Below are 57671 nucleotides of genomic sequence, written 5' to 3' on the forward strand. Positions count from 1 at the left end.
CGGGCCCAAGCTCCCCAGCGGGCTGCTACGACCAAGGGGGACGCGGGCTCGCGAACGGGCGGGAGGCTCCGCTAGCGGAGCCTCCCGCAATCGCATCATGCACCACTTTCAAGATACAAGGGGGACCACCGAAGGTGGTGGAGGGGTACTCTCCTTGGGGCACGGCAGCTGGCCAAGGCGGGGTGCCCATCCACCATCCTGCGGATGGTCCCCCTCCCCCGGTGGGGGAGGATCTGAAAACGTCCGTTCCCCACCCGTTTCGGCCCTCCGTCGTTCAGGCGGAGTGGGTCAACCCCGCCGGAACGACAGCCCCGCCTGATCCCCCAACGACAAGCGGCGGGGTTCATGTCCGGTTGTGCCGGTCCATGAACCCCGCCGTCTTGCCTTGCCTGTCCATGGGGGAAGACAGGCACCGACAGGGCGACCCGTCGGGCTCTGCGCCGCTAGGGGCTCAGAACTTGTAGGCGACCTCCGCCCCGACCGTGCGCCGGGCGCCGGGGGAGATGAACGATCCGCCGAACTCGATCGCCGGGATGACTTCGGCCAGGAACTTGCGGTTGAACAGGTTCCGGGCGAAGCCGGTCACCGTGACGTTGCCCATCTCCAGGCTGGCGCGCAGGTCCGCCACGGCGAAGGCGTTGCGGCGCGACAGCGAGTAGTTGGCATTGCCGGTCGACGGCGGGAAGGCCGACAGCGCGGAGATCGGCAGCAGACCCGAGAAGATCGTCGGCCGCACCTGGTTCTGCACCGTGCTGAACCAGGTTGCCCCGGTGATGCGGTAATCGCCGCGCAGCAGGAACTTGCCGACGCCCTCGAAGTTGTGGGTGATCTCGGTGCCGAGGTTGATCGTGTAGTCGGCCGTGTAGGGTGACTTGTTGCCCACGGTGTAGGGGCGCGCGCTGTTCTTCTTGATCTCGCTGTCGGTCAAGTTGGCCGAGCCGAACACGCGCCAGCCGGGGACCAGCCTGGCGTTGACGCTGAGTTCCGCGCCGGTGATGTCGACCCGATCGATGTTCGAGACGACGCGGAGCAGGCCGAAGCTGCCGACGAAGAATTCGAAGAACTGCATGTCGGTCACGCGGGTGTAGTAACCCGCCAGATCGAAGGTCACCCGGTCATCGAACAGGCTGCCCTTGATGCCGACCTCGAACGCGCTCGACTTTTCGCGGCGGTACTGGTCGGTGATGTTGACGCCGGCATTGATGGTGCCGGGGGTCACGCCATTGTTGAAGCTGGCATTGACCACCGCCGACGAGCCCTGGTTGTTGAAACCGCCGGACTTGAAGCCGATGCCCCAGTTGCCGTAGAAATTGAGGCCCTCGGTGGGCTTCCATGACAGGGTGATCTTGGGCTCGAGCAGCGAGAAGGTCTTCTGCGCGGGCTTGAGCGGGCCGAAGGCCTGGCCCGGGTTGATCGGGCCGCCGGTGAACGGATCGGTCGCGATCGGCACCAGCGAGCTGGTCTTGCGGCTTTCCGAGTCATACCGCAGCGCGAAGCCGGCGTTGACCTGGTCGCTGGGCTTCCATTCCACCGAGCCGAACCCGGCGAAGACGTCGGTCTTGAACTTGTCGGCCAGCAGCAGCGAGGTGGGGTTGGCGCTGTTCGGCGCGTTGTAGAGCTGCTTGATCACGCCCTGGCCAAGGTCGGCGCCCAGGCTGACGCCGGTGGTGCGATCGATGTTGAGGTAGTAGCCGCCGATCTGCCAGCTTACCGGGCCGCTGTCGTTCGAGACGAGCCGGATTTCGGCGCTGATGTCCTTCTGCTTGCGCAACTGGTACTGGATGCCGTCGCAGGTCGAGGGGCTGTACGGCCCGAAGGTGGAGCCGTTGGCCGGCGCGAACAGGAATGGCACCGGGATCTGGCCGATGAAGCCCGGCTGGTTGACCGCATAGCCGGTCAGCGCCGCGGTCGAGCTGAAGCACTTGTTGACTGCGGCCTGGCCCGCCGGGTTGCTGGCGCTGATGTAGCGGGCGAAGTCGGCCGAGGTGCCGTCGGCGACCAGGTCCTGGTTGATGTTCGAATAGAGCAGCCAGCCGATCAGCTTGGCCTTGCCGAGATCATGTTCCAGCTTGAGCGAGATGTCGAAGCTGGTCTGGTCGTTGGTCGGCCGGATGTTGCTGTAGAAGTTGAACGGGTGCTTGTTCACGTCCTCGTAGAAGGCCGGGTTGACCGCGCCGAAGTTGGGCAGGGCGAAGGCCGCGTTGAACGGCAGCGAGGCGCCGTGGAATTCCGCATAGCGGGCCTTGAGGTCCAGCTTGGTGTTGGCCCCGACATCGGCCATGATCCGGCCGTCGACCGACCACGAGCGGTGATCGTCCACGACCGCGGCGTTGTTCAGGAACTTGTTGCGGAAGAACCCGTCCGTCCGGTCGTACATGCCCGACAGGACGAAGCCGACGCCTTCGCTCAGCGGCCCGGCGACATTGGCGCGCGCAACCCAGGTGTTGTTGTTGGCATAGGACAGCGCGGCGCCGCCTTCCAGGTGATCGCCCGGCTTGATCGTCTGCACGACGATGGCGCCGGCCGCGGCGTTGCGGCCATAGATGGCGCCCTGCGGACCCTTGAGGATTTCGACCTGGCTGAGCGTTCCCTGGGCCTGGTTGAGCTGCGCGGTGTTGGTCTTGAGGATGCCGTCGACCACCAGCGCGACCGAGCTTTCCGCGTCGCGCGCGCCGTTCATGCCGCGGATGTTGATCTGGGTGTCACCCGCCTCGGCCGTACCGGTGACGATCGTGACGCCGGGGGTCAGCTTGGTGAAGTCCTCGGCCCGGGTCGCGCCGGTGCGGGCCAGGGCAGCGGCGGTCAGCACGGCGACCGATGCCGGCACGTCCTGCAGGCGCTCGCTCTGGCGGCGGGCGGTGACGATGATCTCCCCGCCTTCCTCATTGGCGCCTGCCGCGTCCTGGGCCAGGGCCGGGGCGCCGCCCAGCACGGTGGCCAGCGCAGAGGCGGAGAGGAGCCAGGCGGCCCCCGAACGGCGGGTGTTGCCAAGCGAACTCATGCTCATCACGTCACTCCCTGTTGTCAGCGGCTGCCGCGGATCTCGCCGGCGTTTCCGCACCCCCATGCGCCGCCATACCCTCAAGCGGCATCTTGCAAGTGGGAGGCTATTGTATACAAAGATGCCTCGTCAAGTGATTTGAGGGCCAAATGTCCCGCGCATCCGATCGCGCCTACAACCTGATCCGGGGAATGATCCTGTCGGGCGAGCTTGGCCCGGGCAGTCAGCTCGCCGAAGAGGCCCTGGCGGTGCTGTGCGATGTGTCGCGCACGCCGATCCGGGATGCCCTCCGGCGGCTAGAGGCTGACCTGCTGATCCGTCGCACCGGGACGCAGCGGAGCTTCGTGGCCGATTGGTCGCTGAGCGACATCGAGGACGGTTTCGAGCTGCGCGGCATGCTCGAGGCCCATGCCGCGCGCCGCGCCTGCCAGCGCATGGACGATCGCGCGCTGGCCCGTCTGCGCGGCTGCAATGCCCGAATTCGCGTGGCTATCGAACGATCGGAGCCGGATGTCGGCGGGTTCATGGACGCCAATCGCGAGTTTCATGCGGTGGTGCTGGAGCAGGCCGCTTCGCGGCGCCTCTCCGCCCTGCTGGGGACCTTGGTGGAGCAGCCCGTGGTCCGGCGGACCGCCGAGCATTACGGTTCGGACCAGTTGTGGCAGTCGTGGAGCGAGCACGACGAACTGATCGCTGCCTTCGCCCGGCGGGACAGTGTCTGGGCCGAGGCGGTGATGCAGGGGCACATCCGCCGCGCGTTCCACACCTATGCCGATGCCCATAAGGGCAGGTCGGGGGAGCCGCGCTATCCGGTGCACGATAATTGTATCCAGAACGATGGCCGGAGCGGTACGGGGCCGGCTAACGACGATTCGGGCCGTGGCAATGCCGCGGTGGCACGGGAAAGATGACCATGGCCATTCACGACACCATCCCTGACCGGATCGAGCTCGTCGAGGTGGGCCCGCGCGACGGGCTGCAGAACGAGAAGGTGCTGATCGAGACCGCCGACAAGCTCGCGCTGGTTGGCCGGGCGATCGCCGCGGGGGCGCGGCGCATCGAGGTCACCAGCTTCGTCAACCCGCGGCGGGTGCCCCAGATGGCCGACGCCGACGCGGTCTGTGCCGGTCTGCCCGAGCGCGATGACGTAGCCTACATCGGGCTGGTCCTGAATGCCCGCGGCGCCGAGCGCGCGATTGCCACCGGGCGGATCGATCAGCTCGGCGCGGTCTGCGTCGCGACCGATGCCTTCGCCATCGCCAACCAGGGCCAGACCAGCGATGAATCGGCCGAGGCGGCGATGGAGATCGTCGCCATGGCCAAGGCGGCCGGCCTGTCGGGCCAGGTCACGATCGCGGCGTCGTTCGGCTGCCCGTTTGCGGGGCGCGTGGAAGAGGCGCGGGTGATCGAGCTGGCTGCGCGGCTGGCGGCGGCCGGGCCGGTCGAGATCGCGATCGCCGACACGATCGGCTGCGGCAATCCGGCGCAGGCCGCGCGTCTGGTGGCCGGGGTGCGGCAAGTGGCGCCGGGCCTGCCCGTCCGGGTCCACTTCCACAACACCCGTGGCAGCGGGCTGGCCAATGTCTGGGCGGCGGTGCTGGCCGGTGCCAGCGTGGTCGATGCGTCGATCGGCGGGATCGGCGGCTGCCCCTTCGCCCCCGGGGCGGCGGGCAATGTCGCCAGCGAGGACGTGGTCTACATGCTTGAGCGGGCTGGAGTGGCCACGGGCATCGACCTGCCGGAAATCATCGCCGCCAGCCAGTGGCTGGGCGGCATCATGGGACGGACCCTGCCGGGCATGGCGGCGCGCGCGCCGCTGTTCCCGCAGGCAATCGAGGGAGCTTGAACGGGATGGGTTATCGTCTGGGTGTCGACGTCGGCGGCACGTTTACCGACCTCCTGCTGTTCGACACGGCAAGCGGGGCCTTCTGGCGGCACAAGACGCCCTCGACGCCGCACGATTCGTCGGAGGGCATTCTCAACGGCGTGACCGCGATCTGCGCGAATGCCGGGGTCCAGCCCGCGGACATCGACTTTTTCCTGCACGGCACCACCGTGGCCACCAATGCCGTGCTGGAAGGCAAGGGCGCGCGGGTCGGCCTGGTGACCACCGAGGGCTATCGCCACGTGATGCAGATCGCGCGATCCTTCGTGCCCGGCGGCCTGGCCGGCTGGATCATCTGGCCCAAGCCGACCCCGCTCGCCGCGCTGGAAGACACCGTCACGATCAAGGGACGGATGACCGCCGAGGGCACCGAACTGCGCCCGATCGACGATGCCGACATCCGGACCGCGCTGGGCTGCCTGAAGGGCCAGGGGGTCGAGGCGGTGACCGTGTCGCTGATCAACGCCTATGCCAACGGTGCGCATGAGAAGCGCGTGGGCGAACTGGCGGCCGAGATCCTCCCGGGCGTGCCGGTTTCGCTCAGCCATGAGGTCCTGCCCGAGATGCAGGAGTACGAACGGACGCTGACCACGGTGGCCAACGCTGCCGTGCGGCCGGTGGTGGGCAAGTACGTCTCCAACCTGCGCAGCCGCCTGGCCGAGGCGGGCATGGCGGGCAACCTCTCGCTGCTGCGCTCGGACGGCGGCCTGATGTCGGCCCACAAGGCCGAGGAGCAGCCGGTCAACATCCTGATGTCCGGCCCGGCCGGCGGGGTCACCGGCGCGCTGTGGGTGGCGCGCAATGCCGGGCTGAAGAACATCCTGACGCTCGACGTGGGCGGCACCAGCACCGACGTGGCGCTGATCGAGAACCTCGAGCCGCGCCGCCAGCGTGAGACCGAGGTGGGCCACCTGAAGGTCCGCGCTTCGGCGCTCGACGTGAAGACCGTCGGCGCGGGCGGCGGCTCGATCGCCTACGTGCCCGAACTGACCAAGGCCCTGCGCGTCGGCCCCCAGTCGGCCGGCGCGGTGCCGGGGCCGGTCGCTTACGGCAAGGGCGGCACCCTGCCGACCGTGACCGACGCCAACGTGGTGCTGGGCTACCTGCCCGAGAACCTGCTCGGCGGCACCTTCCAGCTCGACCGCGAGGGCGCGAAGCAGGCGGTGCAGACCATCGCCGACGCGCTGGGCATCGATCTGATGGCCGCCGCGCGCGGGATCATCGATATCGTCAATGAGAACATGTTCGGCGCGCTGCGCATGATCTCGGTCCAGCAGGGCTACGATCCGCGCCACTTCGCGCTGATGGGCTTCGGCGGGGCGGGGCCGCTTCACGTCAATGCCGTGGCTCGGCTGATGGGCTCGTGGCCGGCGGTCTCGCCGGTCTCGCCGGGCGTGCTCTGCGCCCTGGGCGACGCCACCACGCGGATGCGCACCGAGACCGCTCGCTCGTTCTCGCGCCTGGCCAGCAGCGCCACGGCGGAGGAGCTGATCGGCATTCTGGACGAGATGGCGGCCCAGACCCGCGCCGACCTGATGGCCGATGGCGTGCCCGAGGCCGAGATCACCAGCGAGTTCGAAATCGACGTGCGCTATGCCGGTCAGGCCTTCGAGGTGCCGCTCACGATCACCGCGGATGTGCTCCGGGCCGATGGCATTGCCGGAATCCTCGCCCGCTTCGACGAGGAGCACCACCGGCTGTTCACCTTCAACATGGACACCCCGCACGAGATCGTGAACCTGCGCGCCGTCGCCATGGGCCGCCCACTCGACCTGCCGGCGGCGGAGCTGCCCAAGGGCGACGGCAACCCGATCGCCGCCAAGATGCGCGATCACACGCTGTGGATGGACGGGCGAGAGCAGGCGGCGGTGATCTATGACCGCGCCAAACTGCGGCAGGGCGATGTCATCCCGGGGCCGGCGATCGTGTGCGAGATGGATTCGACCACGCTGATCGAAAGCGGCTGCGTCGCCACGGTCGACGCGGTCGGCAACATTCTCATCAACCTGGCCTGAGGGGGAGACACGACCATGCCCGCCACCATTGTCGAGACCAATCCGACCCCTTTCGCCCGCATCGCGATCGATCCGGTGACGCTGGACATCATTGAGAACGCGCTGCGCAATGCCCGCATCGAGATGGATGCGACGCTGGTTCGCACCGCCATGTCGCCCGGCATCCGCGAACAGGGTGACGCCTTTCCGCTGATCGCCGACCACACCGGCAAGATGATCGTCGGCCAGTTCGGCAGCTTCATCGACGGCTTCCTCAAGGGCTACACCGGCACGCTGGAGGACGGGGACATGATCTTCCTGTCCGATCCCTATTCGTGCGAGGGCGCGGTCAGCCACGCCAACGACTGGCTGGTGCTCTATCCGGTGTTCAAGGACGGCCGGCTGCTCGCCTACACGGCGATGTTCGGCCACATGAGCGACATCGGCGGCAGCGTGGTCGGATCGATGCCGATCAAGGCGCGCTCGATCTTCGAGGAAGGGGTGCGCATCCCGCCGGTGAAAATCTGGAAGAAGGGCGAATACAATGAGGAGGTGATCCGCGTGATCATGCACCAGGTGCGCAAGCCCGACTGGTGCCAGGCCGATCTCAACGCGATCATCGCCTCGTGCCGGGTGGCCGCGCGGCGCGTGATCGAAATGGCCGACCGCTTCGGCGACGACGTCTACGTCTCGGCGACGCAGGAACTGCTCGCCCGCAACCACCGCGCGATGCAGGCCCTGATCGGCATGGCGATCGCCGAGGAGCCGGTGAGCTTCGAGGACTATATCTGCGACGATGGCGTGGGGCAGGGCCCCTACCGGATCAAGTGCACGATGTGGCGCGAGGGCGAGAAGGTCGTGCTCGATTTCGCAGGGACCGATCCCCAGAGCAGCGCCTCGATCAACTTCTACCTGAACGAGAACATGTTCAAGATGTTCTTCGGCATCTACATGATCATGGTCTTCGATCCGCAGATCCTGTTCAACGACGGGTTCTACGATCTGATCGACGTGCGCATCCCGGAAGGATCGCTGCTGAAGCCGAAGTTCCCGGCCGCACTGTCGGGCCGGACCCATGCGCTGGGGCGGATCTTCGACATTCTCGGCGGCTTGCTCGGGCAGAAGACGCCGGAGTTCCTCAACGCCGCCGGGTTCTCGTCATCGCCGCACCTGTTCTATTCGGGCAACGACACCCGCCTGGGCAAGAATGGCGAATGGTTCCAGTTGTTCCAGATCGGCTTCGGCGGCATCCCGGGCCGGCCGATGGGCGACGGTCCCGACGGCCATTCGCTGTGGCCGGGGTTCACCAACGTCCCCAACGAGTTCCTCGAGCGCTATTTCCCGATGGTGATCGAACGCTACGAGTGCGAGCCCGACAGCGGCGGCGCCGGCCTGCATCGCGGCGGCAATGGCATCCGCATGACGTACCGTTTCCTGGCGGACGGCACGATCTCGATCCACGACGATCGCTGGTTCGTGCCGCCCTGGGGGGTCAACGGCGGCGAGCCCGGCAAGCGCGCTCGCAAGATCATCGAAAAGCCGGACGGCAGCCAGACGATCGTCGGCAACAAGGTTGAGGAGCTGACGGTCGAGGCCGGCGATCAGCTCCACTTCATCACCTGGGGTGGGGGCGGCTGGGGCGACCCGTTCGACCGCGATCCGGCGCTGGTCGGGAAGGAAATCATCCAGGGCCTCGTCACGCCGGAGGGCGCGCGCGAGTACGGGGTGGTCGCCGATGCCGGGGGCAAGGTGGATGAGGCGGCGACTGCAGCCTTGCGTGCCGATCTGCGCGCCCGGCGGGCACCGCTCGAAACGTTCAATTTCGGTCCGGGCATCGATGCCCTGCGCGCCAATTGCCTGGCCGAAACCGGTTTGCCTGCGCCGGTCCAGCCGGTCTGGCCCTTGGCCGTAGCGGCCGAATAGGGAGTTCGGGACATGAGCGGGGCGCTGCGCGGTTTGCGCGTGATTGAAATGGGCCAGCTTCTGGCGGGACCATTCTGCGGGCAACTGCTCGGCGACATGGGCGCCGATGTCATCAAGGTCGAACCGCCGGGGGCGGGCGACCCGATGCGCGACTGGGGCCAGGGGTCCGAGAAGGTGCAGTGGGAAGTGATCGCCCGCAACAAGCGGTCGGTCTCGGCCAACCTGCGCGTCCCGGAAGGGCAGGCGCTGGTGAGGCGCCTGATCGCCACGGCGGACGTGGTAATCGAGAACTTCAAGCCCGGCACCATGGAGAAGTGGGGCCTGGGTCCCGACCGGCTGCTGGCCGAGCAACCTTCCCTGATCATCGCGCGGATGTCGGGCTATGGCCAGACCGGCCCCTATTCCGACCGGGCGGGCTTCGGCGGCATCGGCGAGGCGATGGGCGGCTGGCGCTATATCGTTGGCGAGCCCGACCGGCCGCCGAGCCGGATGGGCGTGTCGATCGGCGATACGCTGACGGCCACTTACGGCTGCATGGGGATCCTGGCCGCCTTGCATCACCGCACGGCCACCGGCGAAGGCCAGGTGATCGACGCGGCGCTTTACGAAAGCGTTCTCCAGGTGATGGAGGGGTTGGTCCCCGAGTACGACCGCATGGGCCTGATCCGCGAGCGGTCCGGTTCGATCCTGACCGGCATCGCGCCGTCCAACGTCTATACGTGCAAGGACGGCGAATACATGATCGGCGCCAACAAGGATTCGCTGTGGAAGCGGCTCGCGACCGCCATGGGGCTGCCCGAACTGGGTGACGATCCACGCTATGCCACGCACCTGGCGCGCGGCGAGAACCAGCTCGAGCTTGACGAGCTGATCAACGCCTGGACCCGCACGCTGACCGTGGACGAGGTCGACGCGCTGATGATCGCCCACTCGATCCCGGCCGGCCGCGTCTATCGGGCCCCGGAGATGATCGCCGATCCGCATTTCCAGGCGCGCGAGGCCATCATCGAGGTGGAAACCGAACGCTATGGGCCGCTGAAGATGCAGGGTGCGTTCCCCAAGTTCTCGGCCACCCCGGGCGGCGTGCGGCGTCCCGCGCCATCGCAGGTGGGGCAGCACAATGCCGAGATTTATGGCGAGCTGCTGGGCATCGGCGGTGACGAGCTGGCCGCCATGGCCGCTGCCGGCGTGGTGTGACGGGGCCGGCCGGGATGGACGATCTCACGCGGAACTACGCCGGGGCCTTCGATGGTCACCTTCCGTTCGGACGGAGCCCGGCGCTGCTCGTGATCGATCTGGTGCTGGCTTACACCCAGCCCGGATCGCCGCTTTATGCCGGGCCGGGCGTGGCCGATGTGGTGGCCTGCAACGAGCGACTGGTGGCGGCGGCGCGCGCGGCGGGCGTCCCGGTGATCTTCACCAATGTCGAATATGCTCCCGGTGGGGCGGACGGCGGGGTGTTCTTCCGCAAGGTGCCGGCCCTGCGCCTGTTCGAGCGGGGCTCGGCGCTGGGGGCCTTTCCGCCCTCGCTGAGCCCGCAGGCGGACGAGGTGACCATCACCAAGCAGTATGCCTCCGCCTTCTTCGGGACCCCGTTGGCCGCGATGCTGACCGCGCGGGGGATCGATACCCTGCTGATCACCGGCGTTTCGACCAGCGGCTGCGTGCGGGCGAGCGCGCTCGATGCCTGCCAGCACGGTTTCCTGCCGTTCGTGGTGCGCGAAGGCTGCGGCGACCGTCACCCGGCCCCGCACGAGGCCAACCTGTTCGACCTTCAGGCCAAGTACGCCGAGGTGATCGGCGAGGCCGAGGCGCTGGCGCACATCGGCGCGCCGCCTGGCACATCAGGGGCATGACCGATCAGGCGAGCGCGGGCTCTCCCGCGCGGGCGGTTTCGCCGCGCCCCAGTGCCCAGGCCGCTACGGCGGCGCCGCCCATCGTCGCGGCGGCGAAGGCGAAGGTCCAGATCGGCTCGGTCGGGAAGAACATCCGCATCATCGTGCCCATCACGGTCGCCACCAGGAGCTGCGGGACGACGATGAAGACGTTGAACAGCCCCATGAACACGCCCAGCTTGGCCTGCGGCAGCGAACTGGCGAGGATCGCGTAGGGCAGGGCCAGGATCGAGGCCCAGGCGACCCCGATGCCCACTTCGCAGGCCATCAGCCACACCGGATCGCGCACAACCAGGAAGCCGGTGAAGCCGGCCGCGCCGCACAGCAGCCCGGCGCCATGGGCGCGGGCCTTGCCGAGCCGCGCAGCCAGCATCGGCACCACGGTCAGCGCGGCCACGGCCGAGACCCCGCTGTAGACGGCGAACAGCACGTCCACCCAATTGGCCGCCTTCTGGTAAAGGGGACTGTCGGCTCCCTCGGCGCCGAAGGCATATTGCGCGACCACCGGGGTGGTGTTGATCCACATGATGAACATGGCCGACCAGCTGAGGAACTGGACCAGTGCCAGGCGCTTCATCACTGCGGGCATGCCGGTGAAATCGCCGACGATGCTGCCCAGCATGCCGGCCGCCCGACCGGATTTCGCCCGGGCAATGGCCACGGCGGTCAGCACCCCGTAGATCGCCAGCAGGGCGGCGAGGAGATACACCTCCTTTTCCAGCGCCGCCGCCCAGGTCAGTCCGCCCAGGGCGAAACCGGCCAGGACCCAGGCCAGCGAGGTGCCGTACCCGCGTCCTGCCAGGTGATCGACCGGCGCATGGGCCGGCGCGCTGTCGACCGGGGCAAAGGCGGCCATCTCCTCCGGTCCATATTCGCGGGTGGTGAACACCGTCCACAGCACCGAGCAGAGCAGGGCGATCCCGCCGAACCAGAAGCTGATCCGGACGGTTTCGGGAATGGTCCCGGCCGCTGCCACATTCGACACGCCGGCATGCTCCAGCAACCATGGGAACAGCGAACCGATGACCGAGCCGGCCCCGATCAGGCCGGTCTGCACGGCATAGCCCGCCGTGTGCTGACGGGCCGGCAGCATGTCTCCGACGAAGGCGCGGAAGGGTTCCATCGACACGTTGAGGCTGGCGTCGAGCATCCACAGCAGCATGGCCGCCATCAGCAGTCCGCCGCTTTCCGGCATCAGCAGCAGCGACAGCGCGGCCAGCACCGCCCCGGCCAGGAAGTAGGGGCGGCGGCGCCCGAGGCGACCCAGCCAGGTCCGGTCCGACATGTGGCCGATGATCGGCTGGACCAGCAGCCCGGTCAGCGGGGCGGCCACCCACAGCGCCGGCAGATCGTCGAGGCTGGAGCCGAGCGACTGGAAGATCCGGCTCATGTTGGCGTTCTGCAGGGCGAAGCCGATCTGGATGCCGAAGAACCCGAAACTGATGTTGCACAGGCCGCGCAGGCTCTGGGTGGGCTTGTCCATGGGGTTCTCTCCGCTCGGTCGGGCGCCGGGCGCCTCTGTCAGCCGCATCGCTGGCATGTCCGCGCCGCCGCCACAACACGCATACGAATACCTAACCGCCCGGACCCGGGCGCCTTATGCTGCGGTGCGTCATTCGATCGTGCTGCCCCGCACAACGAGCCGGGCCGGGATCATCGCGGGGGGCGGATCGCGCCCCTCGATCCGGGCGACCGCCGTATCGACCAGCAGCGTGCCGGCGGCCTGCATGTCCTGGACCAGGGTGGTGAGCGGAGGGTTGGTATGCCGGGCTGCCAGGATATCGTCGAACCCGACGACGGCGACGTCACCGGGGATCGACAGACCCGCCTCGCCAAGCGCGCGCATCGCCCCGATGGCGATCAAATCGCTCGCGGCGAACAGGGCATCGAAGGGCAGGCCCGCCTCGAGCAGCGACCGCGCGGCGCGATAGCCGGATTCCTCGAAGCTCACCGCATTGCGGGTCAGGCGCGGATCATGGGTGATTCCAGCCTTCTCAAGAGCTTGTAAAAGTCCGCGATAACGATTTGCGAATTCAGGATAATGTTCGTCTGGTTGACCGATGAAGGCAATGTTGCGGCGGCCCTGGGCCAGCAGGTGCTCCCCGGCCAGGCGCCCGCCGCCGGCATTGTCCGATCCCACCGTGCCGCCGATCCCGTCGTCCTGCACGGCCCCCCAGCGCACGAAATGCGTGCCCTGCGACACCAACTGGTCCAGCCGGCTCTCGTAGAGGGTGTAATCGCCATAGCCGAGCAGGATCAGCCCATCGGCGCGGTGGCTGTCCTGGTAGCGCACGTGCCAATCGTCCTCCATCCGCTGGAACGAGATCAGCAGGTCATAGCCCCGGGTGGCGCACTGCGCGGTGATCGAGGCGAGCATGGCCAGATAGAAGGGGTTGATCTTGGCATCGTCCGGCGTCTGCTCGTCGAAGAACAGCAGCGCGATCGTGTTGGACCGCTGCGAGCGGAGCGACGAGGCGTTCTTGTCGACCGAGTAGTGCAATTCGCGCGCGATCGCCTCGATCCGCTGCCGCGTGGCCAGGCTGACCGACTTCGATCCACGCAACGCGCGGCTGACGGTGGGCTGCGAAACCCCCGCCAGATAGGCGATATCGAAACTTGTCGGCTTGGTGGACCGGTTACGCCCCATGCCTTCCTGCTCCCCGCGGATTTCAGCGCCTTACGACACGGAAATGCATTGCACTGCAACATCGGCTTTGTCCCTCTGCGGGGACTTCATGCATGAACTCGGTATACGTATGCCTTCTTCCGCAGCCAAGCCCACGGTGATTATTCGCGAGGGACAGGCGGCACGTTCCACGAAGGAGCGGCTGCTTCGCATCACCTAGCGCCACCCCGCCCGGGGACAATGGCGCGGATCAGGGGGAGGTTAAACGTGGCACTTCGTACCAGGTATTCAGGCGGATTCGGCGTTTCGGCGATCGCGCTCGCGGCGGCTGCCTTCATGCTGCCGATGGCGGCCCAGGCGCAGACGGCTCCGGCCAAGGAAGGCGCCGGCGAGGGCGCTGGCGAGGCTGCGGCCGAAGAAGGCATCGTCGTCACCGGCATCCGCGCGGCGATCACCAGCTCGGCCGCACAGAAGCGCCTGAACACCTCGATCGTCGAAGTGATCAGCGCGGAAGACCTGGGCAAGCTGCCCGACATGTCGATCGCGGAATCGCTGTCGCGCCTGCCGGGCTTCACCACCCAGCGTCTGGACGGCCGCGCCAACGTGGCCTCGATCCGTGGTCTCGGTCCCGACTTCACCACGACGCTGCTCAACGGCCGCGAACAGGTCAGCATCAACAACAACCGCGGGGTCGAGCTGGACCAGTATCCGGCCGAACTCCTGAATGGTGCGACCGTCTACAAGACCCCCGATGCCATGCTGATCGGACAGGCACTCGGCGGCACCGTCGACATGAAGACGATCCGTCCGCTGGCCTACGGCAGGACCTCGACCGTCATCACCGCGCGCGGCGAAATCAACAGCCTGAAGCAGCTCAATCCGGACATTTCGCGCAAGGGTTACCGCGTCAACGTGTTCCATGTCGGCCAGAACGCCGACAAGACCATCGGCTGGGCCATTGGCTATGCCCGCATGCAGTCGCCGATCCAGGAACAGCGCTGGAACGCCTGGGGCTATCCCGATCTCAACGCGACCACGAAGGTCATCGGCGGCGCCAAGCCCTACGTGAAGTCGAACGAGCTGAAGCGTGACGGTCTGATGGGCGTGCTCGAGTTCGAGCCGAACGACCGGTTCCACACCACGTTCGACGGCTACTGGTCGAAGTTCAACGACAAGCAGCGCCTGCGCGGTATCGAGTTGCCGCTGCAGTGGTCGGGCGCCCAGTTGCAGCCGGGCTTTACCACCCAGAACGGGCTGGTGACGGCGGGTCGCTACAACGGCGTGGAAGCCGTGATGCGCAACGACGTGGTGAACCGCGACGCCGAAATCTTCGCCGTCGGCAACAACACCCGGTTCAAGGCGACCGACACCCTGACCTTCGAAGTCGATCTGAGCTACTCGAAGGTGACCCGGACCGAACAGAACCTGGAAATCTACCTCGGCACGGGTCGTGGCGGCGGCGTGGGTGCGACCGACAGCCTGGGCTTCACCATGCCCGCTTCGGGCGGCGTGATCACCTTCGCGCCGACGCTCAACTATGCCGACCCGGCACTGTTCACGATCACCGACCCGCAGGGCTGGAACAGCTGCGGCGGGACCGTGCCCAACTGCCAGGACGGCTTCATCAACCGTCCGCGAGTCACCGACCGTCTGAAGGCCATCCGGCTGCAGGCGATCAAGTCGCTGGGCGGGTTCTTCGACACGGTCACCGTTGGCGCGAACTACTCCGATCGCCGCAAGCAGTTGATCGACGAAGGTTTCGTCCTGACCAACAAGAACTATCCGGCCAGCCCGGCGGTTCCGTCGAGCTACCTGTTCGCGCCGGTCTCGCTTGGCTTCATCGGCATCCCGGGCATGGTCTCGTTCGACTCGTGGCGGTACTACAATGACGGCAACTACAAGCTGACCAGCGAAGCGCTGTGGACGCCGAGCCGTCTGACCAACAGCTATGTGGTCCGCGAAAAGGTGCTGACCGGCTACATCCAGGGCAACATCCTGAGCGGCGGGCTGAAGGGCAATGTCGGTCTGCAGATCGTCCATACCAACCAGTCTGCGGACGGCTATCGCGCCTACAACCCGGGTAGCGGCACCATCTCCAATGCGATCTCGGACGGGGACAAGTACACCAACGTCCTGCCCAGCCTGAACCTGAGCTACGAAATCGCGCCCGAGACCATGGTGCGCTTCGCTGCGGCCCGCGTGCTGGCCCGCGCCCGCATGGACCGGCTCAATCCGGGGGTGAGTGCCAGCTTCAATCTGGCCAACAACGTCCCGGGGGCCAACATCAACCGGTCGCCGTGGTCGGGGACCGTGGGCAATGCCAAGCTCCGCCCGCTGCTGGCCAATTCGGTCGACCTCGCGCTCGAGCGGTACTTCGGCAAGGGCGGCTACGTCAGCGCCGGTGCGTTCTACAAGCAGTTGGACGGCTGGGTGTACCGTCAGGACAACCTGTTCGACTTCACCGGTACGCCGACTCCGGGCAACGTGACGCCGACCTTCAACCAGGGTATCGTCTCGCAGTGGCTCAACGGCACCCGCAAGGGCAAGATGTTCGGGTTCGAAGTGTCCGGCTCGCTGCCGTTCGCGACCTTCTCCGAAGCGCTTGACGGGTTCGGCGTGCTGGCCAGCGCCTCCTACAGCGAGAGCGAGGTTCGCGAGGGCAACAGCCCGCCGATCTCGATCCCCGGTCTGTCGTCGTGGGTGATCAACGGGACCGCCTACTACGAAAAGAACGGCTTCCAGGTGCGTGCCTCGGCTCGCTACCGTTCGAAGTTCCTGGCCGAGGTCTCGGGTCTCAGCCTGGCGCGTGAACTGCAGATGGCCGCCGGCGAAACGATCGTCGACGCGCAGATCGGCTACACGTTCCAGAGCGGCAGCCTGGAAGGGCTTGGCATCCTGCTGCAGGGGACCAACCTGACCAACGCTCCGTTCAAGACCTTCCTCAACAACGACGAGCGCCAGGTCCGCGACTTCCAGCGTTATGGTCGCAACCTGATGCTTGGCGTGACCTACAAGTTCTGACTTAACTGCCGGGCCCGGTTTCGACCGGGCCCGGTTCAGAACTTCGGACCAGGGCCGATCACAACGGCCGGTCCTGTCTTGGGAGAGTCACAAGTGGACGATCGGCGCATCCGCGATGTCGTGGTGGTCGGTGGCGGGACCGCGGGCTGGATGGCCGCGGCGGCGCTGTCGTCGACGATGGGCGACCAGCTCCGCATCCGGCTGGTCGAAAGCGAGGAGATCGGCACGGTCGGCGTCGGCGAGGCGACCATTCCGGCGATCCGCCTGTTCAACGGCCTCTGCGGGATCGACGAGGACGCCTTCGTCAAGGCCACCCAGGGCAGCTTCAAGCTGGGCATCGAGTTCCAGAACTGGGGCCGGGTGGGCGACAGCTACATGCACGCCTTCGGCCAGATCGGGCAGAGCCTCGATATGATCGAGTTCTGGCAGTACTGGCTGCGCGGTCGCCAGGAGGGCGTCGCCGCTCCGCTGGGGCACTATTCCTTCAACGAGACGGTGGGCCGGGCGGGGCGCTTTGCCCGCGTCGGCCGCATTCCCAACACCGAACTGGACGGCATCAGCTATGCCTTCCACTTCGATGCCTCGCTTTACGCCGCGTTCCTGCGCGGGTTGGCCGAGCGCAATGGCGTGGTGCGGACGGAAGGACGCATTCGCGAGGTACGGCTCGATCCGCAGAGCGGACATGTCGCGGCGGTCGAGCTGGAAAGCGGCGAGAGCCTGGCCGGCGAGCTGTTCATCGATTGCTCGGGCTTTCGCGGCTTGCTGATCGAACAGGCGCTGGAGACCGGCTACGTCGACTGGACTCACTGGCTGCCCTGCGACCGCGCGATCGCGGTGCCGACGGCCAATGTCGGGACGCTGCGCCCCTACACCCAGTCGATCGCTCACGCCGCCGGCTGGCAATGGCGCATCCCGCTGCAGCACCGCACCGGCAACGGACACGTGTTCTGCAGCGCCTTCATGGACGAGGACGAGGCCCGCCGCGTGCTGCTCGACACGGTCGAGGGCGAGCCGCTGGCGGACCCGCGCACGATCCGCTTCCGCACCGGCATGCGGCGCAAGGCATGGAACCGCAACGTGATCGCCCTTGGCCTGTCCTCGGGCTTCCTGGAGCCGCTGGAGTCCACCTCGATCCACCTGGTCCAGAACGGCATTGCCCGGTTGCTGTCGCATTTCCCCGACCGGAATTTCGCCCCGGCCAACGTCGAGGCCTACAACCGCCGGATCGCCTACGATTATGAGCGGATCCGCGACTTCATCATCCTCCACTACCACGCCAACCAGCGCGACGAGCCGTTCTGGCGGCAGGTGCGCGAGATGGCCGTGCCGGACAGCCTGCAGGACAAGATCGACCTGTTCCGCGCCACGGGACGCGTGTTCCGCGAGCAGGAGGAGCTGTTCACCGAAGTGGGCTGGTTCCAGGTCCTGACCGGGCAGAACATCGTCCCCGAGACGTACCACCCGCTCGCCGACGTCCTCACGCGCGACGAGCTGGCGGGGTTCCTCAGGGATATCAAGACCATCGTGTCCGCCCCCGTGAGCCGGCTGCCGACTCACGAGGAGTTCATCGCGCATCAGTGCGCGGCCGTGCTGGGCCGCGCCGCCTAGGGTTGCGCGGCCTGCCGCAGCGGTCGCGTTCGTGTTTCAGGGAAACGGTTCAATGCTACGCCTGCTTCTCTCCGCTGCTGCCGTGCTGGCCGTGTCTGCGTCCCTGGCCGCACCCGGCGCGGCGCAACCCGTCCCCGCAGCCACCGATTTCCGCGCCCGCCCGGCCCGGGACGAGGTGATCTACTTCGTCCTGCCGGACCGGTTCGAGAATGGCGACAAGACCAACGATCGCGGCGGCCTGAAGGGATCGCGGCTGCAGACCGGGTTCGATCCGGCGAACAAGGGGTTCTACCACGGGGGAGACCTGAAGGGCCTTGCGGCGCGGCTGGACTACATCCAGGGACTGGGCGCGACGGCGCTGTGGGTCGGGCCGATCTTCAGGAACAAGCCGGTGCAGGGGCCTCCGGGTCAGGAATCGGCCGGCTATCACGGCTACTGGATCACCGATTTCACGCAGGTCGATCCGCATTTCGGAACCAATGCAGAGTTCCGCAGCCTGGTTGATGCGGCCCATGCCCGGGGCATGAAGGTCTACATGGACATCGTGGTGAACCACACCGCCGATGTCATCCACTATGCCGAGGTTCCGTCCGGCAGTGCGCCCTATCGCGGCCGCGCCGACTTCCCGTTCTCGCGCAAGGGCGGCCCGACCGGTCCGGCGATCAATCCCGGTTTCGGGGGCGATGCCGATCCGGCGCCCGCGAACTGGGACAAGCTGCGCGATCCGTCGTTCGCCTATACGCCCGTGGTCGATCCCGCCGAGGCGAAGGTGAAGGTTCCCGCCTGGCTGAACGATCCGAAATTCTACCACAACCGGGGGGACAGCAACTGGCAGGGTGAAAGCGCGCAGTACGGGGACTTTTCCGGGCTGGATGACCTGGCCACCGAGGACCCGCGGGTGGTTGCCGGATTCATCGACATTTTCGGCAAGTGGATCGACGATTTCGGGGTCGATGGTTTCCGGATCGACACCGCCAAGCACGTCAATCCCGAGTTCTGGCGCGCGTTCGTGCCCGCCATGCTGAAGCGTGCCGCCGATCGTGGCATCCCCAACTTCCACATCTTCGGCGAAGTTGCAACCAGCGGTTATGATCCCGCGCTCCTGGCCGGGTGGACGCGCAATGCCGGGCTTCCCGCCGTGCTCGACTTCGGCTTCCAGCATGCCGTGGCCGCAGCCCTGGCGGGGCAGGGCAATGGCGAGCTTGCGCGCCTGTTCGATGACGATGTGCTTTACGCGGGCGGCCCCGACGCGGTGTTGCAACTGCCCACCTTCGTCAGCAATCACGATGCGGGCCGTCTGCCGATGATGATCCGGCAGGCCATGCCCAAGATCGACACCGCCGAGCTGCTGGCCCGGCAGCGGCTGGGCCATGCCATGCTGCTGACGCTGCGCGGCGTCCCGGTGATCTACTATGGCGACGAGCAAGGCATGATCGGCGGCGGGGGCGACCAGCTCTCGCGGCAGGACATGTTCCCTTCGCAGGTCGCGCTCTACAATGCCGAACCGCTGCTGGGCACCGCGGCCACGACGGCCGCCAGCAACTTCGATCCGGCCCATCCGCTCTACCGGGAATGGGCCGCCCTGGCCGCGCTGCGGCGGGGCACTCCGGCCCTGACCGCGGGCCGTACGGTGGTGCGGGCGGGGACCGACAAGCCGGGCCTGTTCGCGGTTTCTCGGTTCGATCCACAGACCGGCCGCGAAGTGGTGCTGGCCTTCAACACCTCGACTCAGCCGATCACCGCGGCGGTGCAGGTGGAGGTGGCCAGCCGGAGCTTCGTGAGCCTTGCCGGCGCCTGCCCTGCCGAGGCCGCGGCGCCTGGGACCCTGACCCTGACCCTGCCGCCGCTGGGCTACGCGATCTGCGGGCCCCGCGGCGAATGATCCTGTCCGAGCAAAGCTGCGTCCCGAAGCCATGAACGAACTTTCGCCCGTCACCGCCGCACCGGTTCCGCAGGACGCCCAGCCCTGGTGGCGGGGTGCGGCGATCTACCAGATCTATCCGCGGTCCTTCCGCGATTCCAATGGTGATGGCATCGGCGATCTGCCGGGGATCACGGCCGGCCTCGATCATGTGGCCCGGCTGGGGGTCGATGCGATCTGGATTTCCCCGTTCTTCACGTCGCCGATGCGGGATTTCGGCTACGATGTCGCGGATTACTGCGATGTCGATCCGATCTTCGGCCGGCTCGCCGACTTCGATGCGCTGGTGACCCGCGCGCACGAATTGGGCCTCAGGATCATCATCGATCAGGTCTATTCGCACACGTCCGACCAGCATCCCTGGTTCACCGAGAGCCGATCGAGCCGCGACAACCCCCGCGCCGACTGGTACGTCTGGGCCGATGCCAAGCCCGACGGCTCGCCGCCCAGCAACTGGCAGTCGGTGTTCGGCGGTCCTGCCTGGACCTGGGACGCCCGGCGCGGCCAGTACTACCTGCACAACTTCCTGGCGCAGCAGCCGCAGATCAATGGCCACAACCCCGAGGTGCAACAGGCCATGCTGGACGTGGCGCAGTTCTGGCTGGACCGCGGGGTGGATGGCTTCCGGATCGATGCCCTGAACTTCGCGATGCATGACCCGGCCCTGCGCGACAATCCCCCGGCGCCGGCCAACGGCAGGGTGCGGACCCGGCCCTTCGATTTCCAGCAGCGGCTCTACAACCAGTCGCACCCGGACATCGTCCTGTTCATCGAGCGGCTGCGTGCGCTGCATGATCGGTATCCCGGGACATTCTCCGTGGCCGAGGTGGGCGGAGACGACGCCGAGCGCGAGATGAAGCTGTTCACCGCCGGGAATGGCCGGCTCAACAGCGCGTACGGCTTCAATTTCCTTTACGCGGAGCGGCTGACCCCGGCGCTGGTCGCCGACGCGCTGGAAGCCTGGCCCGAGGATGGCACCACCGGCTGGCCGAGCTGGGCCTTCGAGAACCACGATGCGCCGCGCGCGATCTCGCGCTGGTGCGAGCCGGGGCAACACGACGCCTTCGGACGGCTCAAGACCCTGCTCCTCGCATCCTTGCGCGGCAACATCATCCTCTATCAGGGTGAGGAACTGGGCCTGGTGCAGGACGATATCCCGTTTGAACTGCTGCAGGATCCCGAAGCCATCGCCAACTGGCCGCTGACCCTGTCGCGCGACGGGGTGCGGACGCCCCTGCCGTGGCAGGCCCAGGACGAGCATGGCGGCTTCACCACAGCCTCGCCCTGGCTTCCGCTCAGCGCGCAGAACCTGGCCCGGGCGATCGATCGCCAGGAGGCCGATCCCGCCTCGCTGCTGGCCTTCACCCGACAGGCCCTGGCCCTGCGCCGTGCCCATCCCGCGTTGCGGTGCGGCGATTGCCAGGTCTTGCGCGCTGACGAGGATCGCCTGGTGCTGCGCCGTCGTAGCGGCCAGCAATCGATCGTGGCGATCTTCAACCTGGCGGCAACCGAGGTCGCCTGGCCTGCCGAGGTCACCCTCGCCGGCCCGGTCCTCGCGGCCGCGAACGGGGCCACACCTGGCCACCTGCCGGCTTTCGGCGCCTTGCTGCTTGAGGAGACCGCTTCGTGACGTTTCGCCTTCCGCTCTGGCTTCATGCGGTCCTGGCCGTGGTCTGCCTGGCCCTGCAACCCGGTGCGGCCACAGCCCAGTCCGCCGCCCCGTCCGTCGCCAAGGCCATGGCCACTTCGCCCGACGGCAGCCTGGTTCTGACCGTCACCACCGATCAGGATGCGCGGGCGGTGTGGTCGCTGACGCGCAAGGGCAAGCCGCTGATCGCGCCTTCGGGGCTGGGCTTCATCGTTACCGACGGGTTCAACCTGGTGCGCGGCTGGGCGCTGGTCGGGGCCGAGACGGCAAGTGCCGACCAGACCTGGGAACAGCCCTGGGGCGAGCGCCGCTTCGTGCGCGATCATCACAACGAACTGCTGGTGCGCTTCCGCCAGAATGCGCAGCAGGGCGGGCGCCTGATGAACGTGCGGTTCCGCCTGTTCGATAACGGCATCGGGTTCCGTTACGAATTGCCCGAGCAGCCCGCCTTGAAGACGATCCACATCGCCGACGAGCTGAGCGAATTCGCGATCGTCCCCAAGGGAACCGCCTGGTGGGTCACCGGGCTGGAGTGGAACCGCGAGGAACAGGTCTATCAGCGCACCCCGATCGACGGCGTAGCGACCACGCAGACGCCCCTGACGATGAAGCTGGAGGATGGCACGCACTTGGCTTTCCATGAGGCGGCCCTGGTCGATTACGCGGCCATGTACCTCAAGCGGATCGAAGGGCAGGTGTTCCGCAGCACGCTGGCGCCATCGTCCCAGGGGCCGCGCGTGACGCGGGACCTGCCGTTCGCCACGCCCTGGCGCACCGTGCGGATCGGCGGCGATGCGGCCGGGATCGTCGAGAACGATCTGGAGCTCAACCTCAACGAGCCCAACAAGGTGGGCGACGTCAGCTGGTTCAAGCCGATGAAGTACATCGGCATCTGGTGGGGCATGATCCGGGGTGACTGGACCTGGGCCGAGGGGCCGCAGCATGGCGCCACGACCGAACGGGCCAAGACCTACATCGATTTCGCCGCCAAGAACGGGTTCGGCGGGCTGCTGATCGAAGGCTGGAACAAGGGGTGGAATGGTGACTGGGCGGGCCATGGCGCCGACTTCAGCTTCACCGAGCCCACGGCGGACTTCGATCTGAAGGCGGTCACCGACTATGCCCGCAAGAAGGGGGTGGTGCTGATCGGCCACCATGAGACCGGCGGCGACATCGCCAATTACGAAAAGCAGTTGGAAGCGGCCATGGCGCTGTACCAGGAGCGCGGGGTGCCCGCGGTCAAGACCGGCTATGTCGCGTGGATCGGCGGGATCACCGCACCGAACGACGGGCCGAACGTCCGTCAGCCCGGCGCCACCACCATGGAGTATCACGAAGGCCAGCGCATGGTTCAGCACCACCTGAAGGTGGTCGAAACCGCCGCGCGGCATCATCTGGCGGTCAATCCGCACGAGCCGGTGAAGGACACGGGCCTGCGCCGCACCTGGCCCAACTGGGTCGCCCGCGAGGGTGCCCGGGGGATGGAGTACAACGCCTGGGGCCAGTTCTCGAACGGTCCCGAGCACGAACCGACGCTGGTCTACACCCGGCTGCTGTCGGGCCCCATGGACTTCACCCCCGGCATCCTTAGCCTGGAAGGGCACGATCACGTCGCGCTGGCCTCGACCCTGGCCAAGCAGCTCGGCCTGTATCTGGCGATCTATTCGCCGATCCAGATGGCGGCTGATCTGATCGAGAACCTTGCCGCCCACCCGCGCGAACTGGCCTTCATCCGCCAGGTTCCCGCCGACTGGGCCGAAAGCCACCTGATTGCGGGCGAGGTGGGCGAATACGCGATCTTCGCGCGCAAGGATCGCAACAGCGCGGAATGGTACGTCGGCGGGGTCAACGATGCGACCGGACGGACGCTCGATCTGGCGTTCGATTTCCTCGAGCCCGGCAAGACTTACACCGCCACGATCTACAAGGACGGGGAAGGGGCCACTTACCTGACCGAGGCCCGCCACCGGATTGCTTATGAAACGCGCACGTTCCGCAAGGGGGATCGCTACTCCGCGGTGCTGGCGCCCGGTGGCGGACTGGCGATCCGGCTGGCCCCGGGACGCTGAGCCGCGGCCCGGCTAGCCTGACCAGACGCAGGCCCGGTCTCCCCCCAGGACCCGGGACGCGACGAAGCCCGTCGATGCGACATCCGCAACGACGGGCTTCGTTTTGTTGCGCCTTCGGCAGAGGGCCCACCGATGCGACATCCGCAACGACGGGCCTCGTTTTTCTTCGGCCTCCAGCTTGAGGGCCGGGGAGGCCGTTACTCGCGCAGGGCCTCGTCCTTGATCCGGATCATCGGGCCGAGGATGTAGTTGAGGATGGTCTGGTCGCCCGAACGGATAGCCACTTCGCCGGTCATGCCCGGAACCACCGGCTTGCCGGGGCCGAAGTTGGTGGTCGCCGCCTTCAAGCGGACGCGGTAGTAGAGACCGCCGCGAGGATCCTGGATGGCATCGGGCGAGATTTCAACCACTTTGGCATCAAGTGCGCCATAGATAGTTGAATCATAAGCTGAAATCTTGACCTTGGCCGGGAGGCCGGGCCAGATGTCGCCGCGATCCTTGGGGGCGATGCGGGCCTCGATCGTGACGGTGTTGGCCAGCGGCACGATCTCCGCCACCGGCTCGCCGCCGCGGATCACGCCCCCCAGCGTCTGGACGTTGAGGCGGTTGATGATGCCATCGACCGGCGCGCGGATTTCCTCGCGCGTCACGCGGTCGGCCACGGCCGTGTACTGTTCGTCGGCCTTGGCCAGATCCAGCCGGATCTGGGCAGCCTGGGCCTTGGCCTGCTCCATCATGCGGGTCCAGATCTCGCCCCGCCGCGCCGCGGATTCGCTGACGCCGGCGGAGGATTGCGGGATCTGGTTCTCGACATCGGCAATGCGCGTGCGCAGCGACAGCAGCGAGGCGCGCTTGTCCAGCACTTCGCGCTCGGAGATGGCTTCCTCGGCATAGGCGCGCTCAAGCTTGTTGAGCTGGTCGACCGCGAGCCGTTCCTCGCTGCGCAGGTTGTTCAGCCGTGCGCGCAGCAGGCTGACCTCGGCCACGCGGGCGCGGGCCTGTTCATCGATGATGCCGGTCTGCTGGTTACGCTGGGCGCGCCGCGAATTGAACAGCGCCACCTCGCTCGCCGCGATGTCGGGGGCCTGGCGGGCCAGGTCCTCGGGCGGGGAGAAGGTCGGCGCGCCGCCAATCTCGGCATCGAGCCGGGCCAGCATGATCCGCTTGGCGACCACGTCGGTCCGCGCGTTCTCCATCGCCGCGCCGGTATAGGCGTTGGTGATCCGCATCAGGACCTGGCCCTTGAAGACGCGCTGGCCTTCCTGGACCAGGATCTCCTTCACGATCCCGCCTTCCAGGTGCTGCACCATCTGGTTCTGGGTCGACGGCAGGATGCGTCCCGCGCCGCGGGTCACCTTGTCGACCGTGAAGGTCGCGGCCCACAGCAGGAACACCGCGAACACCACCGCGAGCATCCGCGTGAGGTGGGCATGGTTGTCCAGCGCCGGGCGGCCGCTCCATGGCGTGATCGCCCCGATCGGGCTGCTCTTGAGCGGAATGGCGCCCGCAAAGGCTGCGCTGGCCTCACCCGGCTGAAGATCCTCCAGCAGGCTGGCACCGCCGAACTTGCGGATGATGGAATCACGTAGGCGCGGAAAATCCATGTCTGATGTCCAGTTGGGTTGGCCTCATTTACCGGCCGTTATCCACGATCATCGTTAGCAGGATGTTAAGAACATCTACCTAGACCCGTTTTACGGCACGTTTCCCATGAGAGTGCCATTAAGCATCCCGAACGCCGGGGGTAATGGATGGTACGCATGCAATCGGCCGAGCCTGGACAGCAAAGTCTGCTCGGTCACCTCATCGACAAGGCGCGCTCGCGAACGGGCGCAGCACGATCGGACGAGAGCGTCCAGGTCGCGCTGAACCCGTTGCCGATGCTCGACGCCCTCGTGCTGCTCAGCAGCGCGCGGGGAATCGAGACGTCGGTCGGGCAGCTGTCGGTGGCGCTGCCTGCCCATGAGGGCAACCTGTCCCCCCGTTTCGCTCCGCTCGCGCTGTCGCGCGTAGGGCTGGAAGCCCAGTGGCGGCCTCTTGGCCGCAAGGCGCCCCAGCAGGTCGATCTGCCGCTGCTGGCGCCGCTGGCAGACGGCGGGGCCGTGCTGATCACCCGCGTCGCAGCCGACGGCGAAGTGATGCTGCGGGATGCCGCGGGGGAACGGATCGTCGACTACGCGGTGCTCCGCCGGCTCCTCACCGGAGAAGGGCTGCACACCGGTCCGCTTGATCCGGTCAATGGCGCCACGCAGAGCCAGCAACGCGATCTGGTCCGGCGCAATCCCAAGCTGTGGCTGCTCGCCGCCTATTTCGGCGAGCGCAAGATCATGGGGCGGATGCTGCTGGCGGCCGCGCTGCTCAACCTCTGCGCCCTGTCGATCCCGCTGTACATGCGCGCGATCTACGACCGCGTGATTCCCAACCTGGCGATCGAGAGCCTCTGGGCCCTGTCGGCCGGGGTGATCGTCGTGCTGGTGTTCGAACTGCTGCTCAAGAAGCTGAAGAATGCCTTCGTCGACGGGGTCGGGCTCCAGGTGGGCCAGGCGGTGCAGCACCGCGCGGTCCATTCGGTGCTTCGCGCCCGCGAACAGTCGAGCAGCCAGAGCTTCGGCGCGATGCTGACGGCACTGCGCGACGTGGAAAGCCTGGCGCTGATCATTCCCCAGGCGATCTCGACCCTGCTGGTCGATCTGCCGTTCACGATCCTGTTCTTCTGCCTGATCGGCGCGATCGGCGGCTATACCGTGATCGGGCCGGTGGTCGGCGCGATAGCGCTGCTCGGGTTCGGCGCTGTCGCCAATTTCGCGTTGCGGCTCGCCAGCCGGCGCACCAGCAAGCTGGTTCAGGCCCGCAGCGATCTGATTGGCGAGATGACCGAGGGCTGGAGCACGATCAAGGCCAACGGCGCCGAAGGGCTGTTCGAAGGCCGCTGGGACGTGATTTCCGACCATCTGGCGGTGAACAACCGCCAGTTGCGGCACTGGAACGAACTGCCGGCCTCGATCTCGGGGCTGATCATGCAACTGGTGACCGTCATGGTCGTCGTGATCAGCGTGTTCCAGATCAAGTCGGGCACGATGACCACGGGTGCCCTGATCGCGGTGGTCATGCTGACCAGCCGGGCCATGGTGCCGATCGCGGCCACCGTCGCGATCATCGCGCGGCTTTATCAGAGCGGGCCGCAGTTCAGTTCGCTGTCCTCGATCCTGCAGACCGAGCCCGAGGTCGATCAGACCGATCCGGCGATCAGTCAGGGGCGCATCCGCGGAGATATCCGGGCCGGCCGGTTGAACTACACCTTCAAGGGCGCCTCCGAGCCGAGCCTGCGCGACATTTCGTTCCAGATCGAGCCGGGCGAGAAGATCGCCCTGATCGGCAAGTCGGGCTCGGGCAAGTCCACCCTGCTGCGGGCCATTGCCGGGCTCCTGCCCGACAAGGAAGGCCTGCTGACCGTCGACGGGCACGCGATCGAGCGCTTCGCGGTGCCGCACCTGCGCGAGAACATCGTGTTCAGTGCCCAGGACGCCACGATTTTCGACGGATCGCTGTGGCATAACATTCTGCTCGGCATGCCCGAGCCGTCCGAGGACGTGGTGGATCGTGCGATCCGCTGTTCCGGGCTCGACGCGTTTGTTGCGCGGACGGTCGAAGGCTACATGCGCAAGGCCGGCCCCCGCGGCGCCGCGCTGTCGGGTGGGCAGCGCCAGTCGCTGCTGCTGGCGCGCGCGCTGATCCGCGATCCGGCCGTTCTGCTGCTCGACGAGCCGACGGCCTCGCTGGACGTGTCCAGCGAACTGCATGTTATCAATGGCCTGCGCGAGGCAGCGCGCGATCGCACCCTGATCGTCGCGACCCATCGCCTGGCCCTGCTCGAACTGGTGGACCGCGTGATTTGGCTCGACGAGGGCCGGATCATCGCGGACCGGCCCAAGGCCGAGGTCCTGGCCAAGCTGGCCGGGCAGGCCGGCGGCGCCCAGCCGAACCCGTCGCCCAATCCCCGAGCCGCCGCATGACCGGTCCGCTCGCACCCAACAACCCGCATCGGCCCGCGATGGGCCTGCGCAACGCAGGAGAAGCTCGTGGCAGGGGCTAGCGCCGATGGCGAAGTCAATCACTGGCCGGCGTTCGTCGACGTGCTCACCACCGTGATCATGGTGGTGACCTTCCTGCTCGTTATCATGAGCGCGGCGGTGATGCAGCTGTCGCAACGCGTCATCCAGAACTTCAAGAACCAGATGGTCGCCGAACAGAAGCTCAAGGAGCAGGGCGCGACCGGTGGGAAGATCGCCGCGGGCGGCTCCGAAGGTCAGCAGAGCAACAAGCTGAACTCCCCCGCCGATGCGGAATCCGGGACGTCGGTGTCCGAGCTGGGATCGATCCTGCGTTCGGAAACGGCGGTCAACGGCCAGGATCGCCTGACGATCCGGACCCGCGACACCAAGGACACGCTGGCGCTGCAGATCAAGGCGATCGAGCGGCCCGACGACAGCAAGGGGGTGGAGATCAAGACCGCCGACACCCTGCTGAAGATCGGCTTCGCGCCGACCGCGGTCAGCTACGACGACGACAATTCGACCAAGGTGGTCAGCTTCCTGAGGGGCAAGATCCAGCCCGGCACGAAGTATGAAATCTGGGCCTTCACGCCGCAAACGCGATCGGTCACCGAAGCGCAGCGGCTGGGCTTCTATCGCGCGGCCATGACGCGCAACCTGCTGATCAAGGCCGGAATTGCGCCGAACGACATCCTCACCCAGGTCCGCGTGACCGATCCCAAGGCGGCTGACGGGCATATGGTCCGCGTCGTGATCAAACCCTGACCGCACTGGAGCCCTGACGGGAAAAGGCCATGGAAAAGAAGATCAAGACAGAGCTCTTCAAGATGACCGGCATCATGGTGATGCTGCTGGGTCTGGGGATCTATGCGCACGAATTCGTGATCGCGGGCATCATGGCCAAGATGGCTCTGAACCTGTCGATCTTCGCGCTGTTCGGGATCGCTGCGGCCATCTCGTTCCACCACGTGCTGTCGCTGCGCAACGACCTGGTCGCGCTGCACGCCCTGCAGGTGGACTATGGGTCGAAGTCCAGGCGCCCGAAGGACCCCTTCGCCAAGCCGGCGATCGTGTTCTCCGAGCCGCAGTTGCTGGGGCAGGGCTATCGCCTGATCACCGAAGAGCTGGGCAAGCAGGACGATCTGCAGATCTCGAACGGGACCGTCCAGACCCTGCTGCACGACGTCGACACGCGCATCAACGATCGCAAGTCGACCACGCTCTACTTCTCGGGCCTGATGGTGTTCCTGGGCCTGCTCGGTGCGTTCATGGGTCTGATGAAGACCGTCCACTCGGTGTCCGACCTGATCGGCGCGATGGACGTGTCGGGCAAGGGCGGGACCGACAGCTTCGGCAAGATGATCGAGGGCATGAAGGCCCCGCTGAACGGTATGTCGGTGGGCTTCAGCTCGTCGCTGTTCGGCCTCATGACCTCGATGGTGCTCGGCGCGCTCGAGCGTTGCTCGACCTCGGCGATGAAGGCGCTGCGCAACGAATTCGAACACTGGCTGTCCAACATGGCCGCGCTGGAGAGCGCGCAGACCGAAGCGTCGGGATCGGGCCGGTCGTCGACCGCCGAGTTCACCGCCGTGCGCAAGGTGCTGGAGGCCGGCGCCGCCGAGCTGGGCGGGATTCGCGATGTGATCGCGGGCACCACCCGCGGCGTGGCCGATACCCGCGCGGATCTGGATCGCCTGACCGGCGCCGTGGCGGGCCTGACCCAGGCGGTCCACCGCCTGTCCGACCCCACCCCGATGCTGAAACCCATCACCGCCGCGGTCGAAGACCTGGCCCGGAACCAGATGGACATGCTCGCGCAATTCCGCCGCCTCTATGCCGAGGCCGAGGCGGATCGTGCCCATATTCGCAGCACGCTCAACGCCTTGGGCTCGATTGTCGAGCGTTCGTCGCTGCTCGATGGGGCGGAACTGCACCGCCAGCTCGATCGCATGATCGTGCTGCAGGGCGAACTGGCCGAAGCCGCTCCGGCTGCGGTCGAGGCGCTGCAGACCGCGCCGCTCCAGATCACGGCCGCACCGCCGCGCAAGGGCCTGTTCGGCCTGTTTGCCGGGCAGGGCGGGGAAGGTCCGAGCGCCGGCAAGGCGTTGCGCGAAGCCAAGGCCCTGCGGCGCGAGGTGCGCGATTCCCTGGCGGCCAATCGCCGGGTGATGCGCCAGGTCGGTGCCGGGCTCGAGCAGCGGCTCGAACGGCTGGAAGCCAACAGCATCGAAGAGCAGGACCTGGTGGCGCGGCTGGAATCCCGGGCGCGCGACCAGCAGGCCGCGCTCGAGACTCTGGCGGCGACGCTGGAAGGCGATGGGCAGCCTCCGGTCATCGATGGCGCGCGTCCCTACACCGGCGCCCGTGCGGCGATGCAGAGCCTGCGTCAGCGCCTTGGGGCCGCATTCGATCGCCGCGAGGCGCCGCGTGATCGGCAGGAGGAGGAAGCCGAGCTTCCCGCCCGCCGCTATGGCACCACCGACAAGGGAGACCTGTGATGCGCCTTTCCCCGTTCGGCCTGTTCCGCCGCAAGAAGGCCTTTTCCCGGGCCGCCGTGCGCCACGCCTGCCAGATCGATTGCGAACTGCTGCTGACCGACAGCATGGTCAGCTACGACGGCCGTCTGATCGACATCTCCGTCGGCGGCGCGATGTTCCGGCCGCGGCTGGTCTATCTGATGAACCGCCGCAACGAACCGGTGGAGCTGCGCCTTGGCACCTTCGTCATCGCTGGCGAGATCATGGGCACGATGAGCGCAGGCTTCGGCATCCGCTTCGACCAGGAGATGGACGAGCAGAATCTGCTCGCCCTGCTGGCGCGCTTCACCGATCCGGTGCAGCGCGCGGCCTGATCTGCCGGGGCTGATGGCCCCGCAGACCATCCCGATCCGCCAAACCCCGATCCGCTTTAACCCTCACAAGGCGCGTGGCTCCAACGAGCCGCGCGCCCGTTAGCGGTTTGCTAACCATTTTTCCTTACCTCTGAACCTGAGTTCAGGGCGACCGGGTGGGTGTCGTGACCGGAACCGGGCCGAACAGGCCTCGGACAACCGGATACGGAAAACTACCTGTAGCGACCTTGGCCCGCATCTTAATGCCGGTGGGCCAAGTCGGAAGCCGCCTGTTAACCACGTTCGGGAGGCCACATTGAACCGTTTCCACAGCGCCATGCGGACAAGCCTGGCCGTTATCGCCTTCGGGGCGATGGCCGGCGCTGCTCCGCTGCTCGCCGAGCGGCTCCGCCTCGAGTATGCGCTAACGGCCACTCTCCCCGAACCTGCCATCCGTGCGGTGATCAAGGGCGCCATGATGGGGCCCTTGCCCGACGGGTCCACGCTGGCTGCGCTGACCGGTCCGGAATCGGCCAGCAGCGCCTTTGCCCAGGAGATCGAGGTTCCGGCGGTTCCCGTCCCCATCCTGACCCAGGCCGAAGCGGCTGCCGGGGCGGCTGAGGAACTTCCCGCCGTCGCTGCGGCCACGACCGCTGTCACCGACACGGCGCTGGCCGCCGCTCCGGCCGAGCCGAAGCCGGTGGCCGCGGCCGCAGCGCCCGCTCCGGCGAACGCTGCCCCCGCCATGGCCACCCCGGCCGCTCCGGCGCCTGCCGCCAGTGGCGATCCCGCACCGACGCCCGCGCCGACCGCCATTCCGGCCCTGGCCGAAGCCTTGGCCGAGGTCGACCGCCAGGCCAGCGTCGAGCCGCCCGCCGGCGCAACGGAATCGCTGCGCGACGCGATTGTCGCCGCGCTGAAGGACAACCCGGACATCCAGATCGCGCTCGCCCGCCAGGACGATGCGCGATACGGCGTTGACGAGGCCCGCGCCGGATATCTGCCGCACCTCGATCTGCAGGCCGGCTGGGGACGCGAGACCGTGCGCCAGGGTTCAGGCGCCCGCACCCAGGCCTTCCGCACCGAAGGCAGCCTGACGCTGAGCCAGAACGTCTGGGACTTCGGCGTCACGATCAACGACATCAAGCGGGCCCGCGCCACCTATCGGTCGGCCCAGTGGGCCACGCGTGAGCAGATCGAGGGCATCTCCTACGACATCACCAATGCCTATCTGGGCGTTCTGGCCCAACAGCAGCTCCTGGCCCTGACCGAGCAGGAAATCGCCGCGACCAAGAAGATCCTCCGCATCGTGACGGTGCAGAAGGACCTGGGCCTGACGACCCCGGCCGATGTCGGCCGGGCCCAGACCCGGCTGGAAAACGTCCAGTCGCTGCTGCTGGATCGCAGGAGCCAGCTCGAACAGGCGCGCAACGCCTACAAGCGGCTGACCAACCACCTGCCGGCCCGCGTGGTCGATCTGCCGCCCGGCGCCGGGACCTTGCCGGAAAGCGCGGATGCTGCGGTCGGCATGATGGACACGCACAGCCCGCGTCTGGCCCAGGCCGTCCAGGACCGTCGCTCGCTCGACAAGCAGTACGACAGCCAGACCGGCGCCCTGTTCTTCCCGCGCATCGGTGTGATGGTCCAGGGCAACTACAAGTACGACGTGATGGGCCTGACCGGCCGCGCCGACGATGCGCGGGCCATGGTCACCATGTCGTACAAGCTGTTCAACGGCGGCGCCGACCGCGCCGTGCGCCGTCGCATTGGCGCCCGCCTGCGCGAGGCCGATTACGAACTCGACCGCCGCCGCCGCGAGGTCGAGCAGGATATCCGCATCGACTATGAATCCCTGCGCGCCGCGCGGGAGAAGATCGCGACGATCGATGCGGAAATCGAATCCGCCACGCGGGTTGCCGATCTTTACCGCCAGCAGTTCCGCGAGGGCCGCCGCACCGTGTTCGACCTTCTGGATTCCCAGCAGGTGCTGTTCGCGGCCCAGGCCAACCGCATCAACAACGGCGTCGCCCTGCGGGCCGCCGAGTACCGCGTCCTCCAGAAGCTCGGTGGGCTGTTCGATCTTGTCAGCGGAGGGGAAGCCCTTCCGCCGCTCGTCGTCCCGGCTCCCGGGGGGGATGACTAATTCCGCGTAATGCCGCGTCCCGAAATCTCGCCAGTCGGCGATTGACGGACCGTTAACATGGTTGGGGTAGCCAGGTAGCATGGTAAAACTGTCTCGCGGCAAGTCGGGCCTTGGAAACAAGGGACTGAACGGTAAGAATGTGCAGCCGGCACAGGATGCCGCGCACCAGACGTCGATCGACCAGCAGGCCCAGAATTATGGGGCCGCGAAGGTCATCCAGCTCGACACCGACGACAAGGCCAAGATCGGCATCAAGTATGCGCCGTTCAAGGTCGAGATCGTCGACGTCGACGTGATGCTGATCTTCAACGACGGCACCAAGATCATCATCCCGGGCATGGCCCTGGCCGCGTTCTCGGGGCGCAAGCCGGTCATCGTCTTCGACGACAAGGAATTCACCGCCGACCAGGCCGTGGGCATGGTTGGCGAGATCAGCACCCAGGATGCCTCGCTGCAACTGCACCTCAGCAGCGCCGACGCCGAGGTCCAGGCTCCGGATCCGAAGAACGCTTCGGGCGTGCAGCCCGGCGATTCCGGCAAGGCGCAGGCCGATCAGGCCGCCAAGGCCAATGCCCAGGTCAAGGCCGCGGAAAGCACCAGCAAGCTCACCGAAAAGATCAGCGACACCCCGGCCAGCAGCGCCCCGCCGCCGGGCGTGATCTCGCCGCGCGCCGCCGAGCCGGCGCCCGATGATGCGCTTGGGCCGGCCGGTATCGGCAAGCTTGTCCCCAAGCTGACCTACACGCTGTACAACTCGGAAAGCGCGGTCCGCACTGCGGAAGCCGGCCAGACGGTGATCAAGGGCGACACCGGTGGTCCGAACTCGTCCAAGGATGCCACCTTCGCCGGGCAGTCGGCCCAGGAAACGATCAGCGGCACCTCGGGCAATGACACGATCTATGCCGACCGACTGGACCACGCTCCGGTCGGTTCGACCATGCGCGTCCTCCATGTCGAAGCCATGGTGCCTGCCAAGGGGCTGACTCTCAAGGAATTTCTGATTCCGTCGCTGCCGCCGGGCTACACCGTCGTCAACGGCACGCTGACCGACAAGGGCTGGCTGGTCTCGGCCGACCAGGGCAACGTCACCAAGGTGACGACCAAGGTCGATCCGACCACCAACCAGACCATCACCCTGCCGGTCAACCAGTCGTTCTTCAGCTTCGACATCCAGCTGTCGTACAAGCTGCCGGCCACGGGAACCCCGGTCAACAGCAGCGGCTTCCAGGATGAATTCTTCCTGCCCGTGATGCTGGGGCTGTCCTCGGACGGCAAGACCAGTTCGTTCGCGGTGTCGGTGGCGGCGCACTTCGGCATCAAGGAAGTGACCGATGCGGCCGGCATGACCGTGACCGATCCGGTCAGCGGCGAGCCGATCTACGTCCTGTTCTCGAACCCCCCGGGTACCAAGATCGATGCCGGTGACGGCAACGACCGGATCATCACCAGCGCCGGCGCCGACGTGATCGACGGCGGGCTGGGCATCGACACGGTCGAGTACACGCGCTCGGGCGAAGGGGTCGAAGTCAACCTCGCAACCGGCAAGGGCGCCAAGGGCTTCGCCCAGGGCGACACCTACCAGAACGTCGAGAACGTGGTCGGCTCGGACTTTGCCGACAAGCTCACCGGCGACGACAAGGACAACACCTTCGTCGGTGGCAAGGGTGCCGACACGATCGATGGCGGGGCTGGCTTCGACACTGTCGACTATACCAATGCCCTGGCCGACGTGGCGCCCAAGCTCGACAGCAAGGGCCAGCCGATCGTCGACAACACCGGCATCGAGGTCTTCCTGGATGGAACGGCGTCCAAGGGCGGTGAAGCCCAGGGCGATATCCTGAGCGGCATCGAACGCGTCATCGCGACGGACAAGAATGACACGCTGCACGGCGGCGCGAACAGCGAATCGTTCGAAGCGGCAGCGGGCGACGATCTCCTGATCGGCAGCACCGGCGCGGACACGCTCGACGGCGGCGCGGGCATCGATACGGTCGACTATTCCGACAGCACCGCGGCGGTGAAGGTTTATCTCGACGGGACGCCGGGCAGCGGCGGCCAGGCCGAGGGCGATGTGCTGCGCGGGGTCGAAATGGTCATCGGTTCGGCCTTCGCCGACACCCTGATCGGTTCGACCGGCGATGACACCTTCAAGGGTGGTGCCGGGGCCGACAGCATCGACGGCGGTGCAGGCATCGACTCGATCGACTTTTCCTATTCGGAAACCGCGGTCGAGGTGTTCCTCGACGGTCGGGTCAGCCGCGGCGGCGACGCCGAGGGCGACACCTACACCAATATCGAACAGCTCACCGGTTCGAAGTTCGCCGATCGCCTGGTGGGTGCGGCGGCCGATGAAACCATCAAGGGTGGGCTGGGCGACGACACCATCGAGGGTGGCGCCGGCGCCGACGTCATCGACGGCGGGGACGGCTTCGACATCGCCTCCTACGCGTCGGCGGCGGCCGGCTTGGCGGTCTCGCTCGACGGCAAGACCCAGACCGGCGATGCGCTGGGCGATTCGTTCGTCAGCATCGAAGGCCTGGAAGGCTCGGCCTATGGCGACACCCTGATCGGCACGGCCGGCAACGACAAGCTGCTGGGCGAGGCCGGTGACGATCTGCTGCTGGGCGGCGGCGGTGCCGACACGCTTGACGGTGGCGACGGCTTCGACCGGATCGACTACACCACCTCCTTCCAGGCGGTGAACGTCCGGCTGGACGGGGGCGCGAGCTTCGGCGGCGACGCCCAGGGCGATGTCATCACCAATGTCGAGCAGGTGATCGGCTCGAGCTATGACGATACCCTGACCGGTGCGGCCAGCAACGACCTTCTGGATGGCGGCTCGGGCAATGACACCCTGACCGGCGGCGCCGGGGCGGACACGCTGATTGGCGGCACCGGCACGGATAGCGCGTCCTATGCGGGCAGCACGGCCGGCGTGACGGTTAGCCTCGACGGGACGGCCGGCGTTGGCGGCGATGCCGAAGGCGACCAGCTGGTCGGCATCGAGAATCTGGTCGGCAGCGCTCTGGACGACAAGCTTTCGGGCGACGACAACGCCAACCAGCTGAGCGGTGGCGACGGCGACGACACGCTGGTCGGTGGCTACGGCGCCGATACCCTCGGGGGTGGCGCCGGCTTCGACACCGCGGACTACTCGGCGGCGCAGGGCGCCGTGACGGTGCGTCTGGACGGCAACGCCTCAAGCGGGGACGTGGCCGAAGGCGACGTGCTGCGCGGCATCGAGGAGGTCATCGGCGGGGCCTATGCCGATACCCTGATCGGCGATTCCGCCGCGAACAACCTGTTGGGTTCGGCGGGCGACGATACGCTACGCGGCGGCGCGGGGGCCGATACCCTCGATGGCGGCGACGGGCGCGACACGGCTGACTATTCGGACTCCGCTGGTGGCGTGCAGGTCGACCTGGCGGCCAACACCGGCCGCAGTGGCACGGCCGAGGGCGACACCTACTCCAGCATTGAGAACCTGCGGGGGTCGGACTTCGCCGACCGCCTGATCGGCGATGCCAACGACAACCTGCTGACCGGCGGCTTCGGCAATGACACCCTGTCCGGCGGGATTGGTGCCGATACGCTCGATGGCGGCGGCGGCAATGACGTCGCCGACTACTCGAACAGTTCGGCCAGCGTGCAGATCTCGCTCGAGGCGGGCACCGCGACCGGCGGCGACGCGACCGGTGATGTGTTGATCGGCATCGAGGGGCTGACGGGTTCGACCTATGCAGACCAGCTGACCGGTGATGCCGCCAACAACGCCTTGTCCGGCGGTGCTGGCGACGACACCCTGGTGGGTGGCGCCGGGGCAGACCTGCTCGACGGCGGCGCAGGCACCGACACGGCCGACTATTCGCAGTCGTCCTCCGGCGTGATCGTCGGGCTCAACGGCACCCCCGGCCAGGGCGGCGACGCCCAGGGCGACACGATCGTGGGTATCGAGCGCCTGGTCGGCTCGGCCTTCGCCGACCGCCTGACCGGTAGCGACCTGTCCGACACGCTGTCGGGCGGCGCGGGCGATGACATCCTGCAGGGCCTGGGCGGCGCCGACCTGCTGGATGGCGGCAGCGGCATCGACATCGTTGATTACTCGGCCAGCAACGCGGCCGTGGTTGCTGGCCTTGATGGCCGCAGCAACACGGGCGGTGATGCCGAGGGCGACGTCTATCTCAACGTTGAAGGCCTGGCCGGCTCGTCGTTCGCAGACTCGCTCTTTGGCTCGACCAATGGCGATATCCTGCGCGGTGGCGGCGGCGACGACATCCTGTTCGGGTCGCTCGGGGCTGATACGCTGGAAGGCGGCACCGGGTTCGACACGGCGGACTATGCCGCTTCGACCGCGGCGGTGAACGTCAACCTGCAGACCTCGTCGGGTTCGGGCGGTTTTGCCGAGGGCGATCTGCTCGCCGGGATCGAACGCGTTGTCGGCTCGTCGTTCGACGACGTCCTGACCGGCAGCTCGGCTGCGGACGCGCTGCTCGGCGGTGCCGGCAACGACACCCTGCAGGGCGGCGCGGGAGCCGATACGCTGGATGGCGGAGTCGGGACCGACACGGCGACCTACGCCTTGTCCGGGGCCGGGATCCGTCTGACGCTGGACGGCACGGCCGGCCAGGGCGGTGACGCCGATGGTGACCAGGTCAGCAATGTCGAGCGGATCATCGGTTCGCTTTACGACGACACCATCCAGGGCGTTGGCGCGGACGAAATGTTGGAAGGTGCGGCCGGCAGCGATCTGCTGCGCGGCATGGCCGGCGATGACACGCTGCTGGGCGGCACCGGCGACGATACCCTCGACGGCGGCAGCGGGGCGGACAGCCTGGTCGGCGGCGAGGGCGACGACAGCCTGATCGGTGGCACCGGCGCGGATACCCTGGTGGGTGGCTCGGGCGTCGACGCGGCAGACTATTCGACCTCGACCGGCGCGGTCAGCGTGGCGCTGGACGGCAGCGTCGGGACCGGGGGCGACGCCGAGGGCGACGTGCTTTCGGGCATCGAGCGGCTGGTCGGCTCGGCCTATGCCGACCGCCTCACCGGCAGCGCAGGCGCAGACGTCCTCGAAGGCGGGGACGGTGCGGACACCCTGGCCGGTGCGGCGGGGAACGACCAGCTCAGCGGCGGCAGCGGCGACGATCTGCTGCTGGGTGGTTCTGGCGCCGATACGCTGGATGGCGGCTCGGGCTTCGACACGGTTGACTACTCCGCTTCGGGGGCTGGGGTCACCGTCTATCTCAACGGGTCCTCGGGCCTGGGCGGCGACGCGACCGGCGACACGCTGAACAGCGTCGAGCAAGTCATCGGCACGGGCTTCGAAGACAGCATCGTGGGTACCGCCGCCGCGGAATGGCTTGAAGGTGCCGGTGGCAATGACACCCTGATCGGCGGCGCGGGTCCGGACACCCTGGACGGCGGCGCGGGGATCGACACGGCTGACTATTCGGCTTCGGCCGGGGCCGTGAACGTCGACCTGGTCTCCAGCGTCGCGACGGGCGGAGACGCGCAGGGCGATCGCCTGACCTCGATCGAGGTCCTGATCGGTTCGACCGGCGACGATACCCTGGCTGGCTCGATCGCCAACGACACGCTGATCGGCGGGTCGGGCAATGACCGCTTGGCCGGGCGCGACGGCGCGGACGACCTGCGCGGTGGTGCCGGTGACGATACACTCGACGGCGGCGCCGGCGCGGACATGCTCGACGGCGGTCTGGGCAGCGACACGGTCGATTACGGCTCGTCCGCCTCCTCGGTGCAGGTCAGCCTCGATGGCTCGACCGGGACCGGCGGTGACGCCCAGGGCGATGTCCTCATCTCGATCGAGAACCTGTCGGGTTCGGCCTTCAATGACGCGCTTTCGGCCGGCGCGGCCTCGGCCACCCTGCGCGGTGCCGATGGCAACGATACGCTGCGCGGTGGCGCAGCGTCCGATCGTCTGTTTGGCGACGCTGGCGACGATTCGCTGATCGGCGGAGCTGGCGCCGACGTCATCGACGGTGGCGCCGGGTTCGACACCGTTGACTACTCGGCCTCGATCGGTGGCGTGACCATTGGCCTGGACGGCTCGATCGGTCGTGGCGGCGATGCCGAAGGCGATACGGTGTTCGGGGTTGAGCAGGTGATCGGGTCGGCATTTGACGACCGAATCACTGCGGGAACGACCGCAGCGACCCTGATCGGCAATGCCGGTGACGATACCCTGATCGGCAGCGCCGGGAATGACCTTCTTAACGGTGGAGCCGGAGACGACCTGCTGGCTGGCGGTGACGGCGCGGACACCCTGACCGGTGGCAGCGGCATCGACACAGCCGACTACAGCGCTGCGGGTTCCGGGGTGGCTGTGTCGCTCAACGGCACGGTCGGCACGGCCGGCGAGGCGCTCGGCGACAGCCTGAGCGGCATCGAGGTGCTGGTTGGCTCCAACTTTGCCGATACCCTTGGCGGTGGCCTTGGCAGCGAAACCCTGCGCGGCGGGGCCGGCGACGATCGCCTGCTCGGCAGCGGCGGGTCGGATCTGCTCGACGGCGGCGACGGGGTCGACATCGTCGATTACAGCAGCAGCGCCAATGGCGTGAACGTGGCGCTCGATGGCTCGATCGGCATCGGCGGCGACGCGGCGGGCGACCAGTACATCTCGATCGAAGGCGTGACCGGATCCGCCTACGACGATACGCTCGTTGGTGGAACGGCCAACGATCTGATCGAGGGTGGCGCGGGCAACGATCGCCTCAGCGGCGGCGCCGGGGCGGACACGCTGCGCGGCGGTACGGGTGATGACATCCTGGACGGCGGCGCGGGCGCGGACCTGGTGGACGGTGGCGACGGTTTCGACACCGTCGACTATTCGACCTCCAGCGCGGGCGTGAACGTGTCTGTGGATGGGACCACCAGCACGGGTGGCTCGGCGGAAGGCGATCAGCTGCTCAACATCGAGCGCCTGATCGGTTCGAATTTCAACGATACCCTGCTGGGCACGGCGGCGGCGGATTCGCTGACCGGCGGTCTCGGCGATGACGTGCTGGGCGGGCGCGGCGGTGCCGACACGCTGGATGGCGGCGCCGGCTTCGATACGGCCAACTATTCCGATGCGACCAGCGGCGTGGCTGTCAGCCTGGCGACAGGCACCGGCACCGTTGGCGATGCCAATGGCGACGTGCTGCTCAGCATCGAGCGCCTGGTCGGTTCGGGCTTTGGCGACACTCTGACCGGCGGCAGCACCAACAACGCCCTGGATGGCGGTGCGGGTGCCGACATGCTGATCGGTGGAACGGCCAGCGACACCATGATCGGCGGTGCCGGCAACGATACCCTGATGGGCAGTGCCGGGGCTGACGCGCTGGATGGCGGCGTCGATTTCGATACGGTCGACTATTCCGGGTCGAACGCGGCCGTCACGGTCTTCCTCGATGGCCGGACCTCGGCTGGCGGCGGGGCCGAAGGCGACACGCTGACCAGCGTCGAGGCGGTGATCGGCTCGGTCTTCAACGACACGATGGTCGGCGGCACGGCCGATGAGTCGCTGGCTGGCGGCGCGGGTGATGATATCCTGGTCGGCGGCATCGGTGCGGACACGCTTGACGGTGGCGCCGGTGACGACACGGCCGACTATTCGGGTGCGGCATCCGCCGTGGGCCTCAACCTGGTGACGGGCGGCTTCGCCGGCGAGGCCAACGGTGATCGCTTCTTCGGGATCGAGACGGTCCAGGGCTCGAACTTCAACGACACGCTGGTCGGCAGCGCCAATGCTGACGTGCTGAGCGGCGGGGTCGGGAACGACCAGCTGAGTGGCGCGGCAGGTGCTGACACCCTGGAGGGCGGCAGCGGCAACGATACGCTGGTCGGCGGAGCCGATGCCGACGTGCTCGACGGTGGCAACGGTTTCGACACGGTCGATTATTCGACCAGCGGCGCCGGCGTGGTGGTCGGGCTGGACGGCTCGACCGGGGCCGGTGGCGATGCCCAGGGCGATCAACTGATCTCGATCGAGCGTCTGATCGGCTCGAACGTCAATGACACCCTGACCGGCTCCAGCGGCAATGACACGCTGGAGGGCGGCGGCGGCGACGACGTCGTGTTCGGCGGCACCGGATCTGACTCGCTGCTCGGCGGCGCCGGCAACGACACCATCTTTGGCGGCGCCGGCGGTGACGTGATCGACGGCGGCACGGGCACCGACACGGTGTCCTACGCCGGATCGCTGGCCGCGGTGAATGTCTCGCTGGACGGCTCACCGAACACGGGCGGCGACGCCCAGGGCGATACCCTGACCGGCGTTGAAGGGGTGATCGGCTCGGCGCTGGATGACACTCTGACCGGCGCGGCGACCAATGACCGGCTTGACGGTTCGGGCGGCAACGATCTGATCTCGGGCGCGGCGGGCAACGATACGCTGATCGGCGGTTCGGGCGATGACACCCTTGAGGGTGGCGCCGGAGCGGACCAGCTGGACGGCGGCTCGGGTATCGACGTCGCCTCCTACGCCAATGCCGGATCTGGCGTTGCGGTCGACCTCAGCGGTGCAGCCGGCACGGCGGGCGATGCCCTGGGTGACACGCTGACCAATATCGAGGTCCTCCAGGGCTCCGGCTTTGCCGATACGCTGGGTGGCAGCACGGGGAGCGAGACCATCAACGGCGGCGTCGGCGACGACGTCCTGCTCGGCAGTGCCGGGTCGGACGTGCTGGACGGCGGCATCGGCACCGACACGGCCGACTATTCGGCCTCGGGCGGTGGCGTGACGGCTTATCTTGACGGTCGTCTGGGTATTGGCGGCGATGCGGGCGGCGATCGCCTGTTCAATATCGAGCGCCTGACCGGCTCGGGCTTCAACGACGTCCTGACCGGCAGCACCGCCAACGACACCATCGTCGGTGGCGGCGGCGATGATCGGATCGATGGTGCCGAGGGCAACGACCTGTTGCAGGGCGGCACCGGCGACGACACGATCATGGGCAGCGATGGCGCCGACGCGATCGACGGTGGCATCGGCAACGACACCGTCGACTATTCCGCCTCGAGCTCGGCCGTCCAGGTGGCGCTCGACGGGACGGTCGGACGCGGCGGTCAGGCCGAGGGCGACACGATCACGGGTGCGGAGCGCCTGATCGGTTCGGCCTTTGCGGACGTGCTGGGCGGCAGCGGCAACAACGACACCCTGTCCGGCGGCGGCGGGGACGATACCCTGCTCGGCAGTCTCGGGGCCGACCGCCTCGATGGCGGCACCGGCACCAACACCGCGGACTATTCGGCCAGCGGTGCGGCCGTGACCGTCTATCTCGACGGGACCGCCGGCAGCGGTGGCGCGGCCGCGGGTGACACGCTGCTGAACATCCAGCGCGTGGTCGGTTCCGACTTCAATGACAGCCTGGTCGGCGCGAACGGCGATGACGTGCTCGAAGGCGGGATCGGCAATGATACGCTGGTCGGCGGTTTCGGCGCGGATTCGCTGCTGGGCGGCGTGGGCTTCGACACGGCGGACTATTCCGGTTCCTCGGCCGGGGTCACCATCAGCCTGGACGGAACGGCGGGTTCGAGCGGCGATGCCAGCGGCGATCGTCTGACCGGCATCGAGGGCATCATCGGTTCGGCGCAGAGCGACAGCCTGGGCGGCGGGACGACCGACGACCGGCTCGACGGTGGCGCCGGAGACGACTCGCTGAGCGGCAGCAGCGGTAATGACACCCTGCTGGGCGGCGCGGGCGACGATCTGCTCGTCGGCGGCGCCGGGGCGGACAGCCTCGACGGTGGCGCGGGCTTCGACCGGGCCGACTATTCGGCCTCCGGATCGGCCATCGCAATCAACCTGACCACCGGTCTGGGTACCGGCGGCGAAGCCGAAGGCGACCGTCTGACCGGGATCGAATGGGTCACCGGCAGCGACTTCAACGACACCCTGACCGGATCGACCGCCGACGAACAGCTGGAAGGCGGGATCGGCCTTGACGTCCTGTCGGGCGGTGCGGGCGCAGACACCCTGCTGGGCGGAGCCGGGGAAGATACCCTGATCGGTGGCGCCGGGGCGGACAGCATCGACGGCGGAGCCGGGTTCGATACGGCTGACTATTCGACCAGCTCGGGCGCGATCCAGATCATCCTCGACGGTTCGGCAGCATCCGGCGGCGACGCCCAGGGTGATGTCCTGACCGGCATCGAGCGCGTGGTCGGGTCTAACTTCAACGACACGATCATCGGCAATTCTGGCGGCGAGCAGCTGGACGGCGGGGCGGGCAATGACCTCGTCAACGGCGCAGCCGGCTCGGATACGCTTTATGGCGGGGCCGGCGACGACACCCTGATCGGTGGCGCCGGGGCGGACACGCTCGACGGCGGGACGGGCTACAACACTGCCGACTATTCCGGCTCGGCCGCAGCGGTCAGCGTCGATCTCAGCAACGGCAACGGCACGGGTGGCGACGCCCAGGGTGACGTGCTGAGCAACATCCAGCGCGTGATCGGTTCGGCCGGCGACGATGCCCTGACCGGCGGCACGGCCGATGACCGCCTCGATGGCGGCGCGGGCGATGACACGCTGCGTGGTGGCGCGGGCAACGATCTCCTCAATGGCGGCGGTGGCGACGATTCGATCGTGGGCGGCGTCGGCGCAGACACCATCGACGGTGGCAGCGGCTTCGACACGATCGACTACATCGGTTCGAATGCGGCCGTGACCGTCTATCTCGATGGCCGGGCCAGCAGCGGTGGCGACGCCCAGGGCGATGTCATCAGCAACGTCGAACAGGTGCTGGGCACCAATTTCAACGACAGCCTGGTCGGCGGCGTTCTGGCCGAAACGCTCAACGGCGGCGTGGGCGACGATACGCTGGTCGGCTCGACCGGGGCCGACGTCCTGATCGGCGGCGCGGGCTTCGACACGGCCGACTATTCCGGCTCGGGCGCTGCCATCACCGTCTACACCGACAGCTCGATCTCGCTGGGCGGGCAGGCCGCGGGCGATACCCTGACTGCTATCGAGCGCGTGGTCGGCTCCGACTATGCCGACGTCATCACCGGCTCGTCGGCGAACGAACAGTTTGAAGGCGGCGCGGGTGCGGACAGCCTGATCGGTGGCGCTGGTCTCGACACGCTGCTCGGCGGAACCGGCGACGACGTGCTGGTGGGCGGCGCGGATGCCGACAGCCTCCAGGGCGGCCTTGGCTTCGATATCGCCGACTATGCGACAAGCGGCTCGGCGGTGAACGTCGGGCTCGATGGCGCGGCAAATACCGGTGGCGATGCCGTCGGGGACACCCTGACCGAGATCGAGCAGATCACCGGTTCGGCCTTCAACGACACGCTGCGCGGCGGCACGGGCGCGGAAACGCTCGACGGCGGCGCGGGCAACGACCTGATCCACGGCAGCGCCGGCAATGACACTCTGATCGGCGGCGCGGGCTTCGATACGGTCGACTATTCGGGCAGCTCGGCAGCAGTCCAGGCCGGCCTGGACGGATCGGTCGGCGTCGGCGGCGATGCTGCGGGCGACCGCATCAGCGGCGTCGAGCGACTGCTCGGCTCGAATCTCAATGACACCCTGCTCGGCAGCTCGAACGATGACGTGCTCGAGGGCGGAGTGGGCGCGGACTCGCTGGTTGGCGGGCTCGGCCAGGACCAGCTGCTCGGGGGGACCGGCGACGACACCCTGGTGGGTGGCGGTGGTGCCGATCAACTGGATGGCGGACAGGGCACCGATACGGCGGACTACACCAGTTCGGTTGTTGCGGTTCAGGTGAACCTGAACGGCCTGACCAGCTCGGGCGGCGATGCCGATGGCGATCTGCTGACCAGCATCGAACGGGTCATCGGCTCGGCCTTCAACGACGTGATCCGGGCCGGTTCGGCCGATGACACGCTGATGGGCGCGGGCGGCAACGATACGATCATCGCCGGCAGCGGTGCCGACATGATCGATGGCGGCATCGGCATCGATACGGCCGACTATTCGGGCGCCAGCGCGGCGGTCCGCGTGGCGATGGACGGATCGGCTGGCGTGGGCGCTCAGGCAGCGGGCGACCAGCTCACCTCGATCGAACGCCTGGCGGGTTCGGGCTTCAACGACACCCTGGGCGGCAGCACCGGTGACGACGAGATCCTCGGCAACGGCGGGGATGACAGCATTTCGGGCGGCACGGGCAACGACAGCCTGTCGGGTGGTGCCGGCAACGACACCCTGATCGGTGGCGCCGGGGCTGACCTGCTGGATGGCGGGGCCGGCTTCGACACCGCGGATTACGCGGGCGCCGGATCGGCGGTCACCGTGTTCCTCGACGGCACGGCCGGCAGCCGCAGCGATGCGGCGGGAGACGTGCTGACCAGCGTCGAGCGCCTGCTCGGCTCGAACTTCGACGACCGGCTGACCGGTTCGAACACCGCCGAGGAAATCCGCGGCGGAACCGGCAACGATTCGATCATGGGCGCGGGCGGCGACGATTCGCTTTATGGCGAAGCGGGCGACGACACCCTGATCGGTGGCAGCGGCGCGGACAGCCTGGATGGTGGCATCGGCTTCGACACGGCCGACTATTCGACCTCGCTCGCGGGCGTCGAGATCAACCTCGATGGCACGGCGAGCCGCGGCGGCGATGCCGAGAGCGATCTGCTGACCGGGATCGAGCGGGTGGTCGGTTCGAGCCAGGCGGACATCTTCCGCGGCTCGGCAACGGCCGACAGCATCGAAGGCGGCTCGGGCGACGACCTGTTCTATTCCAGCCTTGGGACTGACACGCTGGTCGGCGGCGCCGGCACCGACAGCGTCGACTACGGCGCCAGCAGCGCCGGTGTGACGGTCTATCTCGACGGCACCCAGGGCATCGGCGGCGACGCCCAGGGCGACACGCTGAACGGCATCGAGGTGGTCTACGGTTCGGGCCAGAACGACTCGCTCTACGGCGCCAGCGCGGCCGAACTGCTCAGCGGCGGTATCGGCAATGACCTGGTCTCCGGCGGCGCGGGCAACGACAGCCTCCAGGGCGGGGTCGGCGACGACACCCTGGTCGGCGGCACCGGAGCCGACATCATGGATGGCGGCACGGGCACGGACACGGCCGACTATTCGGGCGCGGTCGCAGCCATCGCCGTGCGCATGGACGGCCTGGCCGGAACCGCCGGCGAGGCGGCAGGCGATACCCTGGCCGGGATCGAGCGCGTGATCGGCTCGGGCTTCGACGATACCGTGAACGGCTCGACCGGGGCCGACACGATCGATGGCGGCGCGGGCAACGACCAGTTGTTCGGCATGGCGGGCAACGATTCGCTGATCGGTGGGACCGGCGACGACACGCTGGTCGGTGGCGCCGGCGCGGATAACCTGGCTGGCGGCCAGGGCACCGACACGGCCGACTATTCGGCCAGTGGCAGTGGTGTGACGGTCTATCTCGACGGGCGCACCGGCGTAGGCGGCGATGCCCAGGGCGATGTCCTGTCCGGCATCGAGGTGGCACTGGGCTCGGCCTTCGCCGACTCTCTGGTCGGCACCACGGGCGACGATCTGCTCAACGGTCAGGATGGCAACGACACGCTGGAGGGCGGCCAGGGTGCCGACATCCTGATCGGCGGCAACGGATTCGACACGGCCGACTATTCGCTCAGCGGTGCGGCGGTGAACGTCAATCTGACGACCGGCCTCGGTCAGGGCGGCGAGGCCCAGGGCGATACCTTGTCCGGGATCGAACGGGTCGTCGGCAGCAATCAGGGCGATACCCTCACCGGTTCCAGCGGCTCCGACATGCTCGAGGGCGGAATCGGCGATGACGTGGTCTATGGCGTGGCCGGAACCGACACTCTGCTGGGCGGGACCGGGGACGACACCCTGGTGGGTGGCACCGGGGCCGACAGCATCGACGGCGGCCAGGGCACCGACACGGTCGACTATTCGGCCAGCACCGCGGCCGTGACGGTCTATCTGGACGGCGTCACCGAAGGCACCGGCGGCGAGGCTTCGGGTGACATTGTCGCCAATGTGGAGCGGACCATCGGTTCGAACTTCGCCGACGTGCTGGTCGGCGCGGCGGGCAACGAGACCCTTCAGGGTGGGCTCGGCAACGATACCCTGATGGGCGGCAGCGGGGCCGACTCGCTGGATGGCGGCGTCGGCATCGATGCGGCGTCCTATGCCAATGCGACCAGCGCGGTGGCGGTCAGCCTGACCACCAACAGCGGTACGGGGGGTGACGCCAATGGCGACGTCCTGACCAGCATCGAGCAGCTGATCGGATCGGACTACAACGACACCCTGGAAGGCGGCGCCAACCCCGGCACGCTGAGCGGCGGGCTGGGTGACGATCTGTTCATCGCCGGGGCCGGGGCCGACAGCATCATCGGTGGTGGCGGCAACGACACGGTGACCTATGCCGGCGCGGGTGCTGCGGTCAGCATCGCGCTCGACGGCTCGGCCGGGCAGGGCGACCTTGCCTCGGGCGACCGTTTGAGCGGCATCACCAACCTGCTCGGGTCGGGCTTCAACGACACCCTGACGGGCTCGTTCACCAATGATGGCCTGACCGGTGGTGATGGCAACGACAGCCTGTCCGGTGCCGCCGGGAGCGACACCCTGGTCGGCGGCGAGGGTGACGACACCTTGCGTGGCGGCTCTGGCGCCGACGTGCTCGACGGCGGCAACGGCGTCGACACCGTCACCTACTCGGACTCGGCGATCGGCGTGGTCATCAACCTGGCCACCGGCGTCTCAGCTGGCGGCGATGCCCAGAGCGATACCTTCACCAGCATCGAGAAGTTCATCGGGTCAAGCGGAGCGGATCTGCTCGTCGCCGGAGCCGCGGTCGCCAACTTCGACGGCTATGACGGCAATGACACGCTGACCGGCGGCAATGCCGCGGACTCGCTGGCGGGCGGGGTCGGTGACGACTCGCTCAGCGGCGGCCTTGGGGCGGATACGCTCGACGGTGGCATCGGCTTCGACACGGCCGACTATTCCGGCAGCAATGCCGCCATCACCATCCGCACCGGCGGCGTCTCCAGCGGCGGCCATGCCGAGGGCGATGTCCTGACCGGGATCGAGCGGATTGTGGGCTCCTCGTTCAACGACGTGTTCGAAGGCAGCGACGCCGACGAAACCTTCGAGGGCCGCAACGGCAACGACCAGTTCTATTCCAGCGGCGGCGCCGACGTCTACGACGGTGGCGACGGGCTCGACGTGGCCGATTACTCGCGCAGCGCCAGCTCGGGCATGAACATCTACATGGACGGCAGCTTCGGCACCGGCGGCGACGCTGCGGGCGACCGGATGTTCAACGTGGAGACCGTGATCGGCTCGGACCAGTCCGATCGCATCACCGCCAACAACAGCGGCGTGACGATCCAGGCCGGCAAGGGCGACGACACGCTGGTCGGCGGCAGCGGCAACGACACGCTCGATGGTGGCGACGATAGCGACACCTTCTTCACTGGCCTCGGCGGGGACTCGGTGATCGGCGGGCTGGGTTACGACATCGTCGATTACCGCAATTCCGGTTCGGCCGTGGCCATCTCGAACGACGGCTCGGCCGGCATCGGCGGCTGGGCCGCGGGCGACATCCTGTCGGGCATCGAGCAGATCGAAGGCAGCTTGCTGTACAACGATACCTTGCGCGGCAGCCAGAGCGCCCTGATCGCCACGGTGCTGAACGGCTGGGGCGGGGATGATACCTTCGTTTCCTACATTGCCGCCGACACCATGGATGGCGGCATCGGCACCGACACCGCGGACTACAGCGGCTCGAGCTCGGCGGTAACCGTCCGTCTCGACGGCACGGCCAGCAGCGGTGGGTTCGCCCTGGGCGACGTCCTGACCAACATCGAAGTGGTGATCGGCTCGAACAACAACGACATGCTGATCGGGTCGGGCGCGAACGAGACGCTGCAGGGCGGGATCGGTGACGACACCCTGATCGGTGGCCCGGGCGGTGACCGTCTGGACGGCGGCGTCGGGTTCGACACGGTTGACTATACGGGCTCGGGCGGTGTGGTCGTCTCTATGGATGGCAGCGCTGGCACCGCCGGCGACGCCAACGGCGACGTGCTGGTCAGCATCGAACGGTTGATCGGTTCGGACCTGGCCGACATCATCTATGGTTCGGCCAATGGCGACACGATCCTGGCCGGCAAGGGCAACGACTGGGTCTCCGGCGGGGCCGGGGCCGACACGATCGACGGCGGCGAGGGTTCGGACACCATCGACTATTCCTCGTCGACCGTGGGCATCACGCTGAATGTGCTCAACCCGAACCTGTCGACGGGCGACGCCCAGGGCGATGTCCTGACCAACTTCGAGACCTACAACCTCACCGCCTACAACGATGTGTTCATCGGCACGACGGGTTCGGACTCGGTCTTCGGCGGCCTCGGCGCGGATTCGCTGAACGGCGGCGCGGGCGACGATTCGCTCGACGGCGGCGTCGGCAACGACACCCTGATCAGCGGCCTCGGCGCCGACACCGTGGTTGGCGGTGCGGGCTTCGACACGGCCGATTACAGCGGCAGCCAGTCGGCCATCACGGTCGCGCTCGACAACACCGTCGGCAGCGTGGGCGGCGATGCCGCGGGTGATCTGCTGGTCGGTATCGAAGCAATCATCGGTTCGAACTTCGGCGATTCGATGCTGGGCTCGGCCGCAGCCGATTCGCTCGACGGCGGCGCGGGCGACGACACCATCCTGGGCGGCGGCGGGGCCGATACGCTGGTTGGTGGCCTGGGCAACGACGCCCTGTCCTATTCCAACGCCGGTTCGGCCGTGGCGGTGAGCATGCTGGCCGCAACCGGCACCGTGGGTGACGCCAACGGCGATACCTTCTCGGGCTTCGAGAACCTGATCGGCTCGAACTTCAACGACACCCTGACCGGCGACACCGGGGCGAACCTGATCTACGGCGGTTTTGGCTCCGACATCATCAACGGCGGTGTCGGCAACGACCAGCTCTTCGGCCAGGAAGGCGACGACACTCTCGACGGCGGTGCCGGTGCCGATACCCTCGACGGCGGCACCAACATCAACACGGTGACCTACGTCTCGGCGACGGCGGCCATCGCCGCGAGCCTGGCGACGAACTCCGGCACGGCGGGCGATGCGGCGGGTGACGTGTTCGTCAGCATCAACAACCTGACCGGTTCGAACTTCAACGACACCATCACCGGCAACGGCGGGGCCAACTACCTGCAGGGCCTGGACGGGGATGACCTGTTCGACGGCGGCGCCAGCAACGACAGCATGCTCGGCGGGATCGGCAACGACACCTTCCTGGGCGGCGCGGGCGCCGATTCCATGGATGGCGGCACCGGAATCGACACGGTCGACTATGCGCTGAGCGGCGCGGGCGTGACGGTTGACCTGGTCAACCGCGTCGGCACCAACGGCGATGCCCAGGGCGACGTTTACACCAGCGTCGAAAACGTGATCGGCTCGGCCGCCAATGACCTGATCGCCGGTGACGGCAATGCCAACAGCATCACCGGTGGCAATGGCGACGACATTCTGCTGGGCGGTGCCGGCAACGACACCATCATCGGCGGCGCGGGCAACGACTGGATTTCCGGCGGGGCCGGGGCCGACGTGCTCGACGGTGGCACGGGCAGCAACACCCTGACCTTCGGCACCGACTGGAACAATCCGTGGAGCAGCACCTCGTCGGCTGGCGTCACCATCGTCCTCGACGGCACCACGCTAGGCGTGGGCGGTGATGCGGCGGGCGACACCTTCGTCAACTTCACCGACATCTGGATGACCGGCTTCGCCGACCGGGTGACCGGTGTGGGCAACAACGAAATGTTCCGGGGCAGCGGCGGCGCTGACACCATCGACGGTGGTGCCGGCATCGACTCGATGAGCTACTACTGGGGTGCCTCCGGCGGCGTGTCGGTCGGTCTCGACGGCACGGCCGGCACGGGCAACGGTGCGGCGGGCGACCGCCTGACCAATATCGAGTGGCTCCAGGGTACCGATTTCGACGACACCCTGTGGGGTGGCACCGGCAACGAATACCTGCTGGGCCAGAACGGCAACGACACCTTCCTGGGCGACCTCGGGGCCGATACCATGGATGGTGGCCTGGGCAGCAATCTGGTGTCCTACGCCAGTTCGAGCATTGCGGTGACCGTCAACCTCGCCACCGGCCAGGGCACGGGCGGTCTGGCCGAGGGCGATCGCTACATCAGCATCCAGCATGTCACCGGTTCGACCGGCAATGACCTGCTGATCGGTGATGCCGCGAACAACAACCTGCTGGGCGGCAATGGCAACGATACGCTGCGCGGCGGGCTGGGTTCGGACCTGATCAGCGGCGGCAGCGGCACCGATTATGCCGACTACTCGGATTCGACCGTGGCCATCACGATCAGCAGCGGCAGCGGCACCGGCGGCACCGCCGAAGGCGATACCCTGATCTCGATCGAGGGGATCATCGGTTCGGACTACAACGACAGCATCCGCGGCTCCAGCAGTGACGAAACCCTGCTCGGTGGCCTCGGTAACGACACGCTGAGCGGCGGCACCGGCGCGGATTCGTTGGATGGTGGCGCGGGGACCGACACGGCCTCCTATTCGTCTTCGTCCGGCGCGATCACCGTGGTGCTCGACGGCGTTACCTTGGGCGTCGGCGGGGAGTCCCAGGGCGATCGCCTGAACTCGATCGAGGTGGTGATCGGCTCGAACCAGGATGACTCGATCACCGGTTCGGCCGCCAACGAAACGCTTCAGGGCGGCAACGGCAACGACACGCTGGTCGGCGGCGGCGGGGCGGACAGCCTCGACGGCGGCGCCGGCACCGACCTTGCCAGCTACGCCGCGAACAGCGTGGCGATCAACGCCAGCTTCGCCTCGGGCTCGCTGGTCATCACCGGCGGCGATGCCACCGGCGACGTCTTCACCGCGGTCGAAGGCGTGATCGGCACCAACCTGAACGACACCATGACGGGGGGGACCGGTAACGAGTACTTCGACGGCGGAGTCGGCAACGACACGATCTTCGGGAGTGCGGGCGCCGATACCCTGATCGGCGGCGCGGGTACCGATACCGTGAACTATTCGAGCGCGACCGCCGGGGTCACCATCCAGAACAACGTCCAGGTGACGGGCGCCGTGGCCAGCACCAACGGTGACGCCGCGGGTGACATCGTCGTGGGCTTCGAGACGATCATCGGCTCGAATTTCGACGACATGATTTACGATCTGTCGGGCGCCTCGGCCCTGCTGACCGGCAACGACGGCAACGACTACCTCGAGGGCGGTTCCGGTGCCGATACGCTTGATGGCGGCAACGGCAACGACACGCTGGATGGCGGATCCGGCGCCGATTCGTTCATCGGCGGGGTCGGAACCGACACGGTCACCTATGCCGCGTCGACGGGTGGTGTCACCGCGAACCTGGCCACGCCGGGCTCCAACAGCGGCGATGCCACGGGCGATACCTACAGCGGGATCGAGAACCTCACCGGCTCGAACTTCAACGACACGCTGTTCGGTGACGGCAGCAACAACACGATCGATGGCGGCACCGGAAACGATACCCTGCTCGGCGGCGCCGGTGCGGACTCGCTGATCGGTGGCGCGGGCAACGATACGGCGTCCTACGCGTCGGCGGCGGCCGCCGTGCTCGCCAGCCTGGCGACCCCGGGCAGCAACACCGGCGATGCGGCAGGCGACGCCTACAACGGCATCGAGGCGCTGACCGGGTCGAACTTCAACGACACCCTGGTGGGCGACGGCAGCAACAACACGCTGGACGGCGGGCTGAACAACGACACGCTGACCGGCGGCGCCGGCAACGACGTGCTGATCGGCGGAGCAGGCACCGACACGGCCGACTATTCGGCCTCGTCGGCCCCGGTGACGGTCTATCTCGACGGCACGGTCGGCGTCGGCGGCGATGCCGCGGGCGATACCCTGTCGGGCGTCGAGATCGTTATCGGCTCGAACGGCAACGATACGCTCTACGGAGATGCGAACGCCAACACCCTGGACGGCGGGATCGGCAACGATACGCTGTTCGGCGGGGCCGGTGCGGACTCGCTGATCGGTGGCGTCGGAACGGACACGGCGGACTATTCGGGCTCGAGCCTGGGCGTGACCGTCTACCTCGATGGCACCTCCGGCGTGGGCGGCGACGCCGCAGGCGATCGCCTGTCGGGCATCGAAATCCTGATCGGTTCGAACTCGGACGATGCGCTGTTCGGCGATGGCAGCGCCAACACCCTGACGGGCGGTACCGGCAACGACACCCTGGTCGGTGGCGCCGGCGCGGACTCGCTGGTCGGTGGGGTCGGCATCGATACGGCTTCGTACGTCAATGCGAGTGGTGCGGTTGTCGCCAGCCTGGCCACCCCGGCCAGCAACACCGGCGATGCGTCGGGTGACATCTACAGCGGGATCGAGAACCTGACGGGCTCGAACTCCGACGACTCCCTGACCGGCGACGGCAGCAACAACACCCTCGACGGTGGGCTCGGCAACGACACCCTGATCGGTGGTGCCGGGGCTGACTCGCTGATCGGCGGGTCGGGCACCGATACGGCCGATTACTCGGCCTCGGCGGCGGTCACGGTCTACCTCGACGGCACGGCCGGTGTGGGCGGCGATGCCGCGGGCGATCGTCTGACCGGGATCGAGGCGCTCATCGGCTCGAACTTCGACGACACGCTTTTCGGTGACAGCGGCAACAACACGCTGACCGGCGGCAGCGGCAACGACATCCTGGTCGGTGGCGCGGGTGCGGACTCGCTGATCGGTGGCGCAAACACCGATACCGCCAGCTACATCAACGCCGGCGGGGCGGTGACGGCGAGCCTCGCCAACACCGGGCTCAACAGCGGTGACGCGCTTGGCGACACCTACAGCGGCATCGAGAACCTGACGGGATCGAACTTCGACGACACGCTGTATGGTGACGGTGGCAACAACACCCTCGACGGCGGGTCGGGCAATGACATCCTGATCGGCGGCGCGGGTGCGGACTCGCTGATCGGCGGTGCCGGGAACGACACGGCCAGCTACATCAACGCGGGTGGTGCTGTCGTGGTCAGTCTGGCCACTCCGGCCAGCAACACCGGCGATGCCGCGGGTGACCTGTACAGCGGGATCGAGAACCTGACGGGCTCGGGCTTTGCGGACAGCCTGACCGGCGACACCGGCAACAACACGCTCGACGGCGGCAGCGGCGACGACACCCTGGTGGGCGGCGCTGGTGCCGACTCGCTGATCGGCGGCCTTGGCACCGACATCGCCGACTACTCGGCGTCTGCGGCGATCACGGTCTACCTTGATGGTACGGCCGGTGTGGGCGGTGATGCCGCGGGCGACCGTCTGACCGGGATCGAGGCGATCATCGGCTCGAACTTCGACGACACGCTTTATGGCGACAGCGGCAACAACACGCTGACCGGCGGCAGCGGCAACGACATCCTGGTCGGTGGCGCCGGTGCCGACTCGCTGATCGGTGGCGCCAACACCGATACCGCCAGCTACATCAATGCCGGTGCGGCGGTGACGGCCAGCCTCCTGACGCCGGCCAGCAACACCGGCGATGCGGCGGGCGACAGCTACAGCGGGATCGAGAACCTGACCGGCTCGAACTTCGCCGACACGCTGTTCGGCGATGGTGGCAACAACACGCTCGATGGCGGCAGCAGCGACGATACCCTGGTGGGTGGCGCCGGTGCCGACTCGCTGATCGGCGGGGCCGGCAACGATACCGCGAGCTACAGCAACGCGGGCGGTGCGGTCGTGGCCAGCCTGGCCACGCCGGCCAGCAACACCGGCGATGCCGCAGGTGATGCCTACAGCGGCATCGAGAACCTGACGGGCTCGGGCTTTGCCGACAGCCTGACTGGCGACACCGGCAACAACACCCTCGACGGTGGCAACGGCGACGACACCCTGATCGGTGGCGCGGGCGCCGACTCGCTGATCGGCGGCCTCGGCACCGACACGGCCGACTACTCGGCCTCGGCGGCGGTGACCGTCTACCTCGACGGCACGGCCGGCGTGGGCGGCGATGCTGCGGGCGATCGTCTGACGGGTATCGAGCGGGTCATCGGTTCGGGCAACAACGACACCCTCTATGGCGACGGCAATGCCAACACGCTGGACGGCGGCAACGGCAACGACACGCTGATTGGCGGCGCCGGTGCGGACTCGCTGGTTGGTGGCCTCGGCACCGACACGGCCGACTACTCGACCTCGGCGGCGGTGACCGTCTATCTCGACGGCACGGCGGGCGTGGGCGGCGATGCCCAGGGCGACGTGCTGAACGGAATCGAGCGGATCATCGGCTCGGCCAACAACGATACCCTCTATGGCGATGGCAGTGCCAACACGCTGGACGGCGGAAACGGCAATGACATCCTGGTGGGCGGCGCCGGTGCGGACTCGCTGATTGGCGGGCTCGGGACCGACACGGCGAGCTACATCAATGCCGGTGGCGCGGTGCTTGCCAGCCTGGCGACCCCGGGCAGCAACACCGGCGATGCGGCGGGCGACAGCTACAGCGGGATCGAGAACCTGACGGGCTCGAACTTCGACGACACCCTGATCGGCGACGGCAGCAACAACACGCTCGACGGCGGCAACGGCGACGACACCCTGATCGGTGGGGCCGGTGCGGACTCGCTGATCGGTGGCCTCGGCAACGATACGGCCGACTACTCGGCCTCGGCGGCGGTCACGGTCTACCTCGACGGCACGGCCGGTGTGGGCGGCGATGCCGCGGGCGATCGTCTGACCGGGATCGAGGTGATCATCGGCTCGAACTTCGACGACACGCTTTATGGCGACACCGGCAACAACACGCTGACCGGCGGTAGCGGCAACGACATCCTGGTCGGTGGCGCGGGTGCGGACTCGCTGATCGGCGGCGCCAACACCGATACCGCGAGCTACCTCAATGCGGGTGGTGCGGTCGTGGCCAGCCTGGCCAATTCGGCCGGCAACACCGGCGATGCGGCGGGCGACGTCTACAGCGGGATCGAGAACCTGACGGGCTCGAACTTCGCCGACAGCCTGACCGGAGACACCGGCAACAACACGCTGGACGGCGGCAGCGGCGACGACACCCTGATCGGTGGCGCTGGTGCGGACTCGCTGATCGGTGGCCTCGGCAACGACACGGCCGACTACTCGGCCTCGGCGGCTGTGACCGTCTACCTCGACGGCACGGCCGGCGTGGGCGGCGATGCGGCGGGCGACCGCCTGACGGGGATCGAGCGGCTCATTGGCTCGGCGAGCGACGACACTCTTTATGGCGATGGCAGTGCCAACACGCTGGACGGCGGCAACGGCAACGACACGCTGGTGGGCGCCGCCGGTGCGGACTCGCTGGTCGGCGGGCTTGGCACCGACACGGCCGATTACTCGACCTCGGCCGCGGTGACCGTCTATCTCGACGGCACGGCGGGCGTAGGCGGCGATGCCCAGGGCGACGTGCTGAGCGGGATCGAGCGGATCATCGGTTCGGGCAACAACGACACGCTTTACGGCGACGGCAGTGCCAACACCCTGGACGGTGGCAACGGCAACGACATCCTGGTGGGCGGCGCTGGCGCGGACTCGCTGATCGGCGGCCTCGGCACCGACACGGCCAGCTACCTCAATGCGGGCGGTGCGGTCGTGGCCAGCCTGGCCACGCCGGCCAGCAACACCGGCGATGCCGCGGGTGACGCCTACAGCGGGATCGAGAACCTGACGGGTTCGGGCTTTGCCGACAGCCTGACCGGTGACACCGGCAACAACACGCTCGACGGCGGCAGCGGCGACGACACGCTGGTGGGCGGCGCTGGTGCGGACTCGCTGATCGGTGGCCTCGGCAACGACACGGCCGACTACTCGGCCTCGGCGGCGGTGACCGTCTACCTCGACGGCACGGCCGGCGTGGGCGGCGATGCCGCGGGCGACCGCCTGACGGGGATCGAGCGGGTCATTGGCTCGGCGAGCGACGACACTCTTTATGGCGATGGCAGTGCCAACACGCTCGACGGCGGCAACGGCAACGACACCCTGGTGGGCGGCGCCGGTGCGGACTCGCTGGTCGGCGGGCTTGGCACCGACACGGCCGATTACTCGACCTCGGCGGCGGTGACCGTCTATCTCGACGGCACGGCGGGCGTGGGCGGCGATGCGCAGGGCGACGTGCTGAGCGGGATCGAGCGGATCATCGGTTCGGGCAACAACGACACTCTTTATGGCGATGGCAGTGCCAACACCCTGGACGGTGGCAACGGCAACGACATCCTGGTGGGCGGCGCTGGCGCGGACTCGCTGATCGGCGGCCTCGGCACCGACACGGCCAGCTATCTCAATGCGGGCGGTGCGGTCGTGGCCAGCCTCGCCACCCCGGCCGGCAACACGGGCGATGCGGCCGGCGACGTCTACAGCGGGATCGAGAACCTGACGGGTTCGGGCTTTGCCGACAGCCTGACCGGTGACACCGGCAACAACACGCTCGACGGCGGCAGCGGCGACGACACGCTGGTGGGCGGCGCTGGTGCGGACTCGCTGATCGGTGGCCTCGGCAACGACACGGCCGACTACTCGGCCTCGGCGGCGGTGACCGTCTACCTCGACGGCACAGCCGGCGTGGGCGGCGATGCTGCGGGCGATCGTCTGACGGGGATCGAGCGGGTCATCGGTTCGGGCAACAACGACACCCTCTACGGCGACGGCAATGCCAACACGCTCGACGGCGGCAACGGCAACGACACCCTGGTGGGCGGCGCTGGTGCGGACTCGCTGATCGGCGGGCTCGGCACCGACACGGCCGACTACTCGACCTCGGCCGCGGTGACCGTCTATCTCGACGGCACGGCGGGCGTGGGCGGCGATGCCCAGGGCGACGTGCTGAACGGAATCGAGCGGATCATCGGCTCGGCCAACAACGACACGCTCTACGGCGACGGCAGTGCCAACACGCTGGACGGTGGCAACAGCAACGACACCCTGGTGGGCGGCGCCGGTGCGGACTCGCTGATCGGTGGGCTCGGCACCGACACGGCGAGCTATATCAATGCCGGTGGCGCGGTGCTTGCCAGCCTGGCGACCCCGGGCAGCAACACCGGCGATGCGGCGGGCGACAGCT

General features: G+C 67.7%; 21 protein-coding genes (1 of these 21 running past the window's edge). 17 read left to right on the top strand and 4 right to left on the bottom strand.

The annotated features are described in order from the left end of the window. Nucleotides 1–451: 451 nt before the first annotated feature. On the bottom strand, nt 452–3007 hold the full coding sequence (locus tag H7F49_RS09815; RefSeq protein ID WP_235982069.1) for a TonB-dependent receptor: 2556 nt from the start codon (nt 3005–3007) through the stop codon (nt 452–454). 143 nt (nt 3008–3150) lie between these two features. Between H7F49_RS09815 and H7F49_RS09820 the strand changes: the two genes are divergently transcribed. Genes H7F49_RS09820 through H7F49_RS09845 form a run of 6 tightly spaced genes read left to right on the top strand, consistent with a single transcriptional unit; the run spans nt 3151 to nt 10659 of the window. Next, nucleotides 3151–3912, top strand: coding sequence for a GntR family transcriptional regulator (locus H7F49_RS09820; protein WP_185683421.1), 762 nt, complete (start codon nt 3151–3153; stop codon nt 3910–3912). Nucleotides 3913–3914: 2 nt separating this feature from the next. Beyond that, nucleotides 3915–4847, top strand: a complete 933-nt coding sequence (locus H7F49_RS09825; RefSeq protein WP_185683422.1) for a hydroxymethylglutaryl-CoA lyase — start codon at nt 3915–3917, stop codon at nt 4845–4847. 5 nt (nt 4848–4852) lie between these two features. Further along, nucleotides 4853–6901: a hydantoinase/oxoprolinase family protein gene (locus tag H7F49_RS09830; protein WP_185683423.1), complete on the top strand. Its 2049-nt coding sequence runs from the start codon at nt 4853–4855 to the stop codon at nt 6899–6901. 15 nt (nt 6902–6916) lie between these two features. Further along, complete coding sequence (locus H7F49_RS09835; protein ID WP_185683424.1) at nt 6917–8803, top strand: hydantoinase B/oxoprolinase family protein; 1887 nt, start codon at nt 6917–6919, stop codon at nt 8801–8803. Between the two features lie 12 nt (nt 8804–8815). Beyond that, nucleotides 8816–10000 (top strand): CaiB/BaiF CoA transferase family protein, encoded by a 1185-nt coding sequence (locus tag H7F49_RS09840; RefSeq protein WP_185683425.1) that lies wholly within the window; start codon nt 8816–8818, stop codon nt 9998–10000. Nucleotides 10001–10014: 14 nt separating this feature from the next. Next, complete coding sequence (locus H7F49_RS09845; protein WP_185683426.1) at nt 10015–10659, top strand: N-carbamoylsarcosine amidohydrolase; 645 nt, start codon at nt 10015–10017, stop codon at nt 10657–10659. Nucleotides 10660–10663: 4 nt separating this feature from the next. Here H7F49_RS09845 and H7F49_RS09850 read toward each other — a convergent pair whose 3' ends face one another. Together H7F49_RS09850 and H7F49_RS09855 are read right to left on the bottom strand one after the other, a co-directional pair. Beyond that, on the bottom strand, nt 10664–12181 hold the full coding sequence (locus H7F49_RS09850; RefSeq protein WP_185683427.1) for an MFS transporter: 1518 nt from the start codon (nt 12179–12181) through the stop codon (nt 10664–10666). 129 nt (nt 12182–12310) lie between these two features. Then, nucleotides 12311–13345, bottom strand: coding sequence for a LacI family DNA-binding transcriptional regulator (locus H7F49_RS09855; protein WP_185683428.1), 1035 nt, complete (start codon nt 13343–13345; stop codon nt 12311–12313). A 246-nt stretch (nt 13346–13591) separates the two neighbouring features. Here H7F49_RS09855 and H7F49_RS09860 point away from each other — a divergent pair, with 246 nt between their 5' ends. From H7F49_RS09860 to H7F49_RS09880, 5 genes are all read left to right on the top strand, one after another. Further along, nucleotides 13592–16345: a TonB-dependent receptor gene (locus H7F49_RS09860; protein WP_185683429.1), complete on the top strand. Its 2754-nt coding sequence runs from the start codon at nt 13592–13594 to the stop codon at nt 16343–16345. 93 nt (nt 16346–16438) lie between these two features. Beyond that, a complete protein-coding gene (locus H7F49_RS09865; RefSeq protein ID WP_185683430.1) occupies nt 16439–17953 on the top strand; it encodes a tryptophan halogenase family protein in 1515 nt (504 codons plus the stop codon). 52 nt (nt 17954–18005) lie between these two features. After that, complete coding sequence (locus tag H7F49_RS09870) at nt 18006–19835, top strand: alpha-amylase family glycosyl hydrolase (RefSeq protein WP_185683431.1); 1830 nt, start codon at nt 18006–18008, stop codon at nt 19833–19835. A gap of 31 nt (nt 19836–19866) precedes the next feature. Next, nucleotides 19867–21504 (top strand): alpha-amylase family glycosyl hydrolase, encoded by a 1638-nt coding sequence (locus H7F49_RS09875; protein ID WP_185683432.1) that lies wholly within the window; start codon nt 19867–19869, stop codon nt 21502–21504. A gap of 107 nt (nt 21505–21611) precedes the next feature. Further along, nucleotides 21612–23591 (top strand): glycoside hydrolase family 97 protein, encoded by a 1980-nt coding sequence (locus tag H7F49_RS09880; RefSeq protein ID WP_185683461.1) that lies wholly within the window; start codon nt 21612–21614, stop codon nt 23589–23591. A gap of 197 nt (nt 23592–23788) precedes the next feature. On the opposite strand, the gene H7F49_RS09885 is transcribed toward H7F49_RS09880, so the two are convergent. Next, nucleotides 23789–25195: an HlyD family type I secretion periplasmic adaptor subunit gene (locus tag H7F49_RS09885; protein ID WP_185683433.1), complete on the bottom strand. Its 1407-nt coding sequence runs from the start codon at nt 25193–25195 to the stop codon at nt 23789–23791. A 147-nt stretch (nt 25196–25342) separates the two neighbouring features. On the opposite strand from H7F49_RS09885, the gene H7F49_RS09890 reads away from it, so the two are divergent. The 6 genes from H7F49_RS09890 to H7F49_RS09915 all read left to right on the top strand — a co-directional run. Further along, entirely contained in the window at nt 25343–27604 is a 2262-nt protein-coding gene (locus H7F49_RS09890) for an ATP-binding cassette domain-containing protein (RefSeq protein ID WP_214647750.1), read from the top strand. A gap of 66 nt (nt 27605–27670) precedes the next feature. After that, complete coding sequence (locus tag H7F49_RS09895) at nt 27671–28408, top strand: hypothetical protein (protein WP_185683435.1); 738 nt, start codon at nt 27671–27673, stop codon at nt 28406–28408. Between the two features lie 29 nt (nt 28409–28437). Beyond that, on the top strand, nt 28438–30141 hold the full coding sequence (locus H7F49_RS09900) for a hypothetical protein (protein ID WP_185683436.1): 1704 nt from the start codon (nt 28438–28440) through the stop codon (nt 30139–30141). Beyond that, nucleotides 30141–30494, top strand: a complete 354-nt coding sequence (locus tag H7F49_RS09905) for a PilZ domain-containing protein (RefSeq protein ID WP_185683437.1) — start codon at nt 30141–30143, stop codon at nt 30492–30494. The genes H7F49_RS09900 and H7F49_RS09905 overlap by 1 nt, the downstream gene beginning before the upstream one ends. Before the next feature lie 295 nt (nt 30495–30789). Beyond that, nucleotides 30790–32616, top strand: coding sequence for a TolC family protein (locus H7F49_RS09910; RefSeq protein ID WP_185683438.1), 1827 nt, complete (start codon nt 30790–30792; stop codon nt 32614–32616). Nucleotides 32617–32695: 79 nt separating this feature from the next. Further along, nucleotides 32696–57671, top strand: partial view of a calcium-binding protein gene (locus H7F49_RS09915; RefSeq protein ID WP_185683439.1) — the 5' portion only. It continues 1124 nt past the right edge of the window; the window shows 24976 of its 26100 coding nt (coding positions 1–24976); its start codon is at nt 32696–32698; its stop codon lies off the right edge, out of view.

This window comes from Novosphingobium aerophilum (assembly GCF_014230305.1).
GTDB classification, from domain to species: domain Bacteria; phylum Pseudomonadota; class Alphaproteobacteria; order Sphingomonadales; family Sphingomonadaceae; genus Novosphingobium; species Novosphingobium aerophilum.

Coding starts and splice junctions, on each gene's coding strand:
- H7F49_RS09815 (WP_235982069.1), bottom strand. CDS start 3,007: ATGAGCATGAGTTCGCTTGGCAACACCCGCCGTTCGGGGGCCGCCTGG.
- H7F49_RS09820 (WP_185683421.1), top strand. CDS start 3,151: ATGTCCCGCGCATCCGATCGCGCCTACAACCTGATCCGGGGAATGATC.
- H7F49_RS09825 (WP_185683422.1), top strand. CDS start 3,915: ATGGCCATTCACGACACCATCCCTGACCGGATCGAGCTCGTCGAGGTG.
- H7F49_RS09830 (WP_185683423.1), top strand. CDS start 4,853: ATGGGTTATCGTCTGGGTGTCGACGTCGGCGGCACGTTTACCGACCTC.
- H7F49_RS09835 (WP_185683424.1), top strand. CDS start 6,917: ATGCCCGCCACCATTGTCGAGACCAATCCGACCCCTTTCGCCCGCATC.
- H7F49_RS09840 (WP_185683425.1), top strand. CDS start 8,816: ATGAGCGGGGCGCTGCGCGGTTTGCGCGTGATTGAAATGGGCCAGCTT.
- H7F49_RS09845 (WP_185683426.1), top strand. CDS start 10,015: ATGGACGATCTCACGCGGAACTACGCCGGGGCCTTCGATGGTCACCTT.
- H7F49_RS09850 (WP_185683427.1), bottom strand. CDS start 12,181: ATGGACAAGCCCACCCAGAGCCTGCGCGGCCTGTGCAACATCAGTTTC.
- H7F49_RS09855 (WP_185683428.1), bottom strand. CDS start 13,345: ATGGGGCGTAACCGGTCCACCAAGCCGACAAGTTTCGATATCGCCTAT.
- H7F49_RS09870 (WP_185683431.1), top strand. CDS start 18,006: ATGCTACGCCTGCTTCTCTCCGCTGCTGCCGTGCTGGCCGTGTCTGCG.
- H7F49_RS09875 (WP_185683432.1), top strand. CDS start 19,867: ATGAACGAACTTTCGCCCGTCACCGCCGCACCGGTTCCGCAGGACGCC.
- H7F49_RS09880 (WP_185683461.1), top strand. CDS start 21,612: ATGGCCACTTCGCCCGACGGCAGCCTGGTTCTGACCGTCACCACCGAT.
- H7F49_RS09885 (WP_185683433.1), bottom strand. CDS start 25,195: ATGGATTTTCCGCGCCTACGTGATTCCATCATCCGCAAGTTCGGCGGT.
- H7F49_RS09890 (WP_214647750.1), top strand. CDS start 25,343: ATGGTACGCATGCAATCGGCCGAGCCTGGACAGCAAAGTCTGCTCGGT.
- H7F49_RS09900 (WP_185683436.1), top strand. CDS start 28,438: ATGGAAAAGAAGATCAAGACAGAGCTCTTCAAGATGACCGGCATCATG.
- H7F49_RS09905 (WP_185683437.1), top strand. CDS start 30,141: ATGCGCCTTTCCCCGTTCGGCCTGTTCCGCCGCAAGAAGGCCTTTTCC.